This window comes from Variovorax sp. CAN15 (genome assembly GCF_030462475.1).
Classification (GTDB): domain Bacteria; phylum Pseudomonadota; class Gammaproteobacteria; order Burkholderiales; family Burkholderiaceae_C; genus Variovorax.
Window position 1 is genome coordinate 1 of sequence record NZ_JASMRZ010000039.1, and the last position, 46347, is coordinate 46347.

Consider the following 46347-nt stretch of genomic DNA (forward strand, 5'->3'; position numbering starts at 1 on the left):
CACTGCGCAGGCAGGCTGCCTCGCACGACTCCCCACTGCTCGGGCGTGGCGTATTGATGGGTCTCGCACAGGTACTCTTGCAGCAGCATCGGCCGTCCGCCGGCCTCGTCCGGGCTCGGCTTTGTTCATACAGCCTGCACTGTACAAACAGCGAAGGCCCCGAAGGGCCTTTGCTTAACTGAGCGGCATTGCCCGCGAGGGTCCTTTCCTCATGGGGCTGGCCGGCGAATCAACGGCCGGTCATGTTCTCCGGCACCACCCACGCATCGAACTGCTCGGCCGTCAGGTGGCCAGAGGCGATGGCGGCTTCGCGCAGGCTCGTGCCTTCCTTGTGCGCCTTCTTCGCGATATAGGCCGACTTGTCGTAGCCGATGTGCGTGTTGAGCGCCGTCACCAGCATCAGCGAACGCTGCACCAGCTCGGTGATGCGCTCGCGGTTGGGCTCGATGCCCACCGCGCAGTGGTCGTTGAAACTCACCATGCCGTCGGCCAGCAGGCGCACGCTCTGCAGGAAGTTGTGCGCCACCATCGGACGGAACACGTTCAGCTCGAAGTTGCCCGACGCGCCGCCGATATTGATGGCCACGTCGTTGCCGAACACCTGCGCGGCCAACATCGTGACGGCTTCGCTCTGGGTCGGATTGACCTTGCCCGGCATGATCGATGAGCCCGGTTCGTTCTCGGGAATGCTCAGTTCGCCGATGCCGCTGCGCGGGCCGCTGGCGAGCCAACGCACGTCGTTGGCGATCTTGTTCATGCTGGCGGCCAGCGTCTTCAGCGCGCCGTGGGCGTGCACCATGCCGTCGATGCTGGCCATGGCCTCGAACTTGTTCGGCGCGGTCACGAACGGCAGGCCGGTGAGCTTCGCGAGTTCGGCGGCCACCTGTTCCGCATAGCCCTTGGGTGCGTTCAGGCCGGTGCCGACGGCCGTGCCGCCCAGCGCCAGTTCGCACAGGTGCGGCAGCGCGGCACGCACGTGCGCCTCGCCATGCGCGAGCTGCGCCACGTAGCCCGAGAACTCCTGGCCCAGCGTGAGCGGCGTGGCGTCCTGCAGGTGGGTGCGGCCGATCTTCACGATGTCGGCGAAGTCCTTGGACTTCTGCTCCAGCGTGCCGCGCAACTTGGCGATGGCCGGCAGCAGCTTGTGGGTGATGGCCTCGACGGCGGCCACGTGCATGGCGGTGGGGAACACGTCGTTGCTCGACTGGCTGCGGTTCACGTCGTCGTTCGGGTGCACGAGGCGGCCTTCGCCGCGCTCGCCGCCGAGGATCTCGCTGGCGCGGTTGGCCAGCACCTCGTTGACGTTCATGTTGGTCTGCGTGCCCGAGCCGGTCTGCCAGACCACCAGCGGGAACTCGCCCGGGTGCTTGCCGGCGATGACTTCGTCGGCGGCCGCCACGATGGCGTTTGTCTTCTTCTCGTCCTGCAGGCCCAGCGCGTGGTTGACCACGGCCGACGCGCGCTTGACCTGCGCCAGCGCCTTGATGATCTCGCGCGGCTGCTGCTCGCCGGAGATGTCGAAGTTCTGCAGCGAGCGCTGGGTCTGCGCACCCCACAGCTTGTCGGCCGGCACGTCGATCGGTCCGAAGGTATCGCGCTCGGCACGGGTCTTGGGGGAAGTCGTCATGAGAAAAAGCTCCGCAGGATCATGAAAGGTCGCGCCGCTTTCCGGCGCGCCCCGGAGTATCGCCCCGATGAGAGTAGCTCTCATCTGACGAGGTCATTGCGCCGCCGCCGACAGAGGCGCTCGGCCTCTCGCCTTGACCCCATCATGTCGAAAAGTTATAATCCATGACTTCTGACGACCAACAAGTCATGATGACTGCGTTGGTCAAGCCTTCACTACTCGCGGATCTCCGAATCCCGTCGCGGTGCAAGGTTCTCCCGCCGGGCCATGCCCGGCAACCCGGCCGGATTTTTCCGGCCCCATTGCCACGTCACGCTCATCCAGGCGGCGCCCCTCGACCAGGCCCGTCGCGCTGCGAATGAAGCATCCGGCGGGCACTGGCTTCGTCGCCCTGTCGTCTTCAGTGCCTGCCGGCAGCCCATGCAATGGGCTGGGGGCGTGGTCGCGTCGCTCCTGCGTGCTTTCCGGCGGGGGCGGCGATCTGTCAACCCTTCACCCAAGGAGCCCCGACGTATGGCCAAAGGAATTCTCATCGACCATGTCTTCAAGGTGTTCGGCGACGAGCCCGAACAAGCCCTGGAGCTGGTCCGGCAAGGACTTTCGAAGAAGGAGATCCTGGCGCGCACCGGCCAGTCGATCGGCGTGTTCGACGCCACCTTCGATATCCAGGCCGGAGAAATCTTCGTCATCATGGGCCTCTCGGGTTCGGGCAAGTCGACGCTGGTGCGCCTGCTGAACCGCCTGATCGAGCCGACCGCCGGTCGCATCGTGATCGATGGCGCCGACATCAACGAGTACTCCGACGCCCGCCTGCGCGCGCTGCGCCGCAAGGACATCAGCATGGTGTTCCAGTCGTTCGCGCTGATGCCGCACATGACGGTGCGCGAGAACACCGCCTTCGGCCTCGAACTCTCGGGCACCGGCAAGAGAGAGCGCCTCGCGCAGGCGGACAAGGCGCTCGCGCAGGTGGGCCTGGCGGGCTGGGGCGACAGCTACCCCGACGAGCTCTCCGGCGGCATGCAGCAGCGCGTGGGCCTGGCGCGGGCATTGGCCTCGGACCCGTCGATCCTGCTGATGGACGAGGCCTTCTCGGCGCTCGACCCGATCATCCGCACCGAGATGCAGTCGGAGCTGCTGCGCCTGCAGCAGGAGCAGCGCCGCACCATCGTCTTCATCTCGCACGACCTCGACGAGGCCATGCGCATCGGCGACCGCATCGCGATCATGAAGGACGGCCAGGTGATCCAGGTCGGCACGCCCGACGAGATCCTGCGCAGCCCCGCCAACGACTACGTGCGCAGCTTCGTGCGCGGCGTGGACGCGGCGGCCGTGTTCAAGGCCGGCGACATCGCGCGCAAGCAGCTCACCGTGGTCTGCGAGCACCCCGAGCGCGGCGCGCGCGCGGCGCTCAAGCAGTTGGAAGACCAGGACCGCGACTTCGCCTACGTGACCAGCCCCAACAGGCGCTACCTGGGCACGGTGTCGGCCGACACGCTGCGCGCCGCGCTCGACGGCCATTCCGGCCCGCTGGGCCTGCGCCACGCCTTCCTGAACGACCTCGGCACCATCGACGCCGATGCGCCCGTGGCCGGCCTCTTCGGCCAGGTGGCCCAGGCGCCGTGCGCGATGCCGGTGGTGGCGGCCGACGGCCGCTTCTGCGGCGCGATCAGCAAGACGACGCTGCTGAAGTTCCTCGACCGCGACACGCCGCCGATCGACCCGGCTCACCAGCCCCAGCAACCCGTGGCCGCCGCAACCGCAGCAACGGCCGCCTGAACGATTTCGAAGGAACAACCGATGAACGACACCGCACTGCCCTCCGAACTCGCACCGCTGAACGACGCAGCGACCGTGCTGGCGACGCCTGCCCCCGCCCCGGTCGACCCGTGGGAGGCCCTCTCCGCCGCGCCCGACGCTTCCGCGACCAGCGCCTGGCTCGACGCCCCCGCGCAGCTCGACAGCGCCCACCAGCTGGCCGGCCACGCAGATGCAGCCACCAATGGCTTCCAACTGCACCGCCTGTGGGACGGATCGCTGCCCGTCGAGTCCTGGATCAACAGCGGCCTGGGCTGGGTGGTGGAGCACTTCCGTCCCTTCTTCCAGACCGTTCGCCTGCCCATCGACAGCACGCTGAACTCGGTGCAGAGCCTGCTCACCGGCCTGCCCACGCTGGCGATGATCGCGCTGATCGGCCTGCTGGCCTGGCAGTTCGCCGGCCGCGCGCTGGCCATCGGCACCACGGTGGCGCTGCTGCTGGTGGCCATGCTGGGCATCTGGCCCGAGGCAATGGTCACGCTGTCGCTGGTGCTGACCTCGCTGGTCTTCTGCATGGTCATCGGCCTGCCGCTGGGCGTGCTGCTGGCAAGCAGCGACCGGGCCCAGCGCGTCATGCGCCCGGTGCTCGACGCGATGCAGACCACGCCGGCCTTCGTGTACCTGGTGCCGGTGGTCATGCTGTTCGGCATCGGCAACGTGCCAGGTGTGATCGTCACCATCGTCTTCGCGCTGGCACCGCTGGTGCGCCTGACCAACCTCGGCCTGCGCCAGGTGCGCCCCGACCTCATCGAGGCCGCGCGCGCCTACGGCGCCTCGCCCTGGCAGATGCTGGTAAAGGTGCAGCTGCCGCTGGCCATGCCGTCGATCATGGCGGGCATCAACCAGGCGCTGATGCTGTCGCTGTCGATGGTGGTGATCGCCTCGATGATCGCCGTGGGCGGCCTGGGCCAGATGGTGCTGCGCGGCATCGGCCGGCTCGACATGGGCCTGGCGACCGTGGGCGGCCTGGGCATCGTGCTGCTGGCGATCTCTCTGGACCGCCTGACGCAGGCCATGGGCAAGTCGCGCCGCGGCGGCGGCCGCCGCTGGTGGCACACCGGGCCGACGGGCTTCGCGCTGCGCGTGCTGCAGCGCGCCGTGGCACCGGGCCGCGCGGATGCGGAACCCACGCCCGCTCTCTCGGCACAGGCGCGATGAACGGAGGAACCATCCACATGAACAAGAAGAACCGATTCATCGCACGCGGCCTGCTGGCCCTGGCCTTCGTCGCCACCGGCTTGGCCGCGCAAGCCGCCAACGATTTGCCCGGCAAGGGCGTCACCGTGCTGCCGCTGAAGAGCTCGCTCGCCGAGGAAGCCTTCCAGACGCTGCTGGTGATGCGCGCCCTCGAAAAGCTCGGCTACACCGTCGAGCCCATGAAAGACCTGGAGCCCGCCACCGAGCACCTGGCCATCGCCAACGGCGATGCCACCTTCATGGCCAACCACTGGAGCCTGCTGCACGCCGACTTCTACAAGAACAGCGGCGGCGACGCCAAGCTGTGGCGCAAGGGCGTGTACTCCGACGGCGCGGTGCAGGGCTACCTCATCGACAGAAAGACGGCCGAGCAATACAACATCACCAACATCGCGCAGCTGAAAGACCCGGCCATCGCCAAGCTGTTCGACACCGACGGCGACGGCAAGGCCGACCTCACGGGCTGCAACCCCGGCTGGGGCTGCGAGCTGGCCATCGAGAACCACCTGACGGCCTACCAGCTGCGCGACACCGTCACCCACAGACAGGGCAGCTATGCCGCGCTGATGGCCGACACCATCGCGCACTTCAGGCAGGACAAGCCGGTGCTGTACTACACGTGGACGCCGTACTGGGTCAGCGCCGTGCTGCGCCCGGGCGCGGACGTGGTGTGGCTGCAAGTGCCCTTCTCCTCTTCGCAAGGCGATGGCGGCAATGTCGACACGAAGCTGCCCAACGGCAGGAACTACGGCTTCCAGGCCAACCAGGAGCAGATCGTCGCCAACCGGGCCTTCGTCGAGAAGAACCCCGCGGCGGGCAAACTGTTCGAGGTGATGAAGCTGCCGATCGGCGACATCAACGCCCAGAACCTGCGCATGAGCCAGGGCGCGAACACGCAGCAGGACGTGGAGCGCCACGCCGACGGGTGGATCCGGGCGCACCAGCAGCTATTCGATGGCTGGATCGAGCAGGCCCGGGCCGCGGCGCGGTAGGCGCGGCGGCTGAGATAATCGGGGGGCGTTTCACATTCCTAAAAAGCCCCCACCATGACGACCACGATCCAGCAGGCCGACCTGATCGAATCGATCAGCGCCGCGCTGCAGTACATCAGCTACTACCACCCCGCCGACTACATCTCCCACCTGGCCCGCGCCTACGAGCGCGAGCAGAGCCCCGCGGCCAAGGACGCCATCGCGCAGATCCTGACCAACAGCAAGATGAGCGCGACCGGCCAGCGCCCGATCTGCCAGGACACCGGCATCGTCAACGTGTTCCTCAAGGTGGGCATGGACGTGCGCTGGGGCGGCTTCACCGGCAGCCTGGACGACGCCATCAACGAAGGCGTGCGCCGCGGCTACAACCACCCCGACAACACGCTGCGCGCCTCGGTCGTGGCCGACCCGCAGTTCGACCGCAAGAACACCAAGGACAACACGCCCGCGGTGATCTTCACGGAGATCGTTCCAGGCGACAAACTTGAAGTCACCGTGGCCGCCAAGGGCGGTGGCAGCGAGAACAAGAGCAAGCTGGTCATGCTGAACCCCGGCGACAGCGTGGTCGACTGGGTGCTCAAGACCGTGCCCACCATGGGCGCCGGCTGGTGCCCGCCGGGCATGCTGGGCATCGGCATCGGCGGCACGGCCGAGAAGGCGGCGCTGATGGCCAAGGAAAGCCTGATGGACGACCTCGACATGCACGAGCTGCTGGCCAAGAAGAATTCGGGCGCCGAGCTGAGCAAGGTCGAGGCGCTGCGCGTCGAGCTGTACGAGAAGGTCAATGCGCTGGGCATCGGCGCGCAGGGCCTGGGCGGCCTGGCCACCGTGCTCGACGTCAAGATCCAGATGTACCCCACGCACGCGGCGAGCAAGCCCGTGGCGATGATCCCCAACTGCGCGGCCACGCGCCACGCGCACTTCACGATGGACGGCAGCGGCCCGGTCTACCTCGAAGCGCCCTCGCTCGACCTGTGGCCCGACGTGAACTGGGCGCCCGACGAGAAGAAGAGCAAGCGCGTCGACCTCGACAAGCTCACGCCCGCCGAAGTGGCGAGCTGGAAGCCGGGCGACACCCTGCTGCTCAACGGCAAGATGCTCACCGGCCGCGACGCCGCGCACAAGCGCATCCAGGGCATGCTGGCCAAGGGCGAGAAGCTGCCGGTGGACTTCACCAACCGCGTCATCTACTACGTGGGCCCGGTCGATCCGGTGAAGGACGAGGCCGTGGGCCCCGCCGGCCCCACCACCGCCACCCGGATGGACGGCTTCACCGAGATGATGCTGGCGCAGACCGGCCTGATCGCCATGATCGGCAAGGCCGAGCGCGGCCCGGTCGCCATCGAGGCCATCAAGAAGCACAAGAGCGCCTACCTCATGGCCGTGGGCGGTGCCGCCTACCTGGTCAGCAAGGCCATCAAGACCGCCAAGGTGGTGGGCTTCGAGGACCTGGGCATGGAAGCCATCTACGAATTCGACGTGGTCGACATGCCGGTGACGGTGGCGGTCGACGCCGGCGGCACCAGCGCGCACATCACCGGCCCTGCCGAGTGGCAGAAGCGCATCGCCACGGGCGAGTTCAAGACCATCATGATGGAAGAAGCCTGAGTTGAGCCCGGTAGGCGTCTTCGACAGCGGTGTCGGCGGGCTCAGCGTGCTGGCCGCGCTGAGGGCCGAACTGCCGCACGAGAACTTCGTCTACTTCGCCGACACGGCCTATGCGCCCTACGGCGAACGCGGAGACGCCTACGTGATCGAGCGCTCGCGCGCCGTGGTCGAACACCTGCTGCGCGAGCGCGGAATCAAGGCGCTGGTGGTGGCCTGCAACACGGCCACCACCGCTGCCATCCACCTGCTTCGGGCCGACCACCCCGACCTTCCGATCGTCGGGCTGGAGCCCGGTCTCAAGCCCGCCGTGGCGGCGAGCCGCACGGGGCACGTCTCGGTGCTGGCCACGCGAGGCACGCTGGCCAGCGCCAAGTACGCGGCCCTGCGCAATTCCTTTGCCGGATCGGCCGACGTCAGGCCTGTGCCCTGCGACGGCCTCGTGAAGGCCATCGAGGGCTTCGACTCGGCCGGCATCGCGGCACTGAGCGAACGCTACATGGCCGAGGCCGGCCCCTTCGGCGACGGGCACGGCGAAGTCGACACGGTCGTGCTCGGCTGCACCCACTATCCGCTGGTGAAGGACGAGCTGGGCAAGCATGCGCCGGCCACGCTGCGCTTCATAGACACGGGTGTGCCGGTCGCGCAGCAGACGCGGCGCCTGCTCGCATCGGCGGGGCGGCTCGCCGACGGCACCGGAGCCACGGGAAGCCTCTTGCTGCAGAGCAGCGGCGACGTCGCCGTGCTCGAAGCCGCGGCCGCCAAATGGCTCGGGCTGTCCAACGCCGCCACAGCCTGAACCGATCCATGCGCCTGCTGCTGCGCCACGCCGCCCTCTTCCTCCTGGGCCTTTCGGCCGCCGGCCTGAGCCACGCAGCCTGCGAAAGCGGCCTTGCCGAGCGCATGCATGCCAAGCTGCACCCCAACCGCCAGCTCGACGAGCGGCTCGCGGCCTGCAAGGTGTGGCCGGCCTTTCCGGGGCGCAGCATCGTCGTGCTGCCGATGCCGCGCGAAACCACCGACCGGGGCGCCAAGGTCTTCGACCTCGAGATCCTGCTGATCCAGCGCCCCGACAACGGCAACACCGACCGCGACACCGTCATCGGCCGGCTGCTGCAGCCCGAGGCGCTCGACGAGGACGCCACCACCTCCATACAGGACATCCGCATCGACACCTCGCGCTACGTACTCTCCCCCGAGGTGCGCGCCTTCGGCCTTCGCGTGCGCTACAGGGGCAGCAACGGGCCCGGCAGCCCGCTGGCGAGCGAAACGGTGCGGCTGTACGTGCACCACGGCAAGCAGTTGCGCCAGGTGCTGCAGGAGATCGAACTCGACCACGACCACGGCGGATGGGATTCCACGTGCACCGGCCATTTCGAGAAGCTGCGCACCATGCTGTCGGTCAGCAGGGGCCGCAGCAACGGCTTGGCCGACCTGCAGCTGTCGCGCACGCTCCTGCAAAGCCGCGCACAGGAGCAGGAAGACCAGGGCTGCGTCGAGAAGGCCCTGCCCCCGAAGTTCAACACCGTCACGCTGCGCTACGACGGCGAGCGCTTCAAGGTGCCGAAGTCGCTCCAGCAGCAAGTCCCCTGACGGGAGCCTGATCCGCGGCCTGTTTTTCACCGGGCCGTCACACAAAAGTACCAGCATGCGCGGTTTGTCAAAAAGTATTGCCGCGCACAATGAACTCCCCCTCCCAGACCCGCATTCCCTTCAAGCCCATGATGCTCGCCGGCGCACTCGCGCTGGCCTTGAGCGCCTGCGGAGGCGGCGGTGGCGGCTCGGGCCCGATCGGGTTCCTGCCGCCTGCCAGCACCACGCCGCCTCCGGCCGCCCAGCCGCCAGCACAACCGCCAGCCGCGCAGCCTGAACCCGGCCAGCTCGTTTCGAAGGCACGATTCACGCCCAATGCGGGCACGACCGAGGGTTCTTCCGACGCGTCGACCGCCATCGCGCTGCCCGACAACTTCATGATCGTGGCGGACGACGAGGCCAACGTGCTGCGCGTCTACCCGCGCGGCGGCGGCGCCGCGGTGAAGGAGTGGAGCTACGAACTCGACGGCCCCAAGCTGACCAAGGAGCTCGACCTCGAGGCCGGCACCCGCGTCGGCGACACGCTCTACTTCACCGGTTCCAACAGCAACAAGAAGGACGGTGCCGACGCGGCCTCCGACCGCTCGCACCTGTTCGCCGTCAGGGTCAGCGGCACGGGCGCGGCCACCGCCTTCGACTACGTCGGACAGTTCGCGCTGCTCGAAGCGCAGCTCGTCACCTGGGATTCCAGCAACGCGCACGGCCTCGGCGCCAATCGCTTCGGCTTCGCCGTGTCCGCCGCGGCCGGCATCGCGCCCGAGCGGGTCGACGGCTTCTCCATCGAAGGCATGACCAGCTCGCCCGGCGACACCGCGCTGTGGCTCGGCTTCCGCGCACCGCAGACGGGCACCACCGTGCGCTCCAAGGCGCTGATCGTGCCGGTTCAGAACTACGCCGCGCTGGTCGGCGGCACCGCCACGCAGGCCACCTTCGGCGCGCCCATCGAGCTGGAACTCGGCGGCCGCGGCATCCGCTCGATCGACAAGGGCACCGATGGCAACTACCTGATCGTCGCCGGCCCCGCAGGGGCTGCCAGCCCGGACGTAGACCGCAACTTCGCGCTCTTCGCGTGGGACGGCAACCCGAACAGCGCGCCGGTCGAGCTTTCGAACGACCTCGATGCGCTGCGCAAAGAAACCGGCGGCAGCTTCGAATCCGTGGTCGAGGTGCCGGGCCCGGTGAAGGCCGGCACGCAGGTCCAGCTGCTGCTGGACAACGGCGACACCAAGTGGGACGGCACGACCGCCTCGAAGGACCTGCCGCCCGCCGACCAGAAATTCGACGGCTTCGTCGTCCGCCTGGGTTCGCCCCTGGTCGACACCACCCCCCCGAAGCTGAGGAAGGCATCGCTGGCGGGCCTCGTGGGCGTGAACCTCGACGCATCGCTCACGCTGGCATTCAATGAAGCGGTGCGCCTGGGCTCGGGCAGCATCGTGCTTCACAAGGCCGACGGCAGTGTGGTCGAGACCTTCCACGCCAACAGCCCCGCCGCGCGCATGCAGGTGGCGTTCAACAAGCTGAAGCTGGTGCCGACGGCGCCGCTGGCAGCGAGCAGCGGCTACTACGTCACCATCGATGGCAATGCCATCACCGACCCGGCCGGCAACGCCTTCGCCGGCATCAACGACGCGACGACGCTGAGCTTCACCACCACTGCCGGCGCCACGACGCTCGCCACCGGCGACCTGCTCTTCATGGCCGCCAACGCCGAGGCGCCCGACGCCTACGCCTTCGTGCTGCTGAAGGCGGTGAACGGCGGCACGAAGGTGCTCTTCACCGACCGCGACCGCAAGACGGGCACGAACGAGTTCACCGGCATCACCAACGAGACGGCCTTCTTCTGGACCGCCGACCGCAACCTGCCGGCCGGCACCATCGTGACCATCCAGACCGACGTGACGGGCAATCCGATCGCGGACAAGGGCTTCACGCTCGGGTCGCCGGGCGGCATCGGCAAGTCGGAAACCGTCTACGCCATCGCGGGCGGCACCATCGCCGGGTTGGGCGACGGCGTGGCCGGACAGATCACCGCCGTCGGCGACTACCTTGCGACCATCACGCTGGGCGGCGACGCAGGCTCCATTCCCGACGCTGTCACGACAGCCGGCACGGGCATGAGCTTCAAGGTCACGCCCGCCAACCAGACCAACGCGATCTACACCGGCTCGCTCGACCGTTCGGATCTCGCCGCCTTCGCGGCCCGCGTGAAGGACCCGGCGAACTGGACGGTGCGCTACGCGCCGGAAGTCGGCTGGCCCCTGAGCAACGACAGCCTGTTCGGCGACAAGCTGCCCTGATTGCCGGCGGCTAGGAAGCGCGCAGCGCGGCCTGGCGGCCGCGCTGCATGTCGATCGGCAGCAGCAGCAACAGCCCCGCCACGAACAGCACCGTGGTCGACAGAATCGCGATGCGCTGGTTGCCGCCGGTCATCCAGGTGATGGCGCCGAAGCTCAGCGGGCCGACGATGCTCGCCAGCCGCGTTGCGAAGGTCCAGAGCCCGAAGAACTCCGCAAGCTGCTTCGGCGGCGCCAGGTAGCCCGTCATCGCGCGGCCGGCCGACTGGCTCGATCCCATGGCCAGCCCCGCGATGGTCGCGGCCCACCAGAAGCCGCCCTTGGTGGTGACCAGCGCGGCGATCACGCAGACCGCGACCCACGCGACGAGCGTGCCGGCCAGCGAGATCTTGTGGCCGATGCGGTCCTGCACGTAGCCGAAGGCGAAGGCTCCCAGCGAGGCTGCGATGTTGAGCACGAAGATCAGCACCATGGTCTCGCTCGCCACGAAGCCGATCACCTGCTCCGCATAGATGGCTGCGAGCGTGATGGCTACCGCCACGCCGCCCTGGTAGCAGACGGTGCAGGCCAGCAGCCACATGAAGTCGCGATACGCCCGTGCCTGACGGTAAGTGACGCGCAGCTGCTGCCAGGCACCGAGTCCGACATCCGCGGTTCGGGGCTGCGCGCGCTCGGGCAGCAGTGCAAAGGTGGCGCAGGCCGCGAGCCCGTAGATGGCTGCCGTGATGAGCATCGTGACCGGCACGAAGTGCGCCGCCGGCAGGCCTCTGGATTGGGACCACAGCACATAGGCCAGGCAGATGCCCAGCGCCAGCATCCCGCCCACATAGCCGAAGGCCCAGCCCCATCCGCTCACCTTGCCCATGCCTTCGGCCGTGGCCAGCTCGGGCAGGAAGGCACCCGTGAGGGACTCGCCGTAGGAATAGAAGGCGTTGGAGACGATGATCAGCGCCATCGCGAGCGCTACGCCGCCAGCACCGGTGAAGCTGGGCGTGAAGGCAAGCGCGGCCGTCGCGAAAACGCAGCCCAGCGTTGCGAGAACCAGAACCCGTTTCTTCGCCGCGCGCAGATCGGCCCAGGCACCGATGGCGGGCATCGTGAGCATCACGATGGCGTAAGAGGTACTGAGCGCGGCCGTCCACGCGAAGGCGGCCCATGGAGCACCCTTGGCGATGCCGCCCACGAAGTAGGCGGCGAATACCGCAGTGATGACGACAGTGGTGTAGCCGGAGTTGGCGAAGTCGTACATCGCCCAGCCGAACACCTCGCGCTTGCGCACGCCCGGTTGCAGCGCTGACGCGGGGAACAGGGCCATGCGCGGAGTGCCGCGGGCGGCGTCGGTCAGGTAGTCAGTGCAGGTGGCGCGGACGGCGGCCGCCGCCATGGCCACCGCCGCTGCCCCCGCTGCCCGGACCACCGGTGCCGCGCGGGCGCTTTCCGATTTCGAGCGAGTTCACGAGTGCGTCGAAACGGTCGCTGAAAAGGCGATCGATCTCGGCGACCACTCCCCCCAGCTCGGAGCCGTCGAAGTGGCGCTCCATGAGATTGACCACGTCTTCCACCAGCAGGTCGCGCTGCACCTGCATGATCGCCGCCGGGTTGGGGCCGACGAAGAGCATCAGGAAGTCGTCGCGCGACTCTTCTTCCGGATCGCCCTCTTCCTCGTCGAAGTCGGTGTCGTAGAAGGTGACCTCGATGGCTGCGCCGCGCTCGGAGAGCTCGTTCAGGCCCATGCACATTTCGTCGAGCGCCTGGCGGAAGTCTTCGTCGCCGGCCACGGTCCAGCACATCTGGAGCACGTGGTCCTTCTGCTCGTAGCGGATGCCGGGCTCCTCCTCGTAGGAACTGGTGGCGCCATCGGCCAGCGACTTGGCTCCGGCATATTTCCAGAGCGGCTTGAGCGCTTCCTGGATCTGCTCGAAGGTCACGTCCGAACGCAGCGGCACGTCGCCATGCACATGAATTTCAAATGGAGCGTTGTAGCGAGGCATCTAATGCTCCCTTTTAAGTTGGTACCCGGAACGGGGGTCGAACCCGTATGCCCCGATCAAGGAAGCGGCGGATTTTAAGCCTGAGCATGGCATCCGCACCGGACTAAGGATGGGCTTGGATGAGGCTTGCTGCAGCAGGTTTTCCCCGAGGCCAGTGCCTTCGATCATATCCCGGTGCGCGATGCAAACCGCCCCGGTTCCCCTCCGCCTGGCTCCTAGCCGGCCCCTGGAATCGGGGCCTTTCAGGAGCACCTCATGGCGAAGGTCAAACTCACCAAGTCCGTCGTTGACACATCGCAGGCTCAAACCTGCGACGTGGAACTCCGGGATACGCTCGTTCCGGGCTTCTTGTGCAAGATTACACCAACGGGCCGCAAGGTCTTCATGGTTCAGTACCGCACGAACTCCGGCGTGCGGCGCAAGCCGGCAATCGGCCAGTTCGGCGAACTGACGGTCGAACAGGCGCGATTGCTTGCGCAAGACTGGCTGGCCGAAGTCCGGCGCGGGGGCGATCCCGGACTCGACAAGGCCGAATCCCGCAAGGCGCCGACGGTCAAGGAGCTGTGCGGCCGGTTCATGGACGACCACTCCAAGCCGCACAACAAGCCCAGCACACAGGCCGGCTACCAGTACCAGATCGACAGCTTCGTCATCCCGGCCTTCGGCAGCAAGAAGGTTCACGAGGTCACACGCCACGACATCACCGCGCTGATGAAGCGCATGGAGAAGTCGCCCACCCAGGCTAACCGGGTGCTGTCGCTCGTCCGCAAGATGTTCAACCTGGCCGAGCTGTGGGGCTACCGGCCCGATGGCTCCAACCCGTGCCGCCACGTCCCCAAGTACCCGGAAAAGGGTTCGACCCGGCTCATCACCGACGACCAGATGACCAAGCTGTTCACCTATCTGGAGAAGGCCGAGGCCGAAGGCTTGGAGCATCCCACCCACCTGCTGGCAGTCCGGCTGCAATTCGAGTTCGCCGCACGCATGTCGGAAGTCCTGCTCTTGCAGTGGGATTGGCTCGACCTACCCAACGGCCGGGTGGTCTGGCCGGACAGCAAGACCGGCGATATGTCCAAGCCCTTGAGTGAGGAAGCCCGCCGGCGGCTGACCAATGCTCCTCGCTACGGCGATTCGCCCTATGTCTGCCCGGCGATCCTCGACCACAGCAAGCCCCTCAGCACCCACACCTACTATCAGGCGTGGCGGCGCATCCTTGACCGTGCCGGTGTGCCGAAGGTCGGCACTCACGGTATCCGCCACCGCTCGGCGACCGACATTGCCAATTCGGGCGTTCCCCTAAAGGTCGGCATGGCGCTGACAGCGCACAAGACCGCGGCGATGTTCATGCGCTACGTCCATACCGAGGACGATCCGGTGCGGCAAGCGGCCGAACTAGTGGCGGCCCGGCGCAAGACGATCACGGGTGCGCAACGCCAGGCGGAGGTCGAAGCATGAGAAGGAGGCCCACCCGGGAAATCCGAGACAGTGTCTCGGAAATGTGGACGCGGGCTCGCCCCTTCTCCTTGACTTCCATTCGTCTATAAACGAAAATAACAATGTACCGAATCGAGCACTACCTCTCGGCCGACGTACAGAAGGATCTCTACACCGACTGGCTGCGGCGCTTGCGTGATGCACAAGCCAAGGTGGCGGTCATCCGCCGCGTGGCCCGTATCGAGCAAGGCAACTTCGGCGACCACAAGTTTTGCCGAGATGGCGTGTGGGAGCTGCGCATCGACGCGGGGCCTGGCTATCGGGTTTATTACGGCCTAGCGGGGCAACGGTTGGTGCTGCTGCTGTGTGGTGGCGACAAGCGCACCCAGGATGCGGACATTGACCGGGCGGTGGGCTATTGGCAGGACTGGCAACGGAGAATCGACGAATGAGAGGCAAATCCCATGACGAGGCGATGGCCGAGCTGTACCGCAACGATCCGGCGCTCGCACTTGAAGTCATCAACAACATCCTGGCCGATGGCGACCAAGCCGAACTGATGACCGTGCTGCGCCAGCTTGCGCAGACAGTCGGCGGCGTGCAGGCGGTGGCCGAACAGGCTCACCTTAACCCGACGCAGCTTTACCGCACGTTGTCGCCGAAGGGCAATCCCGCCCTGAACAGCTTGACCGCCATCCTCAAGACGATGGGCCTACGCTTGGCTGTGCAGCCGCTGGCTTCTGCGCCCTCGGCGCACGCGGCTTGATGTTCGATGCCTATGGCAAGCATCGTTCATCCGATTCACTTTGAAGACTACAGCGGCGTTCAATTTGAGCGCCTTGCTTTTGCTTATCACGTTCGTACCGGCTGGCGCGACCTGATCTGGCACGGCCAATCGGGTAGCGACCAGGGACGAGACATCTTCGGAATCGAGGAGTTTGACGATCGACCTTCGCGCAAGACGATTATCCAGTGCGCTAATCGTGACATGCTGACCCTGGCGAAAGCCCGAACCGATATGGAGAAGGCTGTCGAGGCTACTGGCGGTACGCCAGATGCTTTCAAATTCATCTGTCGTGGTGCAGTCTCTGACGCCAGCAGAACACGGATCAGCGATAGCGCTGCTGCACTTGGCGTAGCGCATGTGACGATCTGGTCGAGCGTCGAGTTCGAGGAGAACCTGCGTTTGCGTGGCGAATACCTCTTGCACCGCTTCGTCCAGGGAGTCGAGTTCCCCGAAGCCGAAGCTGAGATCCGAAAATTCGTTGATGACTTCCCTGGCTTATCCGACGCCGAGGCGCTGGGTTTGATGGCTGCCGTATTCGACCGGCCTGCTTTTCGCACACCTTTTCAACAGGAAAGTTCGCTACCCGCCTTCCAGCAAGCTGTTGAGGACACCATTCGAGCACTCAACACCGGAGCGTGGAGAACACGTGAAGGCACCGAAATTCGGCGCATTCCATCGATCCATCACATCAGAGATCAGCGTGTTCGCAAGGTGCTGGCCCAGGTTGTGCGTCAAGTCGATGAACTGCGCCGCATCTTCGTCTCTCGCCTCCGAGAAGGCGAGATCCGGCATTGTGAATGCGGCAAGGCGGACTGCCCCACCTACATGCTCAGTTCTCGTGTAGCGGACGAACTGGATTGCGCCCGTGACCGCATCCTCGCTACCTTTCGCTCGGTGCATGCACCGTTCGATGTTGTCGTCCGCTAAACGCGGAGAGGTCGGCAATGGCGGCGCAAATTGACCTGTTCAGTTCTCAGCATCTTGAAGCTGCCTGCCGTGTGCTTGCAGACACCGAGCGCGGCTTGAGTGGCACACAGATTGGGAGGCTGCTGCAAGAGATGGAAGTGATCGACCCATCGCCGGGCATGACGAAGTGGAAGCGGTTGTTCAACGCGCTCGCCGAGTTGCAGAACAAGCATCAGCGAGGCAACCATCTGATTATGTTCATCAACCGCGCAATGAACCCGGTGAACTACGTGCGCGATCCTGGAACATTTGCTTGGCTGCGGGATGAACTCAATGTCGTGCTGGCGTTCTCTGGCTTCTATGTTCGCGACGATGGCAAGGTGGGATATGCCGACAAGGCGACGACGTTGGATGCAGCCCGCGCACGCGCTGGACGTCTCAAGGCGGCGCTGGAAAGCAGAGTCGTCCATGCGGAGGTCTTGAATTACTGCCGAGCCGAGCTGTTGGACGAGAACTATTTTCATGCGGTCTTCGAGGCGAGCAAGGGTGTCGCCGAGCGAATTCGCATACTGTCGGGGTTGACCGGCGATGGTGCCGACTTGGTGAACAAGGCGTTCGCGGGTCAGCAGCCAATCTTGGTCTTGGGACCACTGAGCACCGAGTCCGAAAAGAGCGAGCAGAGAGGATTTGCGAACTTGCTAATCGGTCTGTTCGGCGCCGTGCGCAATCCCTTGGCCCATGCCCCGAAGACGAATTGGCCTATGTCTGAGCAGGATGCGCTCGACATCTTGACGCTGGTTTCACTGATCCATAGAAAACTGGATGGCGTGCAGAAAGCGGCAGTGTCCTTTTCGTAGGCGTCGCAACGCCGTCCTGATCGATTGTTGTATCGTGATACGACAATCACCTGCCTCCTCTGAATAGACCGTCCCAGCCTGTTGAACGAGATTCAAATGGCTTAAAACAAGGAATCTTCATGTCGCAAGCGGCGTTCAATGTCTTCGATGCGCTGTCCGCTTGGGGCAAGACGCTTTCCAACTGGCAGCGGTGCCTGCTGGTCAAACTCGTTGGCGCCGTCGATTTCCCGGACGAGGCTTTGGATGAGGTCTACCGCGAGTACTTGATGGACCAGCAACTGGCCACCACGGAGATGCCACGCGCCACATGGGACATCGCCTTGCCCCAGATCCAAGGCGGCCCCACAACGGACTCAAGCGTAGTGACCGCCATGACCGCACTGACCGGCGTCAACGCCCTGGCGCCGGGTGAAACACTGACTTTCGGGCGCAAGCTCACTGTGATCTATGGTCCCAACGGTGCGGGCAAGTCCGGCTATGCGCGAGTGCTCAAAGCCGCATGCTTCACCCGTTCCAAGCAAACCGCGATTCTCGGCGATGTGAAGTTGGCCAAGCACAAACAACCCACGCCTAGCGCGACGTTTGCCTTCGACGACGGCTCCAACACGACATTTGTCTACAAGGAGCCTTGCCAGCGACTGCGCGACAACTTCGCGGTGTTCGACTCGACCTGCGTGCGTGTCCATCTGGATGAGCGCAATGCCTTCCAAGTCATGCCTTATCTGTTCGATGTTTTTCCCCGCATGGTGGAGGTCTTCGGAAAGCTCCAGCGCAAGCTGCGCGATGACATCGCTCTACGTTCCCACGCTACGGACAAGTTCGCGATTCCAGGCAGCACGTCCGAAGTCGCTTCGCTGCTGATCACCCTGACGGCACAGACGGACCTCGTTGGCTTGCAGGCATTGGCCGCCTTCGRCGACGAGGAGCGCGCGCGCCTGGAATCGGTTGTCCAGCAACTCGCGACACTCAGGACCACCGATCCCAAGGAGATCATTCGCCAGAATGAGCAGCGCATCATCGATCTGGACGCACTGAAAGCATCGATCTCAGGTTTGCACATGGCTGTATCGCCTGCAGTCGCGGAACAGATCACCAATGCCGTCAAGCAGATTCAGACGCTGACGGAAAAGGCGTCAGCGCTCTCAGCGGCACAGTTGGGCGAGGAGCCGGTGCAGCCCATCGGCACAGCAGCATGGCGTGACCTGCTGGCTGCGGCCATTGCTTACAACGCCGAAGCCTATCCTGACGAGGCGTTTCCACCGAAGGCGGATGCGGCCCGATGCGTGCTTTGCCATCAGGTTCTCGACGAAGACGGCATTGCACGATTGACCCGCTTCTATCAGTTCGCAACCAGTGGTGTCGAAGCGCAGCTTGGCCAGGCCAAGACAACGCTCGCAGGGTATGGCACGAAGTTGTCGAAGATCAGTCTCGCCTTCTTCGACGAGGGCAGTGTCGCGCGCCGGACCTTGACCGAGGTGGATGCCGCAATGGCCGCGGCGGTTTCCAGTCATGTCGAAGGCTATCGGGAAGTCATCGGAGCATTGGCGCGGGCGGTTGCCGGTGCCTTCGACCCTGGCTTGAGCATGTTGGACCATGACCCGGTCTCGGTACGCATCACGGAGTTGGTTGAGCGCCTGAAATCCGACAACGATGCCTTGCGACAGAAGGACCCCAAGGTACTGATGGGGTCGTTGATGGCAGAGGAGCGATTGTTACTCGATCGCCAGGTGCTCTCCGGCCAGTACGATGCCATCGCTGCGGCGGTGGCAGACCTCAAATGGGTGGTGAAGGCCAATTCGTGCATCCGCGGCTTTGCCGTATCCCAACGCGAAGTGACCAGCAAGCAGAAAGCGCTGGCCACAGAACTGGTGGCGCAGGGCTTCATCGCGCGATTCACGGAGAACTGCGCCGCCCTGCAGCTCAAGCTGCCGGTGCAATTCCGCTTCGCGGGCGATGCTGGAACGACTGATCGCAAAATCGAGATTGCCAACGCCAGCGTGGCCGGCATCGACCCGTCTTCGGTGCTGAGCGAGGGCGAACAGACCGCCGCGGCATTGGCCGACTTTCTCACTGAAGTGGAACTCAACGGTTCCTGTTTGGGCGTGGTGTTCGATGACCCCGTGACCTCGATGGACCATGTACGCAAAGAGGCGATCGCACAACGCCTGGTGGACGAAGCCGCCAAGCGGCAGGTGATCGTCTTTACGCACGACATCCTGTTTACGAACTATCTGGCGACGGCTGCGGTGGAAAAGGGTGTCGATTTCGCGGGCCGGACCGTGTGGCGTGGCGAGGCCGAAGAGCCAGGTGTCATCGACAGCCTGGCCTTCCCTCACGAACATTACGAAGGTGCTGCACACGATCGCGCACGAAAGCACCTTGACGTCGCCCGCACGCTGGATGGCGACAAGCAGCGCGACAGCCTGGAGAAGGCGTGTGGCAGCCTGCGTACCGCCTATGAGGACTTCATTCAGCGAAAGCTGTTCGGCAATGTCGTGCGCCGCTGGCGGGAGAACATCACCTTCACCCTCAGTCAGGTGTATTTTGATGAAGGCATTGCTGCACAGGTTCACACGCGCATGGTGATGTTATCCCGATACATCGATGCTCACTCCCACTCGCCAGACTTCCACGAAGTGCCGTTGACGATTGATTTCGTGGTTGACGAATTGGCACAGATGGACCGCATCAAGGCTGAGTACAACACAGCGCGCAAGGCATGGGAGAAAGCCAAGCCCCAGGCGGCGACCTTTAGCTGATCCGGACTTCAATGGCAAAGCCCACGATTGTTCTCGACAAGAACTACCTGCAAGGATCGACGGCGGCGCACATGCTGCAACTCGCGCAGTCGCACCAGTTGCTGATGGCCGACGTACTTTTCTACGAGTTGATCTCGTCGTCCGAACCGGGACGCTCGCGCTGCTTCGCCAAGTTTCCCAAGATCGAGAACCCGGTGATCTTGGTCAATCACGTAGGGGCGCTGCTGAAACAGGAGATAGAGTCGCACGAAGCCTGCGGCAAGCCCTCTACGCGGTACGAGGATATCCGCTTCCAATTCAACGAGGCGCTGACCGGCGCGAACTACGCGCTGCCGCCTTCGGCGGCTGAGGCGCTTCAGGAGCAGACGGCGGAACTTCGTGAAGATGTCGAACGATTTCTTGACCKGGTGCGCTTGATTCCGACCCTAATCCCAAATCTTCTGGAAGGCACCAGCGCGGAGCGACAGTCACTGCGGGAGGCCGCCGAGGAGGTCATCGCGACCAATACCGATGCAATGTTGAAGTTCTACGGGAGCCTGGAAGTCCCTTCGGGCGAACTTCCACTACCGCCTGCCACGATCATGACCCGGGATTGGGCACTATTTCGTTGGCAGCAGGTCCAGTTGCTTTTCGCGCTGGACGCATATTGTCGTTATGGTGGACGTGTTCCCGACACACTGAGCGGAAAAGCCTACGAGAAAATCGAGCACGATGTTCTCGACGCGCACTACCTCCTGTTGGGAACACTGGAAGGATCGTTCGCCACGCGAGAAAAGAAACTGCAGCGGTGGTTTGGTCTGCTTTGTCCCGACGGCCAGCTCTATTCCTAGCCAGTGGCCTTGCGCAGGCATCTTTTCAGATCGTCGGGTAGACCACCTTCTCGTTGTGATCGCTGAAATCGTCGCTCCACGTCAGCTTGATGGAGTGCTTGCTTTTGCTACCCAGTGATATGGACGCAATCAATTCCACCGACTGGAGCGTGTCCAGTGTCTCTAGCGGAAATTTCGAGTCGATGTCCGATTGAACCAGGCAGTCGTTGCCATCGGGAAACGACAGCGACACGTTGCGCGCGGCCGATTTCCCCTTGTTCCAGATTTTCAGCCGTCGGTTGTTGCTGCCGATCTTGATGAACGTCGCGCCGAGGTCCGCTTTCTTAATGTTGAGGATTTCAGTGGCTTCTTTTTCCAGAAGTAGCTTGTTCAGTCGATCCTGGCTCTCAATCAACTTGTTCTGTTTCTGATTGAATCTGAACGTCGTCCAAGTGGCGTACGCGGACAGCAAAAGAGCGCCTATGGCGATGGCATCACCAACACTGATTGGGAAGGGCATCATCGGATCTTGATGTTCTTGCTGCCGCGGAATGCCCTCTTCAGCGATTCGTGCAGTTCCTTCTGAAGATCTTTGACGACGGCTTTCCCGATCTCCTTGGCATGCGCTTGCACGTTCTCATCGTTGGCTCGGATGAGATCATCCTTGGAAATCTGCAACCCACAGTTGCCGCAGGTGAACAGTTCGCTCGTCTGCCCATCAGCGCCGTCGTGTGAAAACTCAGTGCCACCGCACGTTGGGCAATTCAGACAGACCGACCGGTTGTACTTGTCCGCTTTGAACGTCATGCCGTATCTCCGATCGTGTCAACGCTGTGAGCCGTGAATGATCGCAGCGAAGAAAAGAATAGCATCGCTGCACGGGGATCTTTCGTCGACGCGATGCCTATTTATTCTATCTGACAGTCTTCATTGCGTCCCGGCGTGCCGCCGCCGGGTTCGAGGGCTGCGCCCCGCGCTTCGTGCCGAATCGCGGCCATTCGGCTTTGCCCCCTGACGCCTCCGGCCCTTTCGAGCCTGCGCGTTCCGCTTGCCCTAAAAGCCGAGTGTGTGCAGCGGGCGGGTGTGGGCAGTCTTGCTGTTCCCTTCACCGTATCACGGCGTTCTCGCCGTCAAGGGCGGCGCGCGCCATGCGCGCTTGCGTCCTGTCGGCCGTCTGCGACCCCTGACTGCTTGCGCTGCGCCGTGCCCCGGAAGGGTCGGGCAATTCCGCCCGGCATCCTTGCAGGAGTTCACCATGAACAACGCACTCATCACTGACGAGCAGCGCATCGTACTGCTGGCCAACGGCCGCGAATCCTTGGAGAACCCGGACTTTGATCCGGCCCCCGTGGTCAAGCTGTTCACGCCGGACGCCGGCGCGACCTGGCTGCTGACCGAGATTGATCCTGACGACCACGACCACGCTTTTGGTCTTTGCGACCTGGGCCTGGGGGCGCCGGAAATCGGCTGGGTCAGCCTGGGCGAGTTGGCGATCGTGCGCGGCGGGCTGGGCTTGCCGATCGAGCGCGACCTGTCTTTCCGCGCTGAGAAGCGGTTGAGCGCCTACGCGCGCGAGGCGCGGCTGAGCGGGCGGATAGCTGTCTGACTCGGCCTTGGGCGGATGGCCCAGCAGCGCATCCCGTATCGGGATGCGCTTACTGCATCGTCAGCGAGGCCAGTCGTCGCTACGAACGCCTTCAAAGAAGCCAGGGCCGACTTCGATACGCAGTGAAGAGTGACGGCGCAAGATCTTCTGCGCTATCTCGGGCGATGCGTAGTCCGTGAAGTCGAGGAGGTAGCCGTAGACCATTTCACCGCTACTGCCGTCCAACTCCATTGCTTCTACATCGGCGAGATTGCCAACCTCATGCAGTTCGAGGCCCAGCAGTTCGGCATAGGATTGCGATACGCTGCGCGGCGGTGGCTCGCCGTCGTGGTCGTCATCCCCCCAGTTCGTATCGAGTTCCGCTTTGGTGACTTGGCAGTCCACTGACCCAAAGCACTGGCTGCCCAATCGCTCCACGCTCAAAGTGCCCTCCACATTCACGATGTGGCCCGCGTAGGGACGCTCAGTGTCGATGCCCAAGCCAACATGGCCATCCAGGTCGATTTCCAGCGAGCTGCCAACGGGGACGTTTTCAGACTCAACCTCGAAATCGAAATAGACCTCATCAATGCCATCGTAATTGGCGTTGGCCATCTCGCTGTTCACGTCATCGTCTTCGATGACCACCTGATCCACATGCTCACGCAGATAGTTATCGAAGCCTGCGTGAGAGGCGTGAATGTGTGTGTGGGGTGCTCGTTCCTTGAAGGCTGCGTCGATCAGCTCATGCAGTTGGCTTGGCGCGGGGGCTGCGCCAAGTTCGCTGGCGCGCCTATCGAGCGAGTCGTAGTCGAGTACAACGTGGTAGACATTGCTCAAGTCTTTGGGTTCGAGTGCGGCTACCTGGGCGGCCTGGTAGGCGGCAAGGCTCTTGTAGCCGAGTGCAGCAACAATGATTTGCTGCGCATGGCCAAGCTGCACAGGGGCGGCCACAGAAACGCTGTTCTTGCGAACAGAATGGGCAAGGTCGGAAATGCCGATGGGCATACGATTCTCCTGATTTCAGCGCAGGCCAATCGAGCGATTACTTGGCCTACGCCCAGGCGATATCGCATGGTGGTGGCAAGAAATACGGGGGGAAAGCAGAACGCAGTCTTGATTGAGCCGCTCGAAGCTCAGGCGGACAGGGCCTTGCCCACATTGTCCGCGAAAAATCCGCCGAAGACAAATCCCGCGATGCCCAAACTGCATGGGCGTCCCCGGCCACCTGGGAGATGGCCGGTCGCGCTGTCGTGCTGCGCATCGAGCCGCCTGCGGCGTCTCGCCCCTGACGGGCTTCCATCGTTCCCTCGCTCCGCTCGGCTGACGCCTCCGGCCCGGCTTCCAGCTTCGGGCCTGCGCGCTTCGCTTGCCGTGCGGTCGGCGTGTGGGGAAGGCCGTTGCCTTGTCCAGCCGTCTCCCCTGACTTCATCACCTTCACCGCGACTGTAGCCCGCGCCCGTGTGCCGTCAAGGCGCGCAGGGCCGTGTCCTCGGCTGCGCCTGCGGGCCGCACCAACCCTGCGCTTGCCTCCTTGACGGCGCCCGTTCGCGCGCTCCTGACCGTCGCGGGCGATGAACTCAGGAAAGACGGTGGCAACAGGGCCAACCGGGTTCCTCGTGCCGACCGCACCGAACAGCCGAAAGGCTGGGCTCCGAATCTAGGAATCCGGTGTGCGGTTTTCTTCAACAGCCTTTTTGTTCAGGAGAAAGACATGCAACTCGCATCCCGTTTCGCTTCCCGCTCCCCTTCGCTGCGCAGTGACTACCCGCTGTCCGATGACCAGATTCATCGCGTGGCCCCGTCCATCTTCGCGGATGCCCCGCACGAAAGCCGTTCGCAGCGGTACGCCTATATCCCCACCGCCGCCGTGCTGACCGAGCTTCGCAAGGAGGGATTTCAACCCTTCATGGTGACGCAGACCCGCGTGCGCGATGAAGGCAAGCGCGAGCACACGAAACACATGCTGCGCCTGCGCCACGCCAGCCAGATCAACGGCGCAGAGGCCAACGAAATCGTGCTGCTGAACTCGCATGACGGCACCAGCAGCTATCAGATGCTGGCCGGAATGTTCCGCTTCGTTTGCAGCAATGGTCTTGTGTGCGGCGACACCGTGGCGGACGTGCGCGTACCCCATAAGGGCGACGTAGCCGGTTCCGTCATCGAAGGCGCTTTCGAGGTGTTGAGCGGCTTCGAGCGGGTGAAGGATTCCCGCGATGCCATGCGCGCTATCACGCTGGATGAAGGCGAAGCCGAAGTGTTCGCCCGTTCCGCGCTGGCCCTCAAGTACGACCCCACCGACAAGAAGCCCGCGCCCATCACCGAATCGCAAATCTTGATGCCGCGCCGGTTCGACGACCGCCGCCCCGACCTGTGGAGCGTGTTCAACCGCACGCAGGAAAACCTGACCAAAGGCGGATTGCATGGCCGCAGCGCCAACGGACGCCGCCAGCAGACCCGCCCGGTGCAGGGCATTGATTCCGATGTGCGCCTCAATCGCGCCCTCTGGATGCTGGCCGATGGCCTGCGCCAGTTGAAAGCCTGAACCGTTTCCCCGCCGGAGGGGCGGTTCCCCTCCATTCCCTTGTTTCACTCGATTGGAGATTCACCATGAACGCCGTTACCCAAACCGAAGCCCGCGCCGTCAATACCGCCGCCGCTATCCCGTTGGAAGCCGCCGACCCGACCAAGAACCTGATTCTGGTTCCACTGTCGCGGCTGGTGCTGCGCCCCACGGGCCGCAACGTGCGCAAGACCCCGCGCATGTCCATCCCCGAACTTGCCGCAAGCATCCAGCGTGTCGGCCTGCTGCAAAACCTGATCGTGATTGCATCCGCCGATGGCGAGCATTACGAAGTCGTGGCCGGTGGCCGTCGCCTCGCAGCCCTCAAGCTGCTGGCGAAAAAGCACCGAATCAGCAAGGAATGGGAAGTGCCTTGCCTGCTGGTGGCCGATGGCACCGCCCGCACCGCCAGCCTCACCGAGAACGTGCAGCGCGAAGCCATGCACCCGGCAGACCAGTTTGAAGCCTTCGCGGCGCTGGTGGCCGAAGGCCGCCCCATCGAGGACATTGCGGCGGATTTCTCCGTTACGCCGCTGGTGGTGCAGCGCCGCTTGAAGCTGGCGAACGTGTCGCCCCGCCTCATGGCCGACTATCGCGCCGATGCCGTGAGCCTTGACCAGTTGATGGCCCTTGCCATCACCGATGACCACGCCGCGCAGGAAAGCGCGTTCTACGATGCGCCAACCTGGCAGCGTCACCCGTCCAACCTGCGCGAACGCCTCACCGAAAGGGAAATCGACGCCTACCGGCATCCGCTGGTGCGCTTCGTCGGGCTGGACAGCTACGAGGCCGCAGGCGGTGGCATCCGCCGTGACCTGTTCGCCGAAGATGACGCGGGCGTGTATCTGACCGATGCCGCGCTGCTGGAAGGGCTGGCGTTCAATAAGCTGACGGGCATTGCTGCCGAGGTGAAGGCCGAAGGCTGGGCATGGGTGGATGCCACGCCAGGCGTGACCCATGCCGACCTGCACGCCTTCCAGCGTGCGCCGAAGGAGCGGCGCGAACCGAACAAGCGTGAAGCCGCACGCATCGAGAAGCTGCAAACCAAGATGCACGAACTGGCCGAAGCCGTGGATGCTGCGCTGGACGCTGACGATGAGGAAAAGGCCGACGCCTTGCAGGAGGAAGGCGAAACCCTGGGCGAGCAGTTGCAGGTGCTGGAAGATGGCTTGCAGGACTACGGCGCGACCGTGAAGGCCGCAGCCGGTGCCATCGTCACCATCGACCGCAACGGCGAAGCCGTGATTCATCGCGGCTTGATGCGCGAGGCCGAGGCCAAGGCGCTGCGCACGCTGGAAAGGCTGCGCCAAGGTTTCGGCAGCGAAGGCGAAGCCGCGAACGACGACGAAGGCGAGGACGACGAGCCACCCAAGACCGCCGCCATGTCCGACCGGCTGGCGCAACGCTTGAGCGCCCACCGCACCGCCGCGCTACAAATCGAAGTCGCCCGGCATCCGCAAGCCGCGCTGGCCGCCGTGGTGCATGGCATGGTGCAGACCGTCTTGCAGGAACGCCGCTACGGCCGCAGCCGTGATTCTCTGCCGCTGGGCGTGGGCCTCAAAGTGCAAGACCGGCTGGAAGGCATGGCCCCGGACTGGCCGGAAACTCCCGCCGCCGTGGCGCTGTGCGAATTGCAACAGGTGGCGGGCGAAGCCTTGCCGGAGGACAGCGCCGAACTGTTTGCCGCGCTGCTGGCGAAGCCGCAAGATGAACTGGTGCGGCTGCTGGCCGTGTGCGTGGCTTCCACGGTGGACGTGGTGACGCCCCGTGCCACACCGCACCAGCCCGGCGAGGAACTGGCGCAGGCCGTGGGCCTCGACATGGCTGCATGGTGGAAGCCGACCGCAGAAGGCTACTTCAAGCACGTTTCCAAGGCCGTGATTCTGGAAGCCGTGGGCCAGTACGCGCCCGAGCACGTCACGCGACTGGCGAAGTTGAAGAAGGCCGACATTGCCAGCGAAGCCGAGCGGTTGGCCGATGGCACGGGCTGGATGCCTGCCATCTTCAAGACCGAAGGCCCGGAAGCTGCGCCGCAGGAAACGCAGGCGCAGGATGCCCCGGAGGATGCCGAGGCAATGGCGGATGAACCCGCCGAGGCGCTGGCCGCTTGACCCGCGCCGAAGGCAAGCGCCCCGGCCTCGACCGGGGCGCTTCGCTGCAAGGAGAAGCCCCCATGACCCGCATCACCAGCAGCCGCCCGCGCATGGCGGCGATCTACGCGCCCAGCACGGTACGCGCTCGCCGCTGGCACGACGATGGCGACGTGCGCGGCTACCGCCCGCCCTCGGGCTGGTCGGCCCGCGCCGACCTCACCGACATTCACCCCATCACGGGCCGCGCCTTGCCGCGTGCCGTGTGGTGGCTCATCGAGACGAAGGAATAACCGCGTTCAGCACCGCGCCCAGGCCGTTCCGTCCTGGGCGCGGTGGACGCAAAATCCGGGCGCGGCAGTGGCCGCGCCCGGTGTTCAAGGCCAGCAGCCGAGTCAGAACGCCGCCGCCTTCGCGGTGGCTCAGGCGGTGGCGTTGAAGGCATCGCTGTAGCGCGCGATGCCTTCGGGCACTGGCCCATGCAGGGCCAGCGCCATGAAGTAGCCGGGCGGCACGCCCGGCAGTTGCAGGCCCGCATGGGCCTGAAAACCAAAACGCGCGTAATACGCGGGATCGCCTAGCAGCACGCAGCCTGCGGCCTGCATGGCCCGCAGTTCAGACAGCGCCTGCTCCATCAGGCGCGAGCCGATGCCGTGCCCCTGCCTTTGCGGCAGGACGGAGATCGGCCCCAACCCGTACCAGTCCTCAGCCTGGCGGCCGTGGCCGTCGGTGATGGTCACGGGCGACAGGGCCACATGGCCGATGATCTGGCCGTGTTCTTCGGCCACGATGGAAAGCGTCAGTTCGTTGGCAGTGCGCAGTGCGCGCACGATGAATTGCTCGGTGTGGCTGGTGTGCGGCGCATCGGCGAAAGCGGCCGTCGTGACGGCTTCGATGGCAGCAATGTCGTCCGGGGTTTCGTGTCGGAGCTGGAGAGTCATGGGCTTGTCTTGGGTTACTTCCTGAAAATATAGAACGGCCTGGGCGTGTCGGCGCGAGGCGCCGCCGGGCTTTCGGGCTGCGCCCCGTGCTTCGTGCCGAATCACGGCCATTCGGCTTCAATCCCTCACGCCTTCGCGCCTGTGGCGCTGCGCGCTTCGCTTGCGAGGAAGGCTGCGCCCCGCCGCAATGGGCGGAGCTTGTGGGGCTACGCCCCGGCTTGCTGCGGCAGGTTGTGCAAAAGCGTGCCGTCCTCGACGCTGGCGATTCGTTGCCTGTACGTCACGAAGGACGGTTCACCGACACACCGCTCGGCCTCGCCCGATGGAGCTTCCTCACCACGCCTCAAGCATGTGCCGCGAGCTGCGGCTGGGGCGCTCTGGCCTTGTCGTCGGGGCATTGACCTGGCCCGCGTCAGGGCGCAAGCCGGTGAAGCCGTCACGCGGGGATGCCGAGTCGGCCCTGTCTCCATTCGGGAGCGGGCGGCCTGTGCGTCCTTGTCTTGTTGTGAATCCTGGCGGTGGCGCGGCTGCGCCTTGGGCTTCATGGCCGCAACCTTCCAGCGAAAACAATTTCCCCTGCGCTGCGCGCATTCCTCGCGGGACAAATTCTTTTCGCCTCCAGGTTCTCCACGGTGTTGCGACCGCTGCGCGGTGCGGCCAGCCCATCCCCCGCCGGACGGATCACAACAAGGACGCACTGGCGCGACCTTGTTCAACCCGAAAGGAGAAATCATCATGGCCAACATCGGCACCTTCACCGCAGACAAAGACGGCTTCAACGGCCAGCTCCGCACCCTGACGCTCAACGTCAAGGTCAAGCTGGTTCCCAACGACAAGGGCAACAACGAGAGCGCCCCCGACTTCCGCCTGCAAGCGGCTGGCCACGACATCGGCGCGGCGTGGAAGAAAACCAGCGAGGCCGGACGCCCCTACGTGTCCGTGACCCTGGACGATCCTTCATTCCCGGCAACGGTCTATGCCCGCCTGATCGAGAACGAGGACGGCACGCACGACCTGATCTGGTCGCGCAACAAGCCCAAGGCGGCCTGACGGCCGCCCACAGCGCCCCGCCCATTGCGGCGGGGCGCTGTGCTGCTCATCGCAGCACCGCACGCACGGGGTTCGGCAACGGGTGCCTCTTGGCATGTTCACCAGGGCCGGTATTCATCGGTGGATGGCCCGCAGCCCGTGGCGTAGCAAGCCCAGGATGGCGTGTCGGCGCTGCAAGCGCCGCCGGGCTTTCGGGCTGCGCCCCGTGCCGGCAAGCCGTCACGGCCATTCGGCTCCAATCCCTCACGCCTTCGCGCCTGCGGCGCTACGCGCTGGCGCTTGCACTCCAGGGGAAAGCCCTGTGGGCTATCCCCGCCGCGCGATGCTTGGCGCCCCTCGATGCCGCCGAACCGGCTGCGCCGGATCGGCCCGGCCAGCGCCTACGGCTGGGCCGCTGCCGCGAGCTGGCTTTCAGCCTCGCTCATCAGCACCGCCGTGCTGCATTCGAGCGCGCCGGCAATCTTGAAGATCAGCGATAGCGTGGGCTGGTGTTCGCCACGCTCCACCTTGCCCATGTGCGAACGCTCGACGCCGGCCAGGTGCGCCAGCGTCTCCTGGGCGATGCCGCGTTCCGTGCGCAGCGCACGCACCGCCGCGCCGAAGGCTTGAGCCAGCTCGGCGTCGAAGGTGGTGGCGCCGGCCGGTCGGCCGGGCTGGACGGATCGCTTCTGCATGGACAGAAGCGTCGATTCGCAGCACAATTAAAACCACGTTATCTTTAACTCATTCATCAAAAGCTCACTGTTCTGCGCTTCTACAGAAATCCGCATTTGCGGGTTTCAACAAAGGCGCGAAATCACGGAACCGCCATCGTGTTTATGCCCAAATCCGCAGGTACGGCTTTGCGCTTTTGCGCTTCGGCGGATTCGTGCGGCCGGAGGGTGGCGCCATGACGGCACTCATCACCGAGGACGACCGCGCGCGCCTGCTGGCCCACGGCAAGGCCCGCGCCGCTGGCGAGGCCATCGACCCGGTGCCCGTGGTGCGGTTGTTCACGCCGGACGCGCATGTGACCTGGCTGCTGGCCGCGCTCGATCCTGCGGACGGCGATACGGCCTACGGCCTGATCGACCTCGGGCTGGGGATGCCAGAGCTGGGGACGGTGAAGCTGTCCGACCTGGCCGGCATCGTCGGGCCGCGCCAGCAGCCCGTGCTACGCGACCTCTATTTCCGCCCCACGCGCACGCTGTCGGAATACACCCGGCTGGCCGAGCGCGACGGAGCGATCCCGGACTGAATACGGCCTACTGTGACTTTTTCAGTCTGGCGTCATGCCGGGCAGGTCTCAATCGGGATTCTTGCGGCATACCCCGGCCAGTCTGATCGAAACAGTCATGATGCCTGGCTTGGGTTGCGGCAGGCTGGCCGATACGGCGTCCCACGGTCGGGGCGCTGCCACCGCCGCATTGAGACGGAAACCGCAACGCATCGGAGCCAATCGGTCTTGACAACCCCAGTCACCATTTTTACCCATGACGTTCTGACGATGGCGATGTAGCGCGTAGCCCAGCCGTGGCGGCGATTCCTGTTCCCAGGAGGTTGCGTCATGGCCGACCGCGCCGCCGAGCCTTGGTATCCGACTGCCGCGTATCTGTACGTGCTGCATCTGGACAGCCTTGCGCTCGCCTGGGAGTACCTGCGCAGGCACCCCGACTACCGGCTCGACTGGCTGCGCCATCGTCGTCGGTCGCAGGCGGCACAGGAAGCGGCGCAACGCTGGGGCTTGCGCCTGCTGGAAGACCCGGCCCTGGATGCGCGCGACGCGCATCCGGCCTGGCTGCCCGGCCACGCTGCGATGGTGCAGCTCTACCCGGATGAAGATCCGCCACCCGATGCCTCGATCTTCGCGTTCTGGCGCATCCCTGGCCATAAGCAACTGCTCCATGACGGCAAACGGCTGGCGCTGATCGCGCGCAGCCCAGGCCATTGCCTGCGCTTTGCGCTGGCCCCCGGCCTGGAAGACGGCATGGCTGTCGCCTATGCCCATCGCGGCGGCACTGCCGCGCCTGTGCGCGGTCATGTGCCCGGCGTGACCTTCGCCGCCACGCCCAGGCCAACACCTTCCGCGCTGCTGGAACTGCACACCTTGCAGGCGCTCGACGCGACCCTGGCGGGCGCGTCCTCGCGTGAGGTCGGCGAAGGCTTGTTCGGTGCCGACGCCGTGGCCGACTGGTACGCCGACGGCGGCTTGCGCTCCAAGGTGCGCCGCTTGGTGCGGCGTGGCGATGCGCTGATGCGCGGCGGCTATCGCCGCCTAGCACAGCTTGCGCCGCTTGAGAAGGGTCGTTTTGAAGGCGACGCAAAACGACCCTGAGCAAGTGGGCCGCGTTTTCTGAGACTGCCTCCATCCGGTTGCGCTGTGTGGCCGGAGCTTTGAAAGCTATGGAGGTTCACACCATGCGTCCTGCTCCCTTGCGGCCTGCCGCCGCTGTCTCGACCGCTGCCGCGCAGCCCCAACGCTATCTCACCAACGACGAAGCCGCCGAGTACCTGCGCCTGTCGCCGCGCACGCTGGAAAAGCAGCGCGTGATCGGCGGCGGCCCGCGCTTTCGCAAGTTCGGCCGGCGGGTCATGTACGCCGTGGCCGACCTCGATGCCTGGGCCGCCGACCGCAGTTTCGAGACGACTTCCGATCCCGAGTACGCCGAGCACCACTCGGCCGACAGCCGTGCGCGCTGATCGGCGGCGCGTGGATGGCCTTCGCCATGTCCACACCCTTGCAGGAGCGCGAACAGCTCGACCTGTTTCGCGCGCTGCCGGGCGACATGGCGCCACGCGACAGCCAGGACTTGATGGCCTTTCCGTTCTTCTCGCTGGCGAAGTCCAAACGGGTCAAGCCCATCGACTTCCGGGCGGGCAACGTGACGATCCGCGTGGAAGGCACGCAGGAGCACGGCATCGCCACGATCTGGGATGCCGACATCCTGATCTGGGCCGCCAGCCAGATCGTGGAGGCGCGCGACGCGGGCCTGCGGCCTTCGCGCTTGATGCAGGTACGCCCCTACGAGGTGCTGCGCTTCATTGGGCGCGGTACGTCGCTGCGCGACTACCAGCGCCTCAAGGCTGCGCTGGATCGGCTGCAATCGACCACGGTGGCCACGTCCATCCGCGAGACGACCGGGCGGCGATTGCATCGGTTTTCCTGGATCAACGAGTGGAAGGAACTGGCCGATGCCAGCGGCACGCCGCTGGGCCTCGAACTGATCCTGCCGGACTGGTTCTTTGCCGGCGTGCTCGACGCCGCCCTGGTGCTGACCATCGACCCGGCGTATTTCCGGCTCACGGGCGGCATCGAGCGGTGGCTGTACCGCCTGGTGCGCAAGCACGGCGGGCGGCAGCCGGGCGGCTGGCAATTCGACTTCCAGCACCTGTACCGCAAATCGGGCAGCGTGGCGCGCTACTACGACTTCGCCGCCGACCTGCGGGCGCTGGTGGCGCGGCAAGCCTTGCCGGGCTACCTGTTGGGCATCGAGCACGCGTCCGGGATTTCCTCGCCGCTGCTGACCTTCCGGCCCGTGCCGCAAACGGCACGGGGATAACTTCGGGAGAGTCTGTGGATGGACTCGTGCTATCAGGCAACAGAGGTGTCGTGCTATCAGGCAACGAATCCTCGTGCTATCAGGCAACAAAATCGGCCGCAAACCCGCGCCAGCACTGGGTTTCGCGTCCCTCTAACTTCCCTAACTTAAATTCTCTAACTTTTAGTAGAAGCGCCGCGCCACGGTGGATAACCACCACACGGCATGAAAGGCAGCAGCAAAAGCCCGGCTTTCCAGCATGGAGGGCCAAGCCATGATCGTTGCTCTGCTCAATCAGAAAGGCGGCGTGGGCAAGACCACGCTCGCCACGCACATCGCCGGCGAGCTGGCGATGCGCGGGCAGCATGTCATGCTGCTGGACGCCGACCCGCAGGGTTCATCGCTAGACTGGACACAGCGCAGAAGCCAGCAAGGCTTGCCAAGGCTGTTCAGCGCCGTGGGCCTCGCACGCGAAACGCTGCACCAAGAGGCGCCAGAACTCGCCAGGCGGGCCGATCACGTCATCATCGACGGCCCGCCCAGGATCGCTGCCTTGGCGCGTTCCGCGCTGCTGGCGGCCGAGCGCGTGCTGATTCCCGTGCAGCCCAGCCCCTATGACCTGTGGGCCAGCGCGGAGATGGTGGCGCTGATCCGTGAGGCGCAGGTGTTTCGGCCAGCGCTGCGCGCGGCCTTCGTCATCAATCGGCGCGTCAGCACCACCGTGATCGGGCGCGAAGCGCGCCAGGCTCTGGCCGACCAACCGCTTCCTGCGCTGCGCGCGGAAGTGCATCAGCGCATCGTGTTCGCCGACAGCGTCGCCGCTGGCCGGCTTGCACGCGAGACGGCGCCGGACAGCACCGCCGCACGCGAAATCACTGCGCTGGTCGATGAACTATTGCGGTGGACGACATGACAACGACGCCGCCACCGAACAGCAAACGCACGGCCAAGCGCGTCGGCATCGGCGCGCGTCCGCCCGCGAATCCGCACGCCGAGGCGTGGATTCGCCAGGGCGATGCCGATGCGCTGGGCAAGGGCGACCTCTACACGGCTCGCCTGACCCTCGACATCACGCCCGCGATGCGGGCGCGCATCAAGGTGTCGGCCTTCACGCAGGGCGTGACCGTGGCCGACCTGCTGCGCGGCCTGCTGGAGCGGGAGTTTCCAGAGCACCGCAGGGAGAACACCCCATGACTGCATCCGTTTCGTCTGCCGCCGCGCCTGTTGCGTGCGCGGCCACGGCTGCGCACGCAGCACCTTCCGGCCAGCCTGCCAGCACGCCGCTGACGCGCGTGGCGCTGGCCTACATCGAACCGCGCTTCAAGCTCTACCTGCGCTTCGGCGAACCTGCGCGCACGCTCCAGCTCGACCGCTGGCGGCGCTGCGCGGTGTTCCTGCCGGGCGCCATGTTCAGCCGCATCCGCTGGCAGGCCAACGACTACGGCACGATCCGCTGGCAGCTCATGGTGATGCAGGCTTGCACGCCGCTGGATGCGGCGCAGCGCATCCCCGGCGTGCAGCCGGGCGCGCGCCTGCTGCTGCACGCCGAGGGGGAGAACCAGGTGCGCGCCGTGCTGGAGCGCATCGACGCCATCGAGGCGCTAGGCATCGCGCCATCCGCCGCTTCGCCCGTGTACTGGCGCACGCTCGCCAACCGGCTCGCTGCGCGTCTGCCGCTGCCCGAATACACCGCCGAGCGGCACGCCGCCTGGCTGACCGGGAGGGCACTGCCATGACCGCCGTTTCGACTGCCGGCGCCGCGTCGCGTCCTCGCTCGCCCCGCGCACGTTTGCGCGCTCGCMTCGTRCTGGCGGGCCTGTCCGYCTGCGGCCTCGCTGCGCTGGCCTGGGCGTCCTTCGTGCAKCCRCTGCCGCGCCTGAYCTACAACCCGTCCGACAGCGTGGCGGTCGGCTGGTATCGCGTCAATCCGCAGCGCCACGGCACCGGCTCGCTGCCGCGTCGGCTGGAAGTGGGCAGCATCGTCCTGACCACGCTGCCGCCAGACGCCGCCGCGCTGGCCGCGCAGCGCGGCTACCTGCCGGCGCGCGTGCCGCTGCTCAAGCGCGTGGGCGCCATCGCGCCGCAGGAGGTGTGCATCACTGGCCGCATCGTCCGCATCGACGGCGTGCCTTCGGCCGCTGTGCTGCCTGCCGACCGCTGGGGCCGGCCGCTGCCATCCTGGCAGCAGTGCCGTCGCCTCGAACCCGGTGAACTGTTCCTGCTCAGTGTGACCAACCCGGCGTCGTTCGACAGCCGGTATTTCGGGCCGGTCAGTGTGGGCGCCGTGATTGGCGTCGCGCATCCGGTCTGGCTGGAGTCCCGCCCATGATGGCCGCCGACTTGCTGCACGTTGCCGTGCATCTTGTCGTGCCATCGGGCGTGTCGTGCTGCTGGCCGTCGCCGTGTCGTCGCGCGTGCAGTGCGAGCGCATCCGCGCCGCACTTCGCGCTGCCTTCGGCGCAGCCGTCCAACGTGCAGGTGTCTTGCCTCGAACGCGCCCGGCCTGTGGCCGTCGCTGCGTTCGCCGGCGTGCTGGCTGCTCGTGCAGCAGCGCCGCCGGGCCGCCGCTGCCCGGAGCGCCAGCGAGGGGCAAAGGCGGAAGGCAAGATTGAAGGGCGCGGCACCACGGTGCGCGCAAAGCCAGTCTGCACATGGGTTTGGGGCAGCACGCGCCACAGGGTGGCTTCGTGCCGCCAACAGCGCAAATGCCATGCAGGCATTGGGAACACCGTGTGCCGCATCCGCTCGGGCGCGATGGGCTTGGCTGGAGGCGCATCATGAGCCAGCGCGGAAACTCGGATGGTGATGACCGTTTCCGCGTGCGGCCAGGCAAGCCGAAGCAGCGCGGCGACACCTTCATTGCGCAGGTGCTGCGTCAGACCAGCAAGGCGGCTGGCGTTACAGGCGGCAAGCGCGGAATGGGTGGCAAGGTGAGGGGCAAAACCACCGGCAAGGCGCCTGGTTCTCGTCTGGGGCGCGGGCATACGGCGGCGAGCTTCACGGGCCAGTCCTTGACTGCCTATTCACGCCGGGCCACGGTCAAGGTTCGGCTGGTGTATTTGCAGCAGGCCAGCGGCAAATCGACGGTGCAGCACCTGCGTTACATCGGGCGCGAAGGCGTGGATCGCCAGGGCGAACAGGGACGGGCCTATGGGACCATCACCGACGAGGCGGACACGGCAGCTTTCGAGGAACGCGGGCGGGGCGACCGTCACCAGTTCCGCTTCATCGTCTCGCCCGAGCATGCCGACCAACTCGAAGACCTGCGCACCTATACCCGCCACCTGATGCAGCGCATGGAGGCTGATCTGGGCACCCGGCTGGACTGGGTGGCGGTGGATCACTGGAACACCGACAACCCGCACACCCACGTCGTGCTGCGCGGCAAGGACGATACGGGCAAAGACCTCATCATCTCGCAGGAGTACATCACCCGCGGGATGCGCGAGCGGGCGATGGAGCTGGCCACCGAATGGCTCGGGCCACGCACCGAGCTGGAGATCCAGCGCACTCTGGCCCGCGAGGTGGAGCAGGAGCGCTGGACTTCTCTGGATCGAACCTTGCAGCGTGAAGCGGTAGAGGGATTGGTGAAAATCGAACGCTTCAATGATCCCAAGCTGCAGCGCCAGCGCCTGCTGCTGGTCGGGCGACTGCAACGGCTTCAGCGCATGGGCTTGGCGACGGAAACCCAGCCTGGCACCTGTGCCGTCCACGCCGAAGCTGAGTCCACCCTGCGGGCGATGGGCGAGCGCGGCGACATCATCCGCACCATGCAACGTGCGATGGGCGGCAGGCAGCGCGACCTGGCCGTGTTCCAGCCGGCCGAAGATGGGCACTCCATCATCGGCCGCGTAGCGGGCAAGGGGCTGGCCGACGAACTGTACGACCGGGGCTATCTCGTGGTCGATGGCATCGACGGCAAGGCGCACTACGTCGCGCTGTCGCCCAGGACGAAACTGGAGCAGTATCCGATGGGCGCGGTGGTCGAGGTGAAAGGCTCTGCCGAGATACGGGCGGCGGACAAGACCATCGCCGCGATGGCAAGCAATGGCCTGTACCGCACCGACCATCACCTTGCCATCGCGCAAGGGCAGACTGTCCCTGGCCGCGATCCGCAAGAAGTCGTGGCAGCCCATGTCCGGCGCCTGGAAGCCCTGCGCCGGGCTGGCATCGTGGAGCGCGTGGCCGAGGGGCTATGGAAGGTGCCGGACGACCTGCCCGAGCGTGGCCGCCAGTACGACGCGCAGCGCCTGGGCGGCGTGGCCGTGGAGCTAAAATCGCACCTGCCCATTGAGCGTCAAGCTCGCGTCATCGGCGCCACCTGGCTCGACCAGCAGTTGATCGGCGGCGGCTCCGGCTTGGGTGATTTGGGTTTTGGTAGCGAGGCCAAGCAGGCAATGCAGCAGCGTGCCAACTTCCTGACGGAACAGGGGCTGGCCGAGCGGCGCGGGCAGCGCGTGATCTTGGCGCGCAACCTGCTGGGCACGCTGCGCGACCGGGAACTGACGCTCGCCGCGAAGGACATTGCCGCCGAAACCGGCTTGGGGTATCGCCCCGTGGCTGACGGCCAGCGCGTGGCCGGCATCTACCGGCGCAGCGTGATGCTTGCCAGCGGACGCTACGCACTGCTCGATGAGGGTATGGGGTTCAGCTTGGTGCCTTGGAAGCCGGTGCTTGAACAGCGGCTGGGGCAGCAACTCGTCGCCACAATGCGAGGCGGGAGCGTGTCATGGAAGATCGGGCGACGGCGCTACCTGTCCATCCAATGATGAATGGAGCAAATCAGAGATTCAACACGCCCCCTCATTCGGGCCAGCAATCACTGGGATTTTACCGTGTGTTGGCTTTGATACCGAGGTGATGGACTGCACAACTCTCTCCGTCTGTTTGTGACAGAGGGCTGACTTCAAAGCTTTGCTACTACCGTACGCAAGTGAGGCACGTTTCGGCAATTCCGGTGTGTTTTCTTCTAGTATTCTTCTACCAACAATGCACGTATCTGTTGCAGCGCAGCAGGATCGTCCATGGTGGTGAGGTCACCCGGATCGCGCCCCTCGCACACGGCCTGGATGGCGCGGCGCAACAGTTTGCCGCTGCGGGTCTTGGGTAGCACTGTCACGAAGCGCACCCGTGCCGGGCGCGCCACGGCACCCAACTGCTCGTCCACCCGCTTCATGATCTCGCCCTCCAGCTTGAGTTTCGAGGCATCGTCGTAGAGCGAAGAACTGTCCTTGGCCACCACGAAAGCCATCGCCACCTGCCCCTTGAGCTGGTCGGCAACCCCTACCACCGCCACCTCGGCCACATTGGCGTGGCTGGAAATGCTTTCCTCGATCTCCCGCGTGCCCAGGCGGTGGCCCGCCACGTTGATCACATCGTCGGTGCGGCCCAGGATGTAGAAGTAGCCATCCTGGTCGCGAATGCCCCAGTCGAAGGTGCTGTAGACCAGCTTGCCGGGAATGCTCTTCCAGTAGGTGTTGACGAAGCGCGCGTCGTCCTTCCAGACCGTCTGCATGAAACCCGGTGGCGTGGGCCCTTCGATGACGACCACCCCTTTCTCATCGGCACCGGTGAGTTCTTCGCCGGTGGATTCGTGCAGCAGCTTGACGCTGTAGCCATACATCGGCACACCCGGGCTGCCGAACTTGCTGGCTTTCTTCTCGACACCGTTGGCGATGGTGAGAATGGGCCAGCCGCTCTCCGTCTGCCAGTAGTTGTCGATGATGGGCACCCCCAGGCTGTCGCTGATCCAGCGCGCGGTGGGTTCGTCCAGCGGCTCACCGCCCAGGAACAGGGCCTTGAGGCTGGAGAGGTCGTACTGCTTGAGGTAGGCCGGGTCCTGCTTCTTGAGCACGCGCACGGCGGTGGGCGCACTGAACATCACCGTCACCTTGTACTTCTCCACCAGGCGCCACCAGATGCCGCCATCGGGCCGGATCGGCAGGCCTTCGTACAGGATGGTCGCCATGCCCGCGATCAGCGGGCCGTAGACGATGTAGCTGTGCCCCACCACCCAGCCGATGTCGCTGGTGGAGAAGTAGGTCTCGCCGGGTTCGCCCATGAAAATGTGCTTCATGCTGGCGGCCAGGGCCACGAGATACCCGCCCGTGTCGCGCTGCACGCCCTTGGGCTTGCCCGTGGTGCCGCTGGTGTAGATGGTGTAGCTGATGGCGGTGGACTCCATCCACTCACAGGGCACCTGTGCGTCCAGGTGCTGCTCGCGCAGGGCCGCGTAGTCGTGGTCCCGCCCGGGCACAAGGCTCATCGGCGCCAGGCCACGGTTCACCATCACCACCGACGCTGGCTTGTGGGTGGACAGCCGCAGCGCTTCGTCCAGCAGCGGCTTGTACTCAACCACCTTGCCGCCGCGCGATCCGGCATCGGCGCTGACGATGGCCACAGGGGCGGCGTCATCGATGCGGTTGGCCAGCGAATGGCTGGCGAACCCCCCGAACACCACCGAGTGGATGGCGCCAATGCGCGCACAGGCCAGCATCGCGAAGGTGGCCTCGGGAATCATGGGCATGTAGATGAGCACGCGATCGCCCTTCTTCACGCCCTGCCCCAGCAGCACCGCCGCCATGCGCTGGACCTCGGCATGCAGCTCCCGGAAGCTGTAGGTGCGCTCGGTGTCCGTTTCGGTGGACACGTAGATCAGCGCGTTCTGGTCTGCGCGGTCTTTCAGGTGCCGGTCCACCGCGTTGTGGCACAGGTTGGTCAGCCCGCCCTCGAACCAGTGCGCGAACGGTGGGTTGTCGTGGTTGCACACCCGGTCGAAGGGCTTGTGCCAGTCCACCAACCCGGCCTGTTCGGTCCAGAAGGCATCACGGTCGTCGATGGAGAGATTGCGAAAATCATTGAATCTCATCAGGATGTACTAGGTTAAGTTAAGTATGACGTCACTGGCCGCCAAAGCTGTACCAACGAACTTGTTCTAAATCAAACAGAACGACCACACATCTGCGTCTGCCTTGAGAGCGAACATTTTCTTAATCCGATCTGAAGTAGAAGTAATCAGAGCACCCCTCTGCCGCTCAATTGGCGTCGACAGGATCATCCCTGCTTACCTCAGGAAAAATCCAGATCGAAAACACCATAAACCCGCCCAAGAAAAATGCAGCCCAACCAGCCGTTCGAAGATCAATCGAAAACTCATACAAACCTATCACCCCGAAGAGCATCAAAATCAGTATGGAAATAATTACTTTGAATTTAGTTGGCATTTAATCACTCCGGATATTTGGCAGTCATGTTAGAAGCTTGCCGATTTCACAACGCCATCATTTGAATTGGGTGTACGAACTGTTTTTCGAAGATCTTGCTTCAAATAACGCGTGCTGTAGCCGTTAAAGATATGACCCCAAAATCCTCTTTTGAGATCGGAGGTTCCAAACAACCAATCAAAAATAGGGGTTCCGATACCCATATTAACTTCCATCATCAATGGATGATCGTGATGCGCCGTATGATGCCGGCGCGCAGTATTAATAATCGGCGTATTTCGAATAAGCCAGTTGTCGTTCACATGGCATGAGAAATGAACGAGTTCATAGAACATGTAGCTACCCGTCAGCGCGGCCATCAACAGCCAGCCGAAATTAGGGGAGAGAATCCAGCCAGCGACGAGCGATGGCACGAGAGACAGCAAGGTAAGCACGATCATTGTGAAAGGGGGAAAGAACGTTACACGCCAATCTCTATGATCCGCGAAACGCATTTCTTCGCGCGTAAAGAACTGATGATGCATCAATGTGTGTCGCACATAGAGCGCCCGGAAAATGACGTTCTTGCGAGGCCGATGCATTACATGCGCATGCAGCAAGTATTCGGTGAGTTGATAAGCCATGAAACCCAATGGCAAGGCCAGCCATTCCCACAGTTGGACGTTGCGAAGATTGGCAGCATAGATGTAGAGCGCCGTGAAACCGCTGATGGCAATGATCGCCAAGTGCAGCCAACCGTGGTACCAACCCGCCACACGATGTCGATACTCTTTGCGATATCGACGCTGGCGTTCCTTCATCATAGTAGATTGAAGCTCCATGAAAACCTCCAATTAAATTCACCCCAACAGGGGCATGCCTGCCAACAACACTCGATTTCAGCCGCAGTCAATACCTTGACTTGCTTCGTAGCCAGTTTTCAATATCTGCGGAAGCAATGCTCCACTCATTATCAAAATTTGCAACCATGACCTTCATGAAAGATTCGCAAGAATCAGCGGAAAGATTCAAGTCACCGGTGTGATCCAAAAGAAGAGCGAAAGCCAACTGCCGCGGCTCGGCACCTTCGTACCCCCATTCGAACCCCATTTCCGCATAGCGACGCAGGTCGGTCCGGTCAGGCAACAATTGGCCATCGGCGAGCACTTTAATTCCATCGATAGTTCGATCGCCCGTATATGTCTTCATATCTCGCCCCTGGTCAAGTTTGAGGTTCCGCATCCACGGCACCCGCGATAATTTTCATAACCTCCACGTCCCCGAGAGCTCCGCTCAACGAGCCCGTGTAAATAATTTCACCGCGCTCAATCACCACTAGTTTATCTATGTAATCTGGAACATGATGCAAATTGGATTCAGCCATCACAATGGCTTTCCCAGATTGGCGAATCGCGGCGACTCCCTCCGCTACAAGTGGAATGATGGCGGGTGAGAGACCTTCAAAAGGTTCGTCGAGTAAAAGGAGTTCTGCGTCGAGAGCCAATGCGCGGGCGATAGATACCATCTTGCGCTCGCCACCCGAAAGCTCTGCCCCCCCGCGTTTACGGTATCGTTCCAGCTTGGGGAAAATACGATATGCTTCCGAAATGCGCTCCGCAGCAGGTCTGCCACAGGTACGAGTCCACGTCGGAAGTTCAATGTTTTCCTCGACCGTGAGGTCGGCATACACTTCCGATTCTTCAGGGGAAAAGCCAATGCCCAGTTGCGCAATCTGCCATGTGCTCAAGCGCGCAAGATCTTTATCTTCCCACGAGATGCGCCCGGAAACGGGCCGAAGATAGCCCATCAACGACCGAAAAGTGGTGGTCTTTCCCGCTCCATTTCTGCCGAGAAGACATACCAGTTCACCGGCGCGAACCTCAAGACTGATACCTCGAAGAATTCGACTTCCCTGGATGTCCACGGTCAGTTCGGACACGTTCAGCATGGCTGGTGTTCCCCCTCGTTTTTTTTCTGACTACTGTGGACAGGGCCGATCACTGCTTCAAGCATCAAGGAGTCCTTAAAGAAAACATCCGGAGACATATCTCCAATCACACGCCCTTCCTGAAGCGCGATCACCCGATGCGAGTAACGTGCGACCAGTGTCATGTCATGCTCGACTTGAATGATGGCGCTCACCCCTTCCGAGCGTGCCGCCTTCACTAACAGTTCCATAATCCCGTATTTGTCTCCACTTGAGACGCCCGAAGTAGGTTCATCTAAAAGGATGGCCTTAGGACGAAGTGCAAATGCGCTGGCGATATCAAGGAGTTTTTTCTCTCCTTGTGAGAGAGAACCAGCTCGTTCAAAAAGCTTGTGATGCAAGCCAAGTGTTCCAGCAATATGCTGAACTTCGTCCTCGATCTGAGGATCTTTGGTCAATGTTCGTAATGGATTCGAAGCTCTACGCAACCTTGAACTTACAGCAACTGCGATCGTCTCCCAAACGCTCACCTCTGGAAAAATATTGACCAGCTGGAATGAACGGGCCATGCCCATCGCAGCCAACTTAACCGGACCTACTCCAGCAATACTATTTCCCATGAAATGCACCGTCCCTTGGGAGGGGGCCGCCAACCCCGTCAACACATTGACGAGTGTGGTCTTCCCTGCTCCATTCGGGCCGACTATTGACACGAATTCACCGCCTCCGATCTCCAAAGACACATTCTTTAGAGCTTGGTACGATCCATAAGATTTGGATACATTGCATGCGCTCAACATGGCACTCATTGGGCATCTCCCCTTACACGACGTTGCAAGTGATTGGAAATCGTGCCGATCAATCCTTCTGGAAGCACAAGCACGAGAAACACCAACGTAGCACCCAACATAAATCTCCAGTAGGCCGTACTCGATACCAGTACTTCATGCAGCAGAACAAAAATGAGCGCCCCTACCCCAGGCCCCACAAAGGTTCCAGCCCCCCCAAGAATCATCATGAAAATAAGATTGCCTGACTGAGGCCAATACGCAAGCTCCGGATCAGCAAGTCCAGTGGAAACCCCCAACATCGCGCCAGCGATTGCACCGAAAACGCCAGACACTACAAAGGCAAACAGTCGGAGGCGATAGACACGTACGCCAAGGTACCGAGCCTTGCTCTCATTGTCTCTAATAGCGCGCAGCTGGAGGCCAAGAGGCGAACTGACGATGCGCCAGGTGAGCAATCCGAGCAGCACATAAACTATCAAACAGTAGTAATAGAACGGACCACTGAGAAACTGAGTCGCAGTCATATCCCAATCCTGCCCCAGTAACATCGGCCGCAGGACACGCATACCTTGATCACCTCCTGTCAAGTTGTAGAACTTGAACAGGAAAGAGTGAAGAAGCATGCCAAACGCAAGTGTGAGCATGCCAAAGAAGATATGTGTGAAACGGACACAGAGAGCACCAATCGCCAATGCGAATAGTCCTCCCAAACTCGCTGCTGCGATCAAGATCAACTCAAAGTGGAGAACGCCCGCCTGGGTCGCTGCGGCCGCCACGTATGCCCCTACAGCCAAGAACATTGCATGGCCAAAGGACAGCAACCCCGTGTAGCCAAACAGAAGATTCATGCCGAGAAGAGCGATTCCAAATGCCAAGGCAGGCATAAGCATCACGGTGCTGTACGGCGTTAGCATCAAAGGTGCAATTGCAAGTCCAGCTAGCAACACAACAAATGGAATAACGCCGTTAAGCAACCGCGGCTTCGGCCGAGGCCGAATTCTCGGAGAAATTACGTCAAATACTGCGCTCAAGATGCGCTCCTTCCAAACAATCCAACAGGGCGAATCAAGAGGACAACAACGACAACTAGATAGATGGAGAGAATCTCCACTTCAGGAGCTAACGAAACTGCGAACGCCCGCATGAGCCCGACAATGATGGCGCCAACAGCAGCCCCAGCCATGCTGCCCAAGCCCCCGATCACAACAACTGCAAAGGCCTCCACCACGAGTTCAGCGGCCATGGTCATAGAGGCAGCCGAAGTGGGAATAACCAATGCCCCACCCACAGTTCCTAGAATGCAGCCCAGCGTAAAAACCATTGTGAATACTTTGGATGAATTAACACCCAATGCTTCAGTCATGTTCCGATTTTCAGCCGTAGCCCGTACGATCCGTCCAATACGGGTTCGCTTGAGTGACAATCCTAAAATCATTGCGATTAGGATGCTCGCTCCAATGACAAGAAAGTTATATACAGGGATCTGCAATCCACTTATGTCGATCGTTCCATATATTCCATATAGAGAGCTGTCCATTGATCTCGGTGCAGCACCCCAGAAAAAACGAAAAACATCCTGGAACATCAGCAAAAGACCAAAGGTCAGCAAAAGTTGATAGCTAGGGTCTCGCCTATATACGGGACGTAACAACAACTCTAACGGAGCTCCGACTGTTCCAACGAGTACACCAGACAACACAAGTGCTGGAACAAGAAAAATCATCGGCATTTGCCATTGGTGCAAGAGGCCGACAGCCGTAATAGCAAAAAACGCTCCCAGCGCATAGAACGAACCACAGGCAAGATTGACGACCTTTTGAACGCCAAAGATGAGTTGCAGACCGCAGGCGACAAGAAACAAAATCGCGGCTTGGAAGAGACCGGCTAAAAAGAGGTTGGCATACTGCATTGAAGCATCCATTTCATGCGTGTACGGAATTTTTAACTTAGCGGAGTACGCTTAAAGCACACTCCGCTAACGAATAATTACACGCGGAAATCTGCAGTCTTGATCCATTTCCAGTAGTCTGCGCCTGCAGGCTTCTGCAATTGATCAGAAAACGCGGCGGTAATATCGGACAGCCCCGGGTACTCATGCTGAGTACTGTTCTTACTGAAGCCTTGGTAGAACATCTGTTCGGCAATCTTGTCGGCCCGATAACGCCCTCGGCCACCTAGACTTTCGATGTCGTTTCCGGCAATGGCATCAGCGATCTCATCAGTTTTTGGCCAGCGGCCGGCAGCCTTCGCCGCCTTCTCGACACCGGCTTTGTAAGCCATCAGATTGAAGTAGGCGCGGTCAGCCGATGAGGTCGGAATGGCCTTGTAGCGGTCCCTGTATTCCGCAACAAACGACTTCTGCAATTCGGATGCTCCGGGCAAGTCAAAGTAGAAGGTGTTCTGCCCCAGCAATGCACCCTCGGGAACGAAACTGGACCGCAGGTCATTGATTTGACCACCCGCCACGGTCGACACGATCTTTGCGTTGGCCAGCAGACCTGCCGCGGAGGCCTGCCGAAGAAAGATAGGAAGATCGGAGAGGAAGAGCGAATTGAAAATCAGATCAGGCTTGGCGGCGTTCAATGCCGCCACGTTCGTCGTGAGATCGGTGGCACCAACCCGGATCCATTGCTCAGAAACAACCTTGGCCTCGATGTCATAGCGAGACAACAACGTCTTGAACGTTTCCCAGCAGTTTCGCCCATACGAATAGTCGGAATTCACTCCTGCAATAGTTGCGAACTTACCTTTGAAGCGTTTGATGGCCATGAGCGAACTCATCACTGCTTCACACTCGTTGTCAGTCGACCGGAACACAAAACGAGTTTTTGGCATCGACTCTTGCACTCCGTTTTGTGTCGTTCCATCCCAGCACTGGAGCAGAACACGCTCATCCTCTGCGACGGGGGCGACTGCCAGAGTAACGCCGGTAGAAATCAGTCCATGAATGGCGTCCACCTTCTCCTGCAGTGCCAGATGGCGAAACCGCTCAACTGTGTCCTTGGGAGTGGTCTCCTCCTGAATGACGAGCTCCACTTTCCTACCTGCAATCCCCCCCGACCGGTTGATTCGGTCCACCCCCCACCGAACGGCTCGAATGCTGTCCTCCCCCAAGAAGGCAGCCACCCCTGATCGCGGCGCCAACAGGCCAAGACGCAGAGGTCGGTCCTGCGCAAACAGAGGCCCACCCACAGATATCGCCGCCGCACCCAGGGTTGCTTGGGTAAAAGTCCGCCGACTTAACTTCATTTTGTCTCCTTTGCATGACACAGATAGATGAGGACCAATCCATGTCATGCAGTTTCGCAGTCATATGCCAACTTGCATGACACAAGTATATTACATGAGCGGCAAAAGTATCTCATAGAGGGTTTTCCCTTGAAATGAGGTACTAAGAGGATGTGCGGCCGAGAGGTGGCCCCATCGGTCTGAACACGAGTCGGGCGACGACAAGTGGAACGCTGCCGGGGTTGACCGCAGTGCAGAGATGTCCACGGTGGCGGGCGGGCGTCGCTTGCGCGAACGCACGACCGACGCGGTGGGCATCTCGTGTGACCGCCCATGCTGATGGCGATGCCCTCGCCCTTGAGCCGCTCGGTGAACACCATGCTGGTGAACTGCGAACCCTGGTCGGTATCGAAGATCTCCGGCTTGACGTGACGCGCGATCGCATGGTCGAGCACGCGCACGCAGAAGTCCGCTTCCATCGACATCGACACGTCCCTGGCCGGGACCTTGCGGCTATGTCAGTCAATGATCGCGGCCAGGTACACGAAGCCGCGTGCCATCGGGATGCAGGTCAGGTCCATCGCCCAGACCTGGTTCGCACGCTCGATCGCCAGGCCGCGCAACAGGTACGGGTAGATCACACATGCTGCGGCTCGTGTTGGGCTTGCTGTACAGCGCCTTGATGCCCATGCGCCGCATGAGGGGCGCCACGTGCTTGCGCCCGACCTCGAAGCCTCGTGCCTTGAGCATGTGGCGCGGCATGCGGCTGCCGGCGAACGGTTGACC

General features: G+C 63.3%; 45 protein-coding genes and 1 pseudogene. 28 read left to right on the forward strand and 18 right to left on the reverse strand.

All coding sequences use genetic code 11. From position 1 onward, the window contains the following. Nucleotides 1-229 precede the first annotated feature (229 nt). Nucleotides 230-1627, reverse strand: coding sequence for a class II fumarate hydratase (fumC, locus tag QMO14_RS21105; RefSeq protein ID WP_301509529.1), 1398 nt, complete (start codon nt 1625-1627; stop codon nt 230-232). 513 nt (nt 1628-2140) lie between these two features. Here fumC and proV point away from each other — a divergent pair. From proV to QMO14_RS21140, 7 genes are all read left to right on the forward strand, one after another. Next, a complete protein-coding gene (proV, locus tag QMO14_RS21110; RefSeq protein ID WP_301509531.1) occupies nt 2141-3403 on the forward strand; it encodes a glycine betaine/L-proline ABC transporter ATP-binding protein ProV in 1263 nt (420 codons plus the stop codon). A gap of 21 nt (nt 3404-3424) precedes the next feature. Continuing rightward, entirely contained in the window at nt 3425-4600 is a 1176-nt protein-coding gene (proW, locus tag QMO14_RS21115) for a glycine betaine/L-proline ABC transporter permease ProW (RefSeq protein ID WP_301509532.1), read from the forward strand. Between the two features lie 17 nt (nt 4601-4617). After that, a complete protein-coding gene (gene proX, locus QMO14_RS21120; protein WP_301509533.1) occupies nt 4618-5631 on the forward strand; it encodes a glycine betaine/L-proline ABC transporter substrate-binding protein ProX in 1014 nt (337 codons plus the stop codon). Nucleotides 5632-5685: 54 nt separating this feature from the next. Beyond that, entirely contained in the window at nt 5686-7239 is a 1554-nt protein-coding gene (locus QMO14_RS21125; protein ID WP_093202564.1) for a fumarate hydratase, read from the forward strand. 1 nt (nt 7240) lies between these two features. Further along, entirely contained in the window at nt 7241-8035 is a 795-nt protein-coding gene (murI, locus tag QMO14_RS21130) for a glutamate racemase (RefSeq protein ID WP_301509536.1), read from the forward strand. An 8-nt stretch (nt 8036-8043) separates the two neighbouring features. Then, nucleotides 8044-8829: a hypothetical protein gene (locus tag QMO14_RS21135; RefSeq protein ID WP_301509538.1), complete on the forward strand. Its 786-nt coding sequence runs from the start codon at nt 8044-8046 to the stop codon at nt 8827-8829. A gap of 89 nt (nt 8830-8918) precedes the next feature. Then, nucleotides 8919-11126: an Ig-like domain-containing protein gene (locus tag QMO14_RS21140; RefSeq protein ID WP_301509540.1), complete on the forward strand. Its 2208-nt coding sequence runs from the start codon at nt 8919-8921 to the stop codon at nt 11124-11126. 10 nt (nt 11127-11136) lie between these two features. On the opposite strand, the gene QMO14_RS21145 is transcribed toward QMO14_RS21140, so the two are convergent. Then, nucleotides 11137-12438, reverse strand: coding sequence for an MFS transporter (locus tag QMO14_RS21145; protein WP_301509575.1), 1302 nt, complete (start codon nt 12436-12438; stop codon nt 11137-11139). Between the two features lie 34 nt (nt 12439-12472). Next, a complete protein-coding gene (locus tag QMO14_RS21150) occupies nt 12473-13114 on the reverse strand; it encodes a DUF6806 family protein (RefSeq protein ID WP_301509542.1) in 642 nt (213 codons plus the stop codon). A gap of 255 nt (nt 13115-13369) precedes the next feature. Between QMO14_RS21150 and QMO14_RS21155 the strand changes: the two genes are divergently transcribed. The 7 genes from QMO14_RS21155 to QMO14_RS21185 all read left to right on the forward strand — a co-directional run bounded on the left by QMO14_RS21155 (nt 13370) and on the right by QMO14_RS21185 (nt 20687). Then, nucleotides 13370-14569, forward strand: coding sequence for a site-specific integrase (locus tag QMO14_RS21155; protein ID WP_056581584.1), 1200 nt, complete (start codon nt 13370-13372; stop codon nt 14567-14569). Nucleotides 14570-14670: 101 nt separating this feature from the next. Next, the gene (locus tag QMO14_RS21160; RefSeq protein WP_198149213.1) at nt 14671-15000 is read left to right on the forward strand and encodes a type II toxin-antitoxin system RelE/ParE family toxin; all 330 of its coding nucleotides are present in this window, start codon (nt 14671-14673) and stop codon (nt 14998-15000) included. Continuing rightward, on the forward strand, nt 14997-15314 hold the full coding sequence (locus QMO14_RS21165; protein WP_056581600.1) for a DNA-binding protein: 318 nt from the start codon (nt 14997-14999) through the stop codon (nt 15312-15314). Before QMO14_RS21160 ends, QMO14_RS21165 begins: the two co-directional genes overlap by 4 nt. Before the next feature lie 12 nt (nt 15315-15326). Further along, complete coding sequence (locus QMO14_RS21170; protein ID WP_056581602.1) at nt 15327-16262, forward strand: hypothetical protein; 936 nt, start codon at nt 15327-15329, stop codon at nt 16260-16262. A 17-nt stretch (nt 16263-16279) separates the two neighbouring features. Beyond that, entirely contained in the window at nt 16280-17098 is an 819-nt protein-coding gene (locus QMO14_RS21175) for a TIGR02391 family protein (protein WP_056581607.1), read from the forward strand. Nucleotides 17099-17217: 119 nt separating this feature from the next. Then, a complete protein-coding gene (locus QMO14_RS21180; protein WP_301509544.1) occupies nt 17218-19857 on the forward strand; it encodes an AAA family ATPase in 2640 nt (879 codons plus the stop codon). Nucleotides 19858-19868: 11 nt separating this feature from the next. Further along, the gene (locus QMO14_RS21185) at nt 19869-20687 is read left to right on the forward strand and encodes a hypothetical protein (RefSeq protein WP_301509545.1); all 819 of its coding nucleotides are present in this window, start codon (nt 19869-19871) and stop codon (nt 20685-20687) included. 25 nt (nt 20688-20712) lie between these two features. On the opposite strand, the gene QMO14_RS21190 is transcribed toward QMO14_RS21185, so the two are convergent. Next, a complete protein-coding gene (locus tag QMO14_RS21190; protein WP_056582600.1) occupies nt 20713-21186 on the reverse strand; it encodes a hypothetical protein in 474 nt (157 codons plus the stop codon). Further along, entirely contained in the window at nt 21186-21473 is a 288-nt protein-coding gene (locus QMO14_RS21195) for a hypothetical protein (protein WP_082548881.1), read from the reverse strand. Before QMO14_RS21195 ends, QMO14_RS21190 begins: the two co-directional genes overlap by 1 nt. Before the next feature lie 448 nt (nt 21474-21921). Here QMO14_RS21195 and QMO14_RS21200 point away from each other — a divergent pair, with 448 nt between their 5' ends. Further along, a complete protein-coding gene (locus QMO14_RS21200) occupies nt 21922-22272 on the forward strand; it encodes a DUF2958 domain-containing protein (protein ID WP_056582602.1) in 351 nt (116 codons plus the stop codon). A gap of 60 nt (nt 22273-22332) precedes the next feature. Here the strand turns inward: QMO14_RS21200 and QMO14_RS21205 are convergent, their stop codons facing one another. After that, nucleotides 22333-23259: a hypothetical protein gene (locus QMO14_RS21205; RefSeq protein WP_056581617.1), complete on the reverse strand. Its 927-nt coding sequence runs from the start codon at nt 23257-23259 to the stop codon at nt 22333-22335. A 706-nt stretch (nt 23260-23965) separates the two neighbouring features. Here QMO14_RS21205 and QMO14_RS21210 point away from each other — a divergent pair. The 3 genes from QMO14_RS21210 to QMO14_RS21220 all read left to right on the forward strand — a co-directional run bounded on the left by QMO14_RS21210 (nt 23966) and on the right by QMO14_RS21220 (nt 27197). Continuing rightward, complete coding sequence (locus QMO14_RS21210) at nt 23966-24796, forward strand: DUF932 domain-containing protein (protein WP_056581620.1); 831 nt, start codon at nt 23966-23968, stop codon at nt 24794-24796. Nucleotides 24797-24861: 65 nt separating this feature from the next. Continuing rightward, nucleotides 24862-26925: a ParB/RepB/Spo0J family partition protein gene (locus QMO14_RS21215; protein WP_056581626.1), complete on the forward strand. Its 2064-nt coding sequence runs from the start codon at nt 24862-24864 to the stop codon at nt 26923-26925. Nucleotides 26926-26987: 62 nt separating this feature from the next. Beyond that, complete coding sequence (locus QMO14_RS21220) at nt 26988-27197, forward strand: hypothetical protein (RefSeq protein ID WP_056581629.1); 210 nt, start codon at nt 26988-26990, stop codon at nt 27195-27197. Between the two features lie 129 nt (nt 27198-27326). Here QMO14_RS21220 and QMO14_RS21225 read toward each other — a convergent pair whose 3' ends face one another. Then, nucleotides 27327-27845 carry a GNAT family N-acetyltransferase gene (locus QMO14_RS21225; protein WP_056581635.1) on the reverse strand — a complete coding sequence of 173 codons (519 nt, stop codon included), beginning with the start codon at nt 27843-27845 and terminating at the stop codon, nt 27327-27329. A 735-nt stretch (nt 27846-28580) separates the two neighbouring features. Here QMO14_RS21225 and QMO14_RS21230 point away from each other — a divergent pair. Continuing rightward, a complete protein-coding gene (locus QMO14_RS21230; protein ID WP_013517162.1) occupies nt 28581-28895 on the forward strand; it encodes a DUF736 domain-containing protein in 315 nt (104 codons plus the stop codon). A gap of 380 nt (nt 28896-29275) precedes the next feature. Here QMO14_RS21230 and QMO14_RS21235 read toward each other — a convergent pair whose 3' ends face one another. After that, nucleotides 29276-29569, reverse strand: coding sequence for a helix-turn-helix domain-containing protein (locus tag QMO14_RS21235; RefSeq protein ID WP_056582604.1), 294 nt, complete (start codon nt 29567-29569; stop codon nt 29276-29278). A 215-nt stretch (nt 29570-29784) separates the two neighbouring features. On the opposite strand from QMO14_RS21235, the gene QMO14_RS21240 reads away from it, so the two are divergent. The 9 genes from QMO14_RS21240 (at nt 29785) to QMO14_RS21280 (ending at nt 37182) form a co-directional block, all read left to right on the forward strand. Next, a complete protein-coding gene (locus QMO14_RS21240; protein ID WP_056581638.1) occupies nt 29785-30132 on the forward strand; it encodes a DUF2958 domain-containing protein in 348 nt (115 codons plus the stop codon). A 309-nt stretch (nt 30133-30441) separates the two neighbouring features. Continuing rightward, a complete protein-coding gene (locus QMO14_RS21245; RefSeq protein WP_056581641.1) occupies nt 30442-31209 on the forward strand; it encodes a DUF2285 domain-containing protein in 768 nt (255 codons plus the stop codon). Between the two features lie 83 nt (nt 31210-31292). Next, nucleotides 31293-31574, forward strand: coding sequence for an AlpA family transcriptional regulator (locus tag QMO14_RS21250; protein WP_013721771.1), 282 nt, complete (start codon nt 31293-31295; stop codon nt 31572-31574). A 26-nt stretch (nt 31575-31600) separates the two neighbouring features. Then, complete coding sequence (locus QMO14_RS21255) at nt 31601-32434, forward strand: replication initiator protein A (RefSeq protein WP_056582606.1); 834 nt, start codon at nt 31601-31603, stop codon at nt 32432-32434. A gap of 253 nt (nt 32435-32687) precedes the next feature. Next, a complete protein-coding gene (gene parA, locus QMO14_RS21260) occupies nt 32688-33326 on the forward strand; it encodes a ParA family partition ATPase (protein ID WP_056582609.1) in 639 nt (212 codons plus the stop codon). Then, a complete protein-coding gene (locus QMO14_RS21265; protein WP_056582611.1) occupies nt 33323-33607 on the forward strand; it encodes a hypothetical protein in 285 nt (94 codons plus the stop codon). Before parA ends, QMO14_RS21265 begins: the two co-directional genes overlap by 4 nt. Further along, nucleotides 33604-34149 (forward strand): DUF2840 domain-containing protein, encoded by a 546-nt coding sequence (locus QMO14_RS21270; protein ID WP_056581644.1) that lies wholly within the window; start codon nt 33604-33606, stop codon nt 34147-34149. The genes QMO14_RS21265 and QMO14_RS21270 overlap by 4 nt, the downstream gene beginning before the upstream one ends. After that, nucleotides 34146-34742 (forward strand): S26 family signal peptidase, encoded by a 597-nt coding sequence (locus tag QMO14_RS21275; RefSeq protein ID WP_301509566.1) that lies wholly within the window; start codon nt 34146-34148, stop codon nt 34740-34742. The genes QMO14_RS21270 and QMO14_RS21275 overlap by 4 nt, the downstream gene beginning before the upstream one ends. A 448-nt stretch (nt 34743-35190) precedes the next feature. Next, on the forward strand, nt 35191-37182 hold the full coding sequence (locus QMO14_RS21280; protein ID WP_056581648.1) for a relaxase/mobilization nuclease and DUF3363 domain-containing protein: 1992 nt from the start codon (nt 35191-35193) through the stop codon (nt 37180-37182). A 200-nt stretch (nt 37183-37382) separates the two neighbouring features. On the opposite strand, the gene QMO14_RS21285 is transcribed toward QMO14_RS21280, so the two are convergent. The 10 genes and pseudogenes from QMO14_RS21285 to QMO14_RS21330 form a co-directional block, all read right to left on the reverse strand. Further along, entirely contained in the window at nt 37383-39281 is a 1899-nt protein-coding gene (locus QMO14_RS21285; RefSeq protein WP_056581650.1) for a propionate--CoA ligase, read from the reverse strand. Nucleotides 39282-39447: 166 nt separating this feature from the next. After that, nucleotides 39448-39636, reverse strand: coding sequence for a hypothetical protein (locus QMO14_RS21290; protein ID WP_081266257.1), 189 nt, complete (start codon nt 39634-39636; stop codon nt 39448-39450). Nucleotides 39637-39665: 29 nt separating this feature from the next. Continuing rightward, complete coding sequence (locus QMO14_RS21295; RefSeq protein WP_081266375.1) at nt 39666-40457, reverse strand: sterol desaturase family protein; 792 nt, start codon at nt 40455-40457, stop codon at nt 39666-39668. A gap of 67 nt (nt 40458-40524) precedes the next feature. After that, entirely contained in the window at nt 40525-40824 is a 300-nt protein-coding gene (locus tag QMO14_RS21300; protein WP_082548887.1) for a DUF6166 domain-containing protein, read from the reverse strand. 13 nt (nt 40825-40837) lie between these two features. Next, nucleotides 40838-41563 (reverse strand): ABC transporter ATP-binding protein, encoded by a 726-nt coding sequence (locus tag QMO14_RS21305; protein ID WP_081266255.1) that lies wholly within the window; start codon nt 41561-41563, stop codon nt 40838-40840. Then, nucleotides 41557-42351 carry an ABC transporter ATP-binding protein gene (locus QMO14_RS21310; protein ID WP_066123746.1) on the reverse strand — a complete coding sequence of 265 codons (795 nt, stop codon included), beginning with the start codon at nt 42349-42351 and terminating at the stop codon, nt 41557-41559. The genes QMO14_RS21305 and QMO14_RS21310 overlap by 7 nt, the downstream gene beginning before the upstream one ends. Beyond that, nucleotides 42348-43364: a branched-chain amino acid ABC transporter permease gene (locus QMO14_RS21315; RefSeq protein ID WP_056581651.1), complete on the reverse strand. Its 1017-nt coding sequence runs from the start codon at nt 43362-43364 to the stop codon at nt 42348-42350. The genes QMO14_RS21310 and QMO14_RS21315 overlap by 4 nt, the downstream gene beginning before the upstream one ends. Beyond that, the gene (locus QMO14_RS21320) at nt 43361-44242 is read right to left on the reverse strand and encodes a branched-chain amino acid ABC transporter permease (protein WP_056581653.1); all 882 of its coding nucleotides are present in this window, start codon (nt 44240-44242) and stop codon (nt 43361-43363) included. The genes QMO14_RS21315 and QMO14_RS21320 overlap by 4 nt, the downstream gene beginning before the upstream one ends. A gap of 77 nt (nt 44243-44319) precedes the next feature. Further along, a complete protein-coding gene (locus tag QMO14_RS21325) occupies nt 44320-45630 on the reverse strand; it encodes an ABC transporter substrate-binding protein (RefSeq protein WP_367618163.1) in 1311 nt (436 codons plus the stop codon). A 257-nt stretch (nt 45631-45887) separates the two neighbouring features. Then, nucleotides 45888-46347 (reverse strand): annotated as a pseudogene (locus tag QMO14_RS21330) (transposase); the annotation flags it as partial.

Coding starts and splice junctions, on each gene's coding strand:
- QMO14_RS21140 (WP_301509540.1), top strand. CDS start 8,919: ATGAACTCCCCCTCCCAGACCCGCATTCCCTTCAAGCCCATGATGCTC.
- proW (WP_301509532.1), top strand. CDS start 3,425: ATGAACGACACCGCACTGCCCTCCGAACTCGCACCGCTGAACGACGCA.
- QMO14_RS21285 (WP_056581650.1), bottom strand. CDS start 39,281: ATGAGATTCAATGATTTTCGCAATCTCTCCATCGACGACCGTGATGCC.
- QMO14_RS21270 (WP_056581644.1), top strand. CDS start 33,604: ATGACTGCATCCGTTTCGTCTGCCGCCGCGCCTGTTGCGTGCGCGGCC.
- QMO14_RS21310 (WP_066123746.1), bottom strand. CDS start 42,351: ATGAGTGCCATGTTGAGCGCATGCAATGTATCCAAATCTTATGGATCG.
- QMO14_RS21160 (WP_198149213.1), top strand. CDS start 14,671: ATGTACCGAATCGAGCACTACCTCTCGGCCGACGTACAGAAGGATCTC.
- QMO14_RS21255 (WP_056582606.1), top strand. CDS start 31,601: ATGTCCACACCCTTGCAGGAGCGCGAACAGCTCGACCTGTTTCGCGCG.
- QMO14_RS21150 (WP_301509542.1), bottom strand. CDS start 13,114: ATGCCTCGCTACAACGCTCCATTTGAAATTCATGTGCATGGCGACGTG.
- QMO14_RS21200 (WP_056582602.1), top strand. CDS start 21,922: ATGAACAACGCACTCATCACTGACGAGCAGCGCATCGTACTGCTGGCC.
- QMO14_RS21135 (WP_301509538.1), top strand. CDS start 8,044: ATGCGCCTGCTGCTGCGCCACGCCGCCCTCTTCCTCCTGGGCCTTTCG.
- QMO14_RS21225 (WP_056581635.1), bottom strand. CDS start 27,845: ATGACTCTCCAGCTCCGACACGAAACCCCGGACGACATTGCTGCCATC.
- QMO14_RS21320 (WP_056581653.1), bottom strand. CDS start 44,242: ATGCAGTATGCCAACCTCTTTTTAGCCGGTCTCTTCCAAGCCGCGATT.
- QMO14_RS21210 (WP_056581620.1), top strand. CDS start 23,966: ATGCAACTCGCATCCCGTTTCGCTTCCCGCTCCCCTTCGCTGCGCAGT.
- QMO14_RS21215 (WP_056581626.1), top strand. CDS start 24,862: ATGAACGCCGTTACCCAAACCGAAGCCCGCGCCGTCAATACCGCCGCC.
- QMO14_RS21245 (WP_056581641.1), top strand. CDS start 30,442: ATGGCCGACCGCGCCGCCGAGCCTTGGTATCCGACTGCCGCGTATCTG.
- proX (WP_301509533.1), top strand. CDS start 4,618: ATGAACAAGAAGAACCGATTCATCGCACGCGGCCTGCTGGCCCTGGCC.
- QMO14_RS21325 (WP_367618163.1), bottom strand. CDS start 45,630: ATGACATGGATTGGTCCTCATCTATCTGTGTCATGCAAAGGAGACAAA.
- QMO14_RS21205 (WP_056581617.1), bottom strand. CDS start 23,259: ATGCCCATCGGCATTTCCGACCTTGCCCATTCTGTTCGCAAGAACAGC.
- QMO14_RS21220 (WP_056581629.1), top strand. CDS start 26,988: ATGACCCGCATCACCAGCAGCCGCCCGCGCATGGCGGCGATCTACGCG.
- QMO14_RS21305 (WP_081266255.1), bottom strand. CDS start 41,563: ATGCTGAACGTGTCCGAACTGACCGTGGACATCCAGGGAAGTCGAATT.
- QMO14_RS21235 (WP_056582604.1), bottom strand. CDS start 29,569: ATGCAGAAGCGATCCGTCCAGCCCGGCCGACCGGCCGGCGCCACCACC.
- QMO14_RS21265 (WP_056582611.1), top strand. CDS start 33,323: ATGACAACGACGCCGCCACCGAACAGCAAACGCACGGCCAAGCGCGTC.
- QMO14_RS21155 (WP_056581584.1), top strand. CDS start 13,370: ATGGCGAAGGTCAAACTCACCAAGTCCGTCGTTGACACATCGCAGGCT.
- QMO14_RS21300 (WP_082548887.1), bottom strand. CDS start 40,824: ATGAAGACATATACGGGCGATCGAACTATCGATGGAATTAAAGTGCTC.
- QMO14_RS21295 (WP_081266375.1), bottom strand. CDS start 40,457: ATGGAGCTTCAATCTACTATGATGAAGGAACGCCAGCGTCGATATCGC.
- parA (WP_056582609.1), top strand. CDS start 32,688: ATGATCGTTGCTCTGCTCAATCAGAAAGGCGGCGTGGGCAAGACCACG.
- fumC (WP_301509529.1), bottom strand. CDS start 1,627: ATGACGACTTCCCCCAAGACCCGTGCCGAGCGCGATACCTTCGGACCG.
- QMO14_RS21290 (WP_081266257.1), bottom strand. CDS start 39,636: ATGCCAACTAAATTCAAAGTAATTATTTCCATACTGATTTTGATGCTC.
- QMO14_RS21250 (WP_013721771.1), top strand. CDS start 31,293: ATGCGTCCTGCTCCCTTGCGGCCTGCCGCCGCTGTCTCGACCGCTGCC.
- QMO14_RS21145 (WP_301509575.1), bottom strand. CDS start 12,438: ATGGCCCTGTTCCCCGCGTCAGCGCTGCAACCGGGCGTGCGCAAGCGC.
- QMO14_RS21175 (WP_056581607.1), top strand. CDS start 16,280: ATGGCGGCGCAAATTGACCTGTTCAGTTCTCAGCATCTTGAAGCTGCC.
- QMO14_RS21170 (WP_056581602.1), top strand. CDS start 15,327: ATGGCAAGCATCGTTCATCCGATTCACTTTGAAGACTACAGCGGCGTT.
- QMO14_RS21280 (WP_056581648.1), top strand. CDS start 35,191: ATGAGCCAGCGCGGAAACTCGGATGGTGATGACCGTTTCCGCGTGCGG.
- QMO14_RS21165 (WP_056581600.1), top strand. CDS start 14,997: ATGAGAGGCAAATCCCATGACGAGGCGATGGCCGAGCTGTACCGCAAC.
- QMO14_RS21125 (WP_093202564.1), top strand. CDS start 5,686: ATGACGACCACGATCCAGCAGGCCGACCTGATCGAATCGATCAGCGCC.
- QMO14_RS21190 (WP_056582600.1), bottom strand. CDS start 21,186: ATGCCCTTCCCAATCAGTGTTGGTGATGCCATCGCCATAGGCGCTCTT.
- proV (WP_301509531.1), top strand. CDS start 2,141: ATGGCCAAAGGAATTCTCATCGACCATGTCTTCAAGGTGTTCGGCGAC.
- QMO14_RS21240 (WP_056581638.1), top strand. CDS start 29,785: ATGACGGCACTCATCACCGAGGACGACCGCGCGCGCCTGCTGGCCCAC.
- QMO14_RS21230 (WP_013517162.1), top strand. CDS start 28,581: ATGGCCAACATCGGCACCTTCACCGCAGACAAAGACGGCTTCAACGGC.
- QMO14_RS21195 (WP_082548881.1), bottom strand. CDS start 21,473: ATGACGTTCAAAGCGGACAAGTACAACCGGTCGGTCTGTCTGAATTGC.